This is a genomic window from Endozoicomonas sp. ALC020 (genome assembly GCF_049275935.1).
In the GTDB taxonomy this organism is placed as follows: Bacteria; Pseudomonadota; Gammaproteobacteria; order Pseudomonadales; family Endozoicomonadaceae; genus Endozoicomonas_A.
In genome coordinates this window covers 4,483,774-4,541,444 of the sequence record NZ_CP184830.1, presented here as the reverse complement: position 1 = coordinate 4,541,444, position 57,671 = coordinate 4,483,774, and the positions used below count along the sequence as shown (strand labels likewise).

At 45.6% G+C, this 57,671-nt stretch carries 53 protein-coding genes (2 of these 53 only partly in view); 28 read left to right on the top strand and 25 right to left on the bottom strand.

Annotated features, from left to right (window positions below; all coding sequences use genetic code 11):
• The 6 genes from ACOJUO_RS17400 to ACOJUO_RS17375 all read left to right on the top strand — a co-directional run.
• Positions 1-1,360, top strand: the 3' end of a protein-coding gene (locus ACOJUO_RS17400; RefSeq protein WP_422137633.1) for a hypothetical protein. It extends 7,529 nt beyond the left edge of the window; the window shows 1,360 of its 8,889 coding nt (coding positions 7,530-8,889); its start codon lies beyond the left edge, outside the window; the stop codon is at positions 1,358-1,360.
• Positions 1,361-1,727: 367 nt separating this feature from the next.
• A complete protein-coding gene (locus ACOJUO_RS17395) occupies positions 1,728-3,857 on the top strand; it encodes a type I secretion system permease/ATPase (RefSeq protein WP_422133264.1) in 2,130 nt (709 codons plus the stop codon).
• On the top strand, positions 3,850-5,259 hold the full coding sequence (locus ACOJUO_RS17390; protein ID WP_422133263.1) for an HlyD family type I secretion periplasmic adaptor subunit: 1,410 nt from the start codon (positions 3,850-3,852) through the stop codon (positions 5,257-5,259). Before ACOJUO_RS17395 ends, ACOJUO_RS17390 begins: the two co-directional genes overlap by 8 nt.
• 10 nt (positions 5,260-5,269) lie before the next feature.
• Entirely contained in the window at positions 5,270-7,081 is a 1,812-nt protein-coding gene (locus ACOJUO_RS17385) for a protein kinase domain-containing protein (RefSeq protein ID WP_422137632.1), read from the top strand.
• Between the two features lie 290 nt (positions 7,082-7,371).
• Positions 7,372-8,442, top strand: coding sequence for a hypothetical protein (locus tag ACOJUO_RS17380; protein WP_422137631.1), 1,071 nt, complete (start codon positions 7,372-7,374; stop codon positions 8,440-8,442).
• A gap of 450 nt (positions 8,443-8,892) precedes the next feature.
• Positions 8,893-9,822: a hypothetical protein gene (locus ACOJUO_RS17375; protein WP_422137630.1), complete on the top strand. Its 930-nt coding sequence runs from the start codon at positions 8,893-8,895 to the stop codon at positions 9,820-9,822.
• A 98-nt stretch (positions 9,823-9,920) separates the two neighbouring features.
• Here the strand turns inward: ACOJUO_RS17375 and ACOJUO_RS17370 are convergent, their stop codons facing one another.
• From ACOJUO_RS17370 to pdxB, 5 genes are all read right to left on the bottom strand, one after another.
• Positions 9,921-10,115: a DUF3955 domain-containing protein gene (locus ACOJUO_RS17370; protein ID WP_422133259.1), complete on the bottom strand. Its 195-nt coding sequence runs from the start codon at positions 10,113-10,115 to the stop codon at positions 9,921-9,923.
• 189 nt (positions 10,116-10,304) lie between these two features.
• Positions 10,305-10,946 carry a hypothetical protein gene (locus tag ACOJUO_RS17365; RefSeq protein ID WP_422137629.1) on the bottom strand — a complete coding sequence of 214 codons (642 nt, stop codon included), beginning with the start codon at positions 10,944-10,946 and terminating at the stop codon, positions 10,305-10,307.
• A gap of 161 nt (positions 10,947-11,107) precedes the next feature.
• On the bottom strand, positions 11,108-11,965 hold the full coding sequence (locus ACOJUO_RS17360) for a hypothetical protein (protein WP_422137628.1): 858 nt from the start codon (positions 11,963-11,965) through the stop codon (positions 11,108-11,110).
• Positions 11,966-12,176: 211 nt separating this feature from the next.
• Positions 12,177-12,554 (bottom strand): disulfide bond formation protein B, encoded by a 378-nt coding sequence (locus ACOJUO_RS17355; protein WP_422133256.1) that lies wholly within the window; start codon positions 12,552-12,554, stop codon positions 12,177-12,179.
• 109 nt (positions 12,555-12,663) lie between these two features.
• A complete protein-coding gene (gene pdxB / locus ACOJUO_RS17350) occupies positions 12,664-13,815 on the bottom strand; it encodes a 4-phosphoerythronate dehydrogenase PdxB (protein WP_422137627.1) in 1,152 nt (383 codons plus the stop codon).
• A gap of 142 nt (positions 13,816-13,957) precedes the next feature.
• Here pdxB and ACOJUO_RS17345 point away from each other — a divergent pair, with 142 nt between their 5' ends.
• Positions 13,958-15,022, top strand: coding sequence for a DUF3080 family protein (locus ACOJUO_RS17345; RefSeq protein ID WP_422137626.1), 1,065 nt, complete (start codon positions 13,958-13,960; stop codon positions 15,020-15,022).
• An 81-nt stretch (positions 15,023-15,103) separates the two neighbouring features.
• Complete coding sequence (locus tag ACOJUO_RS17340; protein WP_422133253.1) at positions 15,104-15,793, top strand: hypothetical protein; 690 nt, start codon at positions 15,104-15,106, stop codon at positions 15,791-15,793.
• A 106-nt stretch (positions 15,794-15,899) separates the two neighbouring features.
• On the opposite strand, the gene ACOJUO_RS17335 is transcribed toward ACOJUO_RS17340, so the two are convergent.
• The 4 genes from ACOJUO_RS17335 to ACOJUO_RS17320 form a co-directional block, all read right to left on the bottom strand.
• Positions 15,900-16,313, bottom strand: a complete 414-nt coding sequence (locus tag ACOJUO_RS17335; protein ID WP_422133252.1) for a hypothetical protein — start codon at positions 16,311-16,313, stop codon at positions 15,900-15,902.
• Between the two features lie 216 nt (positions 16,314-16,529).
• Positions 16,530-16,877, bottom strand: a complete 348-nt coding sequence (locus ACOJUO_RS17330; protein WP_422133251.1) for a hypothetical protein — start codon at positions 16,875-16,877, stop codon at positions 16,530-16,532.
• A 190-nt stretch (positions 16,878-17,067) separates the two neighbouring features.
• A complete protein-coding gene (locus ACOJUO_RS17325; protein WP_422133250.1) occupies positions 17,068-17,415 on the bottom strand; it encodes a hypothetical protein in 348 nt (115 codons plus the stop codon).
• Between the two features lie 238 nt (positions 17,416-17,653).
• Positions 17,654-18,058, bottom strand: a complete 405-nt coding sequence (locus tag ACOJUO_RS17320; protein ID WP_422133249.1) for a hypothetical protein — start codon at positions 18,056-18,058, stop codon at positions 17,654-17,656.
• A gap of 602 nt (positions 18,059-18,660) precedes the next feature.
• On the opposite strand from ACOJUO_RS17320, the gene ACOJUO_RS17315 reads away from it, so the two are divergent.
• The 3 genes from ACOJUO_RS17315 to ACOJUO_RS17305 all read left to right on the top strand — a co-directional run bounded on the left by ACOJUO_RS17315 (position 18,661) and on the right by ACOJUO_RS17305 (position 21,613).
• Complete coding sequence (locus ACOJUO_RS17315; protein WP_422137625.1) at positions 18,661-19,548, top strand: protein kinase domain-containing protein; 888 nt, start codon at positions 18,661-18,663, stop codon at positions 19,546-19,548.
• Positions 19,548-20,951, top strand: a complete 1,404-nt coding sequence (locus ACOJUO_RS17310; RefSeq protein WP_422137624.1) for a hypothetical protein — start codon at positions 19,548-19,550, stop codon at positions 20,949-20,951. Before ACOJUO_RS17315 ends, ACOJUO_RS17310 begins: the two co-directional genes overlap by 1 nt.
• Before the next feature lie 179 nt (positions 20,952-21,130).
• A complete protein-coding gene (locus ACOJUO_RS17305; RefSeq protein ID WP_422137623.1) occupies positions 21,131-21,613 on the top strand; it encodes a hypothetical protein in 483 nt (160 codons plus the stop codon).
• 274 nt (positions 21,614-21,887) lie between these two features.
• Here ACOJUO_RS17305 and ACOJUO_RS17300 read toward each other — a convergent pair whose 3' ends face one another.
• From ACOJUO_RS17300 to ACOJUO_RS17275, 6 genes are all read right to left on the bottom strand, one after another.
• Positions 21,888-22,673 (bottom strand): hypothetical protein, encoded by a 786-nt coding sequence (locus ACOJUO_RS17300; RefSeq protein WP_422133245.1) that lies wholly within the window; start codon positions 22,671-22,673, stop codon positions 21,888-21,890.
• Positions 22,674-22,935: 262 nt separating this feature from the next.
• Positions 22,936-25,986 carry a death domain-containing protein gene (locus ACOJUO_RS17295; RefSeq protein WP_422137622.1) on the bottom strand — a complete coding sequence of 1,017 codons (3,051 nt, stop codon included), beginning with the start codon at positions 25,984-25,986 and terminating at the stop codon, positions 22,936-22,938.
• A gap of 603 nt (positions 25,987-26,589) precedes the next feature.
• Positions 26,590-27,363, bottom strand: a complete 774-nt coding sequence (locus ACOJUO_RS17290; RefSeq protein ID WP_422137621.1) for a hypothetical protein — start codon at positions 27,361-27,363, stop codon at positions 26,590-26,592.
• A gap of 289 nt (positions 27,364-27,652) precedes the next feature.
• The gene (gene tusA / locus ACOJUO_RS17285) at positions 27,653-27,898 is read right to left on the bottom strand and encodes a sulfurtransferase TusA (RefSeq protein ID WP_422133242.1); all 246 of its coding nucleotides are present in this window, start codon (positions 27,896-27,898) and stop codon (positions 27,653-27,655) included.
• 11 nt (positions 27,899-27,909) lie between these two features.
• Positions 27,910-29,232 (bottom strand): MATE family efflux transporter, encoded by a 1,323-nt coding sequence (locus ACOJUO_RS17280; RefSeq protein ID WP_422137620.1) that lies wholly within the window; start codon positions 29,230-29,232, stop codon positions 27,910-27,912.
• 49 nt (positions 29,233-29,281) lie between these two features.
• Complete coding sequence (locus ACOJUO_RS17275) at positions 29,282-29,932, bottom strand: alpha/beta family hydrolase (RefSeq protein ID WP_422137619.1); 651 nt, start codon at positions 29,930-29,932, stop codon at positions 29,282-29,284.
• 198 nt (positions 29,933-30,130) lie between these two features.
• Here ACOJUO_RS17275 and ACOJUO_RS17270 point away from each other — a divergent pair, with 198 nt between their 5' ends.
• The 5 genes from ACOJUO_RS17270 to ACOJUO_RS17250 all read left to right on the top strand — a co-directional run bounded on the left by ACOJUO_RS17270 (position 30,131) and on the right by ACOJUO_RS17250 (position 34,061).
• Positions 30,131-31,612 (top strand): MATE family efflux transporter, encoded by a 1,482-nt coding sequence (locus ACOJUO_RS17270; RefSeq protein ID WP_422133239.1) that lies wholly within the window; start codon positions 30,131-30,133, stop codon positions 31,610-31,612.
• 101 nt (positions 31,613-31,713) lie between these two features.
• Positions 31,714-32,637, top strand: a complete 924-nt coding sequence (locus ACOJUO_RS17265; protein ID WP_422137618.1) for a Dyp-type peroxidase — start codon at positions 31,714-31,716, stop codon at positions 32,635-32,637.
• 236 nt (positions 32,638-32,873) lie between these two features.
• Positions 32,874-33,146: a biotin/lipoyl-binding protein gene (locus ACOJUO_RS17260; RefSeq protein ID WP_422137090.1), complete on the top strand. Its 273-nt coding sequence runs from the start codon at positions 32,874-32,876 to the stop codon at positions 33,144-33,146.
• Complete coding sequence (locus ACOJUO_RS17255) at positions 33,134-33,565, top strand: hypothetical protein (protein ID WP_422133237.1); 432 nt, start codon at positions 33,134-33,136, stop codon at positions 33,563-33,565. The genes ACOJUO_RS17260 and ACOJUO_RS17255 overlap by 13 nt, the downstream gene beginning before the upstream one ends.
• The gene (locus ACOJUO_RS17250; protein ID WP_422133236.1) at positions 33,528-34,061 is read left to right on the top strand and encodes an ABC transporter permease; all 534 of its coding nucleotides are present in this window, start codon (positions 33,528-33,530) and stop codon (positions 34,059-34,061) included. The genes ACOJUO_RS17255 and ACOJUO_RS17250 overlap by 38 nt, the downstream gene beginning before the upstream one ends.
• Positions 34,062-34,219: 158 nt before the next feature.
• Here the strand turns inward: ACOJUO_RS17250 and ACOJUO_RS17245 are convergent, their stop codons facing one another.
• Positions 34,220-34,819 carry a hypothetical protein gene (locus ACOJUO_RS17245; protein WP_422133235.1) on the bottom strand — a complete coding sequence of 200 codons (600 nt, stop codon included), beginning with the start codon at positions 34,817-34,819 and terminating at the stop codon, positions 34,220-34,222.
• A gap of 304 nt (positions 34,820-35,123) precedes the next feature.
• Entirely contained in the window at positions 35,124-36,821 is a 1,698-nt protein-coding gene (locus ACOJUO_RS17240) for a hypothetical protein (protein ID WP_422137617.1), read from the bottom strand.
• A gap of 478 nt (positions 36,822-37,299) precedes the next feature.
• Here ACOJUO_RS17240 and ACOJUO_RS17235 point away from each other — a divergent pair, with 478 nt between their 5' ends.
• Complete coding sequence (locus ACOJUO_RS17235) at positions 37,300-37,665, top strand: hypothetical protein (protein WP_422137616.1); 366 nt, start codon at positions 37,300-37,302, stop codon at positions 37,663-37,665.
• A gap of 330 nt (positions 37,666-37,995) precedes the next feature.
• Here the strand turns inward: ACOJUO_RS17235 and ACOJUO_RS17230 are convergent, their stop codons facing one another.
• Positions 37,996-38,979 (bottom strand): transposase, encoded by a 984-nt coding sequence (locus tag ACOJUO_RS17230; protein WP_422137615.1) that lies wholly within the window; start codon positions 38,977-38,979, stop codon positions 37,996-37,998.
• 96 nt (positions 38,980-39,075) lie between these two features.
• The gene (locus tag ACOJUO_RS17225; RefSeq protein WP_422133231.1) at positions 39,076-39,363 is read right to left on the bottom strand and encodes a helix-turn-helix domain-containing protein; all 288 of its coding nucleotides are present in this window, start codon (positions 39,361-39,363) and stop codon (positions 39,076-39,078) included.
• 880 nt (positions 39,364-40,243) lie between these two features.
• Here ACOJUO_RS17225 and ACOJUO_RS17220 point away from each other — a divergent pair.
• The 10 genes from ACOJUO_RS17220 to ACOJUO_RS17175 all read left to right on the top strand — a co-directional run bounded on the left by ACOJUO_RS17220 (position 40,244) and on the right by ACOJUO_RS17175 (position 50,351).
• The gene (locus tag ACOJUO_RS17220; RefSeq protein ID WP_422137614.1) at positions 40,244-40,582 is read left to right on the top strand and encodes a hypothetical protein; all 339 of its coding nucleotides are present in this window, start codon (positions 40,244-40,246) and stop codon (positions 40,580-40,582) included.
• 722 nt (positions 40,583-41,304) lie between these two features.
• Entirely contained in the window at positions 41,305-42,747 is a 1,443-nt protein-coding gene (gene ccoN, locus ACOJUO_RS17215; RefSeq protein WP_422133228.1) for a cytochrome-c oxidase, cbb3-type subunit I, read from the top strand.
• 15 nt (positions 42,748-42,762) lie between these two features.
• Positions 42,763-43,374, top strand: a complete 612-nt coding sequence (gene ccoO, locus ACOJUO_RS17210) for a cytochrome-c oxidase, cbb3-type subunit II (RefSeq protein ID WP_422133227.1) — start codon at positions 42,763-42,765, stop codon at positions 43,372-43,374.
• A 5-nt stretch (positions 43,375-43,379) separates the two neighbouring features.
• A complete protein-coding gene (locus tag ACOJUO_RS17205) occupies positions 43,380-43,592 on the top strand; it encodes a cbb3-type cytochrome oxidase subunit 3 (RefSeq protein WP_422133226.1) in 213 nt (70 codons plus the stop codon).
• Positions 43,592-44,512, top strand: a complete 921-nt coding sequence (gene ccoP / locus ACOJUO_RS17200; RefSeq protein ID WP_422133225.1) for a cytochrome-c oxidase, cbb3-type subunit III — start codon at positions 43,592-43,594, stop codon at positions 44,510-44,512. Before ACOJUO_RS17205 ends, ccoP begins: the two co-directional genes overlap by 1 nt.
• Positions 44,513-44,875: 363 nt before the next feature.
• Positions 44,876-46,276: a cytochrome c oxidase accessory protein CcoG gene (gene ccoG, locus ACOJUO_RS17195; protein ID WP_422133224.1), complete on the top strand. Its 1,401-nt coding sequence runs from the start codon at positions 44,876-44,878 to the stop codon at positions 46,274-46,276.
• An 18-nt stretch (positions 46,277-46,294) separates the two neighbouring features.
• The gene (locus ACOJUO_RS17190; RefSeq protein WP_422133223.1) at positions 46,295-46,873 is read left to right on the top strand and encodes a FixH family protein; all 579 of its coding nucleotides are present in this window, start codon (positions 46,295-46,297) and stop codon (positions 46,871-46,873) included.
• A gap of 19 nt (positions 46,874-46,892) precedes the next feature.
• Positions 46,893-49,391 (top strand): heavy metal translocating P-type ATPase, encoded by a 2,499-nt coding sequence (locus tag ACOJUO_RS17185; RefSeq protein WP_422137613.1) that lies wholly within the window; start codon positions 46,893-46,895, stop codon positions 49,389-49,391.
• 6 nt (positions 49,392-49,397) lie between these two features.
• Positions 49,398-49,571, top strand: coding sequence for a cbb3-type cytochrome oxidase assembly protein CcoS (ccoS, locus tag ACOJUO_RS17180; RefSeq protein WP_422133221.1), 174 nt, complete (start codon positions 49,398-49,400; stop codon positions 49,569-49,571).
• Between the two features lie 66 nt (positions 49,572-49,637).
• A complete protein-coding gene (locus tag ACOJUO_RS17175) occupies positions 49,638-50,351 on the top strand; it encodes a sulfite exporter TauE/SafE family protein (protein WP_422133220.1) in 714 nt (237 codons plus the stop codon).
• Positions 50,352-50,370: 19 nt separating this feature from the next.
• Here ACOJUO_RS17175 and ACOJUO_RS17170 read toward each other — a convergent pair whose 3' ends face one another.
• The 4 genes from ACOJUO_RS17170 to ACOJUO_RS17155 all read right to left on the bottom strand — a co-directional run bounded on the left by ACOJUO_RS17170 (position 50,371) and on the right by ACOJUO_RS17155 (position 53,197).
• Positions 50,371-50,931, bottom strand: a complete 561-nt coding sequence (locus ACOJUO_RS17170) for a DUF3605 domain-containing protein (RefSeq protein WP_422137612.1) — start codon at positions 50,929-50,931, stop codon at positions 50,371-50,373.
• 120 nt (positions 50,932-51,051) lie between these two features.
• The gene (locus ACOJUO_RS17165) at positions 51,052-51,264 is read right to left on the bottom strand and encodes a hypothetical protein (protein WP_422133218.1); all 213 of its coding nucleotides are present in this window, start codon (positions 51,262-51,264) and stop codon (positions 51,052-51,054) included.
• A gap of 108 nt (positions 51,265-51,372) precedes the next feature.
• Positions 51,373-51,966, bottom strand: a complete 594-nt coding sequence (locus ACOJUO_RS17160; protein ID WP_422137611.1) for a hypothetical protein — start codon at positions 51,964-51,966, stop codon at positions 51,373-51,375.
• Between the two features lie 208 nt (positions 51,967-52,174).
• Positions 52,175-53,197, bottom strand: coding sequence for a hypothetical protein (locus ACOJUO_RS17155; protein WP_422137610.1), 1,023 nt, complete (start codon positions 53,195-53,197; stop codon positions 52,175-52,177).
• 405 nt (positions 53,198-53,602) lie between these two features.
• Here ACOJUO_RS17155 and hemN point away from each other — a divergent pair, with 405 nt between their 5' ends.
• Complete coding sequence (hemN, locus tag ACOJUO_RS17150) at positions 53,603-54,994, top strand: oxygen-independent coproporphyrinogen III oxidase (RefSeq protein WP_422137609.1); 1,392 nt, start codon at positions 53,603-53,605, stop codon at positions 54,992-54,994.
• A 99-nt stretch (positions 54,995-55,093) separates the two neighbouring features.
• On the opposite strand, the gene ACOJUO_RS17145 is transcribed toward hemN, so the two are convergent.
• Positions 55,094-56,668, bottom strand: coding sequence for an autotransporter outer membrane beta-barrel domain-containing protein (locus ACOJUO_RS17145; protein ID WP_422137608.1), 1,575 nt, complete (start codon positions 56,666-56,668; stop codon positions 55,094-55,096).
• Positions 56,669-56,778: 110 nt separating this feature from the next.
• Positions 56,779-57,671 carry the final stretch of a hypothetical protein gene (locus ACOJUO_RS17140; RefSeq protein ID WP_422137607.1) on the bottom strand. It continues 3,343 nt past the right edge of the window, so 893 of the gene's 4,236 nt are visible here — the last part of the coding sequence; the start codon falls outside the window, past its right edge; the stop codon is at positions 56,779-56,781.

Genomic DNA, 57,671 nt, shown 5'->3' with positions numbered 1-57,671 from the left:
CCAGTTCCTGCAACCCACAACGCTGGTGTTCAATGACCTTGAGCTGTCATTATCCGACCTTGCAGCACGGGTGACGGACTCAGGTCAGGGGGTCGTCCTGCCACTCACGGTGAGCAGCCTCGTCAGGAAGGAACGCCTCCGATTCATCAACGCCACAGCCAGCAACCCCCTGTACATCCAGCAGGACCAACCGGTAAAAATCGTCACCTACCAGGCGATGGACGGGATTAAACTGACACTGGAACCCCTGAACGCCACATACGTCAGACGTCAGGTGTTTATTACTGGCACAGGACAGTGGGGCTGGGAGCCGGGCAGTGTTCAGGTGAGCGGGCCGAAACCCGACAGCGGTTACCAGTCATGGCCGTTTCTGCCCTCCGTGATCAGCTCGTCCGCCGTCGGTAACAGGACAGCGAGACTCTGGGGCAATAGCCGCAGTAATATTCTGTACCTTGGCGCCGACGCCCGACAGTGGTCACTCCGTGGATGGGGCGGTCATGACCTGCTGCTGCTGGGAACCTCAGGCAACATCGCAGCACGGCCAGAAGTGCTGGCAAACCGGGGCGACCAGTGTGACAACCGGAGGCTGGATACGCCCGGCAACAGCAGCCTGTGGCAGGCCATTCTCGACTGGACGCGCCCGCTGGTCGGCGGTGTTGGCAATGACGTCTATGACCTGCGGGCGTGCAGGCCAGCCCGCACAATCGACAGCCGTGGCAAGCATTATGTTCTACTGTCGTCCGGGTCTAAGGCGGATTTACGACGTTTGTCGGGTGATAACAGCACCGCACTGTTCTTTACCGACCTGACCCCGGAACAGGTGGCGTTCAGCCAGTGTAACCCGCAGGCGCAGAGCAACCTCACCCACAGCAACCACTCCCTGCCATTGGATAGCCAAACCTTCAGGATCATCAATACCCGCAACAACCAGACACTGGCACTGGTGAAACCGGACGTGCTGGCCAGCCTGCACTTTAAAGGTGGACAAGTCAGCCTGAACCCTATGGCTATGATCAACAGAAATGACAGTACGTCAGCCATGGACGACAGTGACGGGGGAGAGAATGAAGCCGTGACCTTTCTGAACAAAATCATTCGCAGAGGGCAACGGCTGGTGAATTACCTGTGCAGCCTGGCCGGAGGTGAGAAAGGCGACATTGAATCAGAGAGCGAGCGGCCATTAGGGACAAGCCTGAATGATACGGAACTGTACCAGCACTACCAGCGACTTGTTCAGGACCTCAGTGCCCTATCAGGCAATCACAGTAGCGAGAGCCCGTCGTTTATTACATCGGCAAGCCAGGGAATGACACAAAACCTGACGACTCCGCTAAATTTGACGTTGATAAATCGGGGTTGAGTAAACAGGCTGATCAAGTCATTACGATAGTCCGGAAGTTTGTGTGCAAATTCTGTGAGGAACATGGCGGAGTTCCATACTACACTGCGTGTTGCGTTTTTTACGCATTTGAAGCCCTCTGTTTCAGCATTCCCTGATGTTTATTGATATTGGGTGATGGCTGAAAAAAGCAGAAGGGCTTTATTTATTTTGCAAGATCAATTTCCAAGGTTTCAATAATCAAGGTTTTCAATAGATTGTGTTTTTTGATGGGAACTAACCTACAGAAATGACCTTAAAAATAATTTTTTTTCAGGCTTTGTTTGTTTACACAAAGCTGGTTTGCACATAGTTCGTTTGCACAAAAAAACATTGCAGGCAGTACACAATGGATCAACCCAACACGCACTCGGCAGCAAGTGCACTCGCTCTGCTGCTGAAATTCCATGAAAAAAACGTCGACATCAACTCGCTGATTCATGAGTTATCCGGCAAAGACGTCAGTATCGACATACGGGAACTTGTCAGGTTATCCCGGCGCCTTGGCATGAAGGCCCGGAAGGTCAGAATTAAAAACAACCTACATAAAGCCCCTCTTCCCTTTATCGCCCAGGGAAAAGATCACCAGTTTTTTATCATTGCCAATATCGATACAGATAAGCAGACCGCGATGGTGCAATTTTTTGGTCAGCAGCCATGTATTCTGAAACTGGCAGAACTCTGGAAAAGCTGGGATGGCAGCGCCCTTTGGATGACCCGACGGTTTGATTTGGCCCACACCATGAAACGCTTTGGCATCAGCTGGTTTATTCCGGTGGTGATCAAATACCGCCGGGTATTGGGCGAAGTGGTTCTTGCCTCATTTTTCCTGCAACTGTTCGCCCTGATTACCCCGATCTGTTTTCAGGTTGTTATGGATACAGTGCTGGTGCACCAGGCCATATCCACCCTGAATGTTATTGCCATTGCCCTGCTGGCCATGTCACTGTTTGAAGTGGCGCTGAGCACCTTGCGGATGTATCTGTTCTCCCACACCAGCTGCCGGGTGGATGTAGAGCTGGGCAGCCGACTGTTCGAGCACCTGTTGAAAATCCCCATTGCCTATTTCAGTGCCCGGCCTGTGGGTCAGGTGGTGGCCCGGGTTCGGGAGCTGGAGAACATTCGGGCATTTCTTACCAACAATGCCATGACTCTGATACTGGATCTGTTTTTCACCATTGTTTTGTTTATCGCCATGTACTTCTACTCATCCACACTCACCTGGGTCGTATTGGCTTCCATCCCTTTTTACGTTCTGCTTTCCGTACTGATCAGCCCTAGCCTGCACAATCGCGCCAAGGAACTGTTTGAGCGCAGTGCCATCAATCAGGCCTTCCTGACTGAAGCAGTTACCGGCATGGAAACCCTGAAGTCAACTGCTGTTGAACCAAGAATGCAGTCCCGCTGGGAGCGTTACCTGTCGAGTTATGCCAAAGCCAGCTTCAACAGCAGCGTACTGGGCACAGTTGGCAGCAACCTGGTGGAGCTGATTAACAAAATTGTCACCGTAGCCCTGTTGTGGATTGGCGCCAAAGAGGTCATTAGCGGTCAACTGACCATTGGTGAGCTGATTGCTTTCAATATGCTTTCAGGTCAAGTCGCCCAGCCGATCCTGAGGCTTTCCCAACTCTGGCAGGAGTTCCAGCAGTTCCGGATATCCATTGCCCGCTTGGGTGATGTTCTGAACACCCCCCAGGAGCCACAGCAGAGTCTGGATAAACCACCCATAGAGGCATTGCAGGGTCATATCCAGATGGAGCGGGTCAATTTCAGCTACAGCTGCGAACTGCAGAATACCCTGAGCGACATCTCCCTGATAATTCCTGCCGGACAAACTATCGGCATTGTTGGCGAGTCCGGCTCCGGTAAGTCGACCCTGGCAAAACTGCTGCTGCGTCTGTATGTGCCAAACACCGGGAAAGTATTAATAGACGACAACGACATTGCGCTTCTTGACCCCTCCTGGTTGCGGCGGCAAATCAGCGTTGTGCTTCAGGAGAACACACTGTTCAACGGTACCATCCGGGAGAACATTGCCCATTCAGACCCCCTGCTACCTATGGAAGCTGTGATTGGTGCTGCCAAACTGGCAGGTGCCCATGAATTCATCACCCGTATGGCCCGGGGCTACGACACCGAGCTGGGTGAGCGTGGTACAGGACTGTCCGGTGGACAGAGACAACGAATTGCCATTGCCAGGGCACTGACCAGCAATCCGAAAATTCTTATTTTCGATGAGGCAACCTCAGCACTGGACTACGAGTCCGAACATGTGCTGCAACAAAATATGGACGCCATTTCCGAAGACCGAACGGTGATCACCATTGCCCACCGACTTTCAACCATCCGACATTGTGACCGGATTATTGTCATGAAAGATGGCAGGATTACCGAAGACGGCACCCACCATAGCCTGATCGATATGAACGGTTACTACACAAGATTGTGGAACATCCAGTCAGGTAACCAAGATGATTAAACAGCTCAAGCGTCTCTTCTCTGCTTTTCGTCCCAAAGAAGAAAACGAGTTCCTGCCCGCTGCGGTAGAAATCCTGGAGACCCCCGCTTCCCCCCTTAAGCACGTCTTAACCCTCGGTATCTGCCTGTTACTGGTGATTGCTCTGGTCTGGGCATGGTTTGGTAATCTTGATGTCGTCGTAGAAGCGGAAGGGCGTGTTATCCCCGACGGGTACTCAAAAAAAATCAGTCCCATACAGGTGGCCAGAGTCAGCACCATTTTTGTCGATGAGGGTAGTCGGGTCAAAAAGGGTGACAAACTTATTGAACTGATCCCCAACCCCACTGACTCAGAAAATAATACCCTGCAAACCGCCCGTGAAATTACCAGTGCCCAGTTGTCTGCCCTTAGAGAAAAAACCCTGCTCAGGATGGTCAACACCCCGGACCTTAACCAGCCGGTTTCCGTTAATCTGGAACAGGAGGCTGCCCTTGCACAGCTGGTTTTTGAGGTCCCCCCTGACGAACAGCGATGGTCGACAGAAAACAGCAACCTGACCAGTGAGCTGGATGCTTTTCTTTCGGCGGATAAAGCTATAGCAAAAACCATTGATGAGTTGTCTACGACCCTGCTGGTTGATACCGAAGAAATTGAACGTCTTCGGCTTCTACACCCTATTCATGACAAGCTGGCCACCATTACCCAAGGCCTCTATCAGAAAAAAATGATGTCCGAAGTGGACTGGCTGACACGACGGGAAAAACAGATTGACACCACTCAGCAACTGAAAGTCATGGTGCTGCGCCATAAGGAACACGAAGCGCGATATCAGGCTTTATTGGCCGAACGACAACAAAAGCGTGAATCTTTTATCTCGAACCATGTTAAGGAGTATCTGGGAGCGATCGAACAACTGGATCGTGCAGACAAGACGGGGCAAAAGGCGAACCAGCGAGAAAAAAACCAGATATTAATCGCACCCATCGATGGCATTGTCCAGCAAATTCAGACCCACTCCTCCGGGGATGTGGTTCAGCCGGGCCAGCCTGTTATGGTGATTGTGCCCACCAATATGCTGCTGATCGTTGAAGCCATCATTCTTAATAAAGACATTCGCTGGGTCAGGCCCGAGCAAAAAGTACAGGTAAAAGTCGAAACCTTTCCCTACACCCGCTATGGCTATCTGGACGGTCATGTCCGAAGAGTATCCAGCGACGCAATTAACGATGAACAAAAGGGCTGGGTTTTCCAAATCTATATTGATCTGGAAAAAGACTGGTTTCAGGTGGAAAATCTCAGGATCAGATTACAGCCTGGGATGATAGTCACCGCTGACGTTATTGTTAGCCAGCGTCGTTTACTGGAATACTTCCTGTCACCCCTGCTGCGTTATCAGAAAGAAACCTTCCGAGAAACCATGTAGGTCAATGTTAATGCAAGACCACAGCACTTCTATTGTTATTGCATTTGACAGCACCTGCCAGCAATGGTTTTCTAGGCGCCGGGAAACAGAAAAGAAGAATATGAAGCCGTTAAAAATGACCACAGCCGGTGCCAGCAGTGCCGGCGTCAAGGAAGAAAATCAGGACGCCTGGGTGGCGGAGGTGCCAGCAAACACCCATGTAATGCATAACAAAGGAGCTGTTCTGGCTCTGGCCGACGGCGTCAGCGCCTGTAGTGAAGCCCGTCGGGCCAGCCATACCTCTATCTCCAGCTTTACCTCTGATTATTACAGTACCCCGGATTCCTGGACGGCCCGTTATTCGGCCGCCAGGATTCTCAGCGCATTGAACCGCTGGCTTTATCAGCAGGGTCATACGGACCCCATGGATAAGGGCAGCTGGTGTACCACTTTTACCGCCATGATTCTGAAGTCAGCGACATTGCATCTGGTGCATACCGGTGACTCCAGAGCCTGGCGGATAAGAAATAATGAGCTGGAATGTCTGACCCGGGATCATACTGCCACTCTGGGTGGACGACAGTATTTAGGTCGGGCACTGGGCATGGCGCCTGATGTCGAAGTGGATTACAGATCAGAAGCTTTGGATGTCGGAGACATACTGCTACTGACCACCGATGGCATTCATGATTTTCTCTCACAGGATGCCCTCAAAAAGTGCTTTTCCGATCAAAGATCACTGGATGAAGTGGCACAACATCTGGTGGACCTGGCATTAAAGAACGGCAGCCATGACAACCTGACCTGCGTCATCGGTCGCATTGATGAAGTCCCTGCCGGAGATGCTGGTGAAAACCTGGAAAGGCTTTCCCAACTGAGATTGCCACCAGATCTCTACCCTGGTCAGATACTCGACGGCTATCGTATTCTTGAAGAACTTCACGCCAGCAAACGCAGCCAGCTTTATCTCGCAGAAGATATTGGGCCTGAGGAAGTCGCTGCCCATCATGTGGTCATCAAAACCCCTTCTATCAACTATGAAGATGACCCCGATTACCTCGAAGGTTTTATGCGTGAAGAATGGATTGGTCGCAGAGTAAAACATCCTTCTATTATGGCAATCATGGCCCCCAGGCCAGGTCGGAAATTTCTTTACCATACCTGTGAATACATAAAAGGTCAGACCCTGCGCAGCTGGATGCAGGAGAACCCCAAACCGACTCTGACTCAGGTCAGGGATATTGTCGCCCAGATGATCACCGCTGTTCGGGGGCTGCACAGACTTCAGATTCTGCACCAGGATCTGAAGCCGGAAAATCTGATGTTTGACCAGAAAGGCCGTCTGAAACTGATTGATTTTGGATCAGCAAGAGTCGCGGGGGATTTGGAAAATCAGCAGGCTCATCACAGCGATTTACCCCAGGGCAGCAAAAACTATACGGCGCCGGAATACTTTCTGGACGGGGTTATCGACGAAAGAGCGGATCAGTTTGCCATTGGCGTGATGGCCTATGAATTGCTGACCGGTAAACTGCCCTACCCGGAACATTCAGGCAGCAGTATCAGGGTCAGACATTATCAGCATATGCAATACCGCCACGCCAACCTGTCTGACTCATCCATTCCTTCATGGATTGATTCGGCACTGGCAAAAGCCGTGGCTGCTGACCCGGCTAAACGATACCCTGCCCTGTCTGAGTTTTTGCAAGATCTCAAACAACCGAACCGTTCATTCAGGAACCGGGACTTTCAGCCCCTGATAGAACGAAATCCGGTGTTGACCTGGCAGTTGATTGCGCTGTTACTTTTTATTGTCAATCTGATCCAGTATTTAAGCAGTTAAACCAGAGCGGGTTTTACATATAACACAACGTCCGTGATTGTCTTCACAGCGTGAGAATGAGGTCTGATCCACTCGAGAGCTTTATACCTACGGTAAGTCAGGCCACTTTTCAGGCAATGTCTTTCAGATCCGTAGCATTGAGTGGCACCATTATGCATGTACTGAGAGGCAAAAACTTTGTTAGTTACACTTAACAACTTGTTATGAACTTCTTTTATAAATCTGATTCTAACTTACTACCTTTAATCCTGACTGGATAAAGGTAAATATTGGCTTTGGAGTAATAATTCATGGACGGTATCAATAAAAGAAATGAGTCATTCAATCCATTTCCACCAGAACCTAAGCGAGCTAAATCAGAGGAAGCATCCACCGGTGCTATTATGGGCAGGGACGTCACTGTACGTAACACTAGTGAACCTTCACTGCTTGAATCGCCTCTATTACCCGATACAGGGAAATCAACTGTAACTCATGTAACATCGGTTGAAGAAACGACTCGAGCAATAGAGCGCTACCTGAAGGACAGCTCCGGCAAAGAGCCACTGAACAAGCTTGGCATGACAGCGGAAGGGCGGATTGTCCGTTTGGCAGAGCAGGATGAATGCCATCAGCCGAAACTGCGCCGAGTGCTTGAACAACAGTTTGCGGCCCTGCTACCCACGGCTAAAGGCAAGTCGCTCTGGAAGCCGGAGGTTAAGAACACTTTAAGCACTGAATTTAAAACCCTTTTAAATTTCCGAAACCGAATCCGGCGGGACCGGCAGATCCGAAATCGGCTGATGGAGCTGGAGAAGCAGTATGCTTCTGAATTTGAAAAACTCGATAAGCTGACCACAACCAAAATAACCGTCCTCGATGAGGCGATCACTGAAGGCCGCAATCAACCGGACGAGCCTTTCGCAGAATACATGTTTAGAAACGAGTTCACCCAAAGCCGCTGGACATTTTCAGAAAACCGCAAATCCGGGGCTATCAAGCCCGAAGACTTCTATATGAGCAATGTGATTGCCCGTCAGTTTAAGTTGAGTTTCGACAGTTTCGGATGGCTTTTGGAACTGCCGGAGATCATTGACCGGGAAACGATTACGAATCAGAAAACCATAGAGATCCTGTTAGAGCACAAAAAAGATTACGGTTCGGACGCTTTCAAGACAGCCTTCCTGGAAACGACGGTAAACGGAAAGAGTACGGTTAATGTTGCACGGGATCTTGGACTGATTATTGAACGTATCATCGTTAGTTATCATCGCAGGCCGGTGGCGAGGATTGAAGAATCGATTACCGACAAAGAGGCATATAAGTGGTTTGATGTGCATGTCCATGTCAGACCCAACGAAGCGGTGTACGACCCATTATGAAAGTAAATTTCTGATACAGGTAGTGCCTTAATATCAGTAATTTTGTTGAGAGTTTTTTTTCTGAGTGGTGTTCATAAGCCCTTGTGAAAAAATAGACACTATAGAAGGACACCGCGCTGGCATTCCGGCGCCAGAGCTACAACACCCTAAACCGACAGAAACAGCTAAAGCAGTTCGTAAAGATAAAAGTGGCATACGTACATTTGTGCATAGCAAGAAGGTCTTTCCTTCGTAGGCAATGAGAATAATGATTTTCATGTGAAGCCCTTCCTGATTTAGAAGCATTTAATGGATATCCTATTTCCTTCCCCTTACTTCCCCCTTCCTATTTCCCCTTTTCGTCGCATGAGCGCCTGACTCCAATGCTGCCGTTTCACGATCTCTGGTAGTTTGAAACCATTTCATCTTTTTAATGTCTAATACTATATACACAGTATGGAGATGAAAGCTATGTTGCTCAGAATAATAGTTTTATTATACTTATTTTCTTTTTTACTTAGTGCAGATGCCTCTGCGCTACGACCAACTTACGTAATGGTTTTTCATGAAAATTATTGTAAAAACTATAATAGTGCGATTCAACATTATATGGATAGCCTGGAGTTAAACGGGTATTCCGCATTTCATTTTTGCACTGACACTGTTGATATAAATGAGCTAAAAAAACGAATCAAACATAATACCGAAAAGAGAAAAGTGAGTTTATCCGAGATAAAAGGAATTAATATCTTTGGCCCAATCACTTCCACTAAAGTAATCGATTATCTTAAACCCTATGGCCTCTCATTTTATCCTACCACAACTTTAGCGGCTGATAATATTGAGTTAGTTTTACGGAAAAATACAGTAATCGATATTAAAACTGAAAAGTATAAATCTCCCGTTATTAAACGATGGGTGTCACATATATTTGCATCACCCAGTGAAATCAATACAGATATATCTACAGCACTGTATGCTTTTTCAGATAAGCTGGCTCGGCATGGAGTTATTTCCGCTGGAGAAATTTTCAAAAACAATCTACAGAATAATTTTTCGAATTACAGAACAATCGAGTATTATAGCTTCCCTCGCGGTGAAGGAACTGCAATAATAGGAATGACATCTTTTCCTGTCCTCTGGACCATTTCCGGACTTGCTCGCATGCGAGAAGGTTACGGTTTCTGGAAGCGATATCAAACATTCGGTGATTATTTTGGCAGCTCTCTTCTTATAGGCTTAATGTTAGGGCTTGAAGCATACTCAATAAAGAGTTATTTATATACTCAATATTACCTACCTGATGACAATCGATGGAAAAAAGTCTTATTGACAAAATCGTTAGCTATTGATGGTTTTCTCGATACTTATGCCGAGCAACATAACCATTTCCATTATTGAAAAATATTACTTTGAGAAGAAATGACAAGTACCTAAAGTAATGAGAGGCATTTTTTTTTCGCAAGGTTAGGTACTTATGACAATTATTTATTTTTAGCTCATTCTGGCTTAAAAAAGCTGATAGCAAACGCCACCAAAGCCAACAGTTGAAAAATCCAGAACAATGGGAGAAAACCGAATGACTCGGTTAGTATTCCGTTGTGATTTACGTATGCACCGACAGAGTAGTAGACGACTAAGCAGCCTATGCCACATAAGCTCAAGATCAGACTTATCTTATATTTACGGAACATAAAAACCTCAACGCTCTAACCTTTCGATGTTTAAGCTTCTGCTCAAAAAAACGATTCTCGATTATCTTAAAGTAGCTATTAATTATGATTCTATCACCAACCATTGTGAACCGCCGGTGTAAAGAAGCTATTATCGGACGCTTTAGATAAATACCAGAAACCTCTGGCCATCCAATTTTTTTCGCTTTACTATCTACTTACTCCTCGCTTGATTGTCCAGGTTGAAATCAGTGCCTCTGCTAACAACAAAGGGGTGGGTAAAAAAGTTAATAAATGTGCCCCTGACTGATTCGAGAACAACTTCCCAGCATAATGACCCTGAGAAATTGAACTAAATACGGTTCGCGATTCTTCAACAAACATACTTTGTTTTTCGGGTTTCATAGTTCCGAAAAATTCTTGTATCATTTCAAAAATAAGTTCTTTTTTAACTGTTCCTTTCATTTCATAAAAAACTGCAGACTGGAGTATCATAACATATCTTAAAATCAACTCACGGCTCTCATTTGGAACATAATGCAAACACAATGTTGCCAATATGAGTAGTGAAAGAACATCCCCTTTAGCGGCGTATTCTTCACTTAGGGTTGAAACAAAGGGTATCAATTCACTTCGAATGCCATGTTCTGAAACAATCGCATCAGTAATATGCAGCATTGAAACCGCATCATGCTGCATCCCCCAGGAAAGTGAACCATGCAATCTATCTGTAAAAGCTATTTTGAATTCATTTATACTGGCTTCTAATTTCTCTTTACCATCTGCAAATCCTGAGTTAGGAAACATAGAAAAAGCTATAAAAATTGACAAGAAAATCTTTATACTTTTCATGATGTACCACCATGTGTTTTTAACATCAGAAACTAAAAATAGCTCATTTTTTTCACTTTGCCTTTTAACTTGACACCAGCAGTCATTACCGAAGCAGTTTTTGCATTGAGTGCACCAAAACTTTTTTGGAGTACCAGGCGTGCCGCAGATAACCAGAAGGCTCAGTCATTTCCTTCAAAGGTTATTTGTTTTGAATAATATTCAGGCGCTAATCTAACGATCCTCACTGAGTCTGAAGGGTATGACTCCTGAGCAGCTGACAATGACTGAAAAAATATATCACACACTCCATGTTTGCTTATATACCTTCCATCTCCTATGTAAAAAAGACTATGAACTAAACTTTCACCTGATAATAATTGAACGATGTCTCCCCAGCGTACTTTTTCCTGATCGAATTTTTGAATAGATACAAATGAAAGCTTTTCATACCAGCCATTGAAATTTTGACTTATTTGTTTATCCATTCCAAATGCCAGGTAATTAACAAATTGATGACAAACACCACTCACAACACTTTCCTGATCTTCAAAAAAATATAAAGTTTTGCAAACATTCTCAAAGCCGTGCGTAAAGATATCTGACAACCTTTTTTTTACTTGCTCCCGATAGCATAAATCAAGATTTACTTCCTCGCTCAAAGGCAAAGACACTGAAAAATCTTTTCCTGAAACAGGGTAATCCGGACTTAATCTATAATGCTTTACACCATTTAAACTAAACGGAAAAACATGATTTTTTTTAACTCCGGATTTTTTTTCAACGTCGAGCTTTTCAGCGTAATGTTCTTCAAGGTACCATTTTATTACGTAGAGTTCTTCATTAAGAAAACGAAAATCATTAGCAGAGTCAACCTTTCTTTCTGATAATAATTTTGTTCCAACCTGAGCTTGGTAACTTTGATAAGAGCTAACTTGATTAACTCCTAACTCTTTAGCTCCTAAACCTTTAGCTTCAGTAGTTTCTGATTGAATTGAAGCCAGGTTGAATTGTAATTGCATTTCTGTCACTGAGTTCATTGTTATACATCCATTAGTATTTCATTAAGCACCTGTCCAGATAGTTTATCAAATCTGGATGGCAGTTTTTTTATTCTTCCAGATTAAAAATCTTATTATTCATTTGACAGATAAAACGAATAATAATTTCCTTTTATGGATATTAATACTAACCATAAAGTAAGCCAGCATAACAAATAGCCGGAACTTATCTTCGGACTTTTGTTTCAGACTATTGCTTCAGACTTTTACGGCTTAGTAAAGCCCGTTCGATCAAGAGCAGCAACTCGCCACAGAGCAAACACAGAGCAATGATAACCAGCGGGGTATTCAACGAGAAGTGCCAGCTTTTTATCATCAGGAACAGGTGCTGGGAAGCCGTGACCAGACCGACCACGGAAAACAGACAGGTTAAGAAAATACTGATATAGCGGTAATGAGGCAAAACCATCAGAACACCGAGCAGACCAATGGCAGTTCTTTCCGTGCGGCAGAATGGACAGGTTTTCACGATCTCTGTCAGATCCATCCACCAGGTCACTGCGCAAATCGCAATAGCTATCCAGCCCAAAGGTCTAATGTAGCGGCTCATCACCAGTGTTTTGATCATGTAACCTGTCCCAGTGAACTCATCTGTACAGGTTTATCGTAAGATTCCTGAGACTCTTTATAACGAAGTGATCGTATCGATCTGCATATGAGAAACTAACAAAACTGTCTCAGACCTCCTGAAGATTAAAGCCCAGGGCCTTCAGATGTTCTTGAACCTTAGGCTCACACTTTTTGGCCTGAAGCACCAGGGTGCTGAATTCCCGCCGCTCCCGGTAGTGCTTTCTCATCCGGTCAAATTCGATAGCGCACGCCTCTTTCTTCATGGTGATGAGACGTCGCATAAGCGCATCGTCACGGCGCAGATCGTAGACGGATTTCATCGCAATACCTGCGGCCTGGGCAGCGGTAGCTGAGTCATTAAAACCCATTCTCTTCAGTGCAGGCATGGGAGTGATAGCGGCCAGTCTAACCCTGCACGGCAAGCCAAAGGTCTGGCAAAGGGCCTTATAGACCTTCTCGGTACCCGAGATCTTGCCGTCAAGACTATAGCCAGCAATATGGGGGGTGCCGATATCCACGCGAGCCAGCAAATCCAGATTGACATCGGGCTCATATTCCCAGACATCCAGCACCACACTGAGATCCAGACCTTCTTCGAGTAATTCCAACAGCGCCTGATTATCAATGACCGGGCCTCTCCCGGCATTGATCAGAATAGAGCCCGGTTTTATCTTGCTCAGCCTGTCATAATCCAACATATGATAGGTAGGATAATCCACGTCCTGGGTCAGGGGAGTATGCAGAGCAATGACATCACACTGACGTAACAAAGTTTCCAGGGATTCGAACCGAACACCCGCCGTTCGTTCACAAAGTGGATCACAGGCCATGACCTCAACACCAAGCCATTCAAGGGTTTTATACAGTTGGCTGCCCACCTGACCATGACCCACAATACCTACCTTTCTGTTCACCAGACTGAAGCCATCCCGATCGGCAAGAATATCCAAGGCGCAAAGCACATACTCAACAACAGAACGGGCATTACAGCCAGGCGCATTGGCAAAAGTAATGCCCCGGCCAGCCAGAGTTTGCTGATCGATATGGTCAACGCCCGCAGTACAAGAACCAACAAACCTGAGAGATGAAGCCTGCCGCAGTAGTGCTTCATTCACCACTGTTACTGAACGCACCAGCAGCGCGTCTGCGTCCGCAATATCGCTTGCAGTAATATCTCGCCCGTGTAAAGCCACTACTTCACCCAGTGCCCCGAAGCATTCATGAAGTAATGGAATGTTCTCGTCAGCAACAATTTTCATCGATGGCCGTATTCGTTAAATCCAGTGATGGCGTGATACTATAGTCCATTCTTAAAATTAACAACTCAGGGCTTATGTGGATCGGTCACTCCTGTTTGAGAAATAAAACCTATACTGCACTCAATCCTGTCAATCACTGCTCATGACTTTGAAAGTAACTGTTCGCTCCCTTGCCTTGCTTTTGCTGATCACACTGGCAGGCTGTGGTTATCGTTCCACAGCTGAATACCAGCTGGAAGAGTATGAAGAAAGAATCAGTAACGTTACCGGACAGCCAATGCCGTCTGCTACGGTCAGTTTTCCTGAAATGCCTCCGTTAAGACAGCGTCAATATCCATTACCGGATATTCGATTAAAAGCACTGGAAGCCCTGAATCTTCTCGAATGCCCAAGACTTACGCAGCTTATTGCACACCGCAACAACAGTTTAGGTAAGCAGATGCAGCCTTCCCAGTTGCTGCACTACGAAAAAAAACTGATCGTCCAGCTGGAAGACTGCACAAACTATTTACAGCAGCAGAATAAAAAGGCAGAACTAAGAGCCAGATTGAAAGCTATCTTTCAGCGGAAAGAAGCCGCATTGCCTGCCGCCAAATGGAACATGCTGCTGTCTGGAACTGAACTGCCAAGCCAGTTGAGCGGCTTTCAGACCCTGCTTCCTCTCCATGGAGATAATGGCCGTCAGGGAACACTGGAAGCCTTAAACTATCTGAGGCTTTATCTGAAAGATGACCGTTTTGCTCCTCCCTACGATCAACAGTCTCTGGAAATGCAACTGCAACAATTAACCGCTTCTCACTACAGTGGTCAACTACTGGCTGCCGCGTCAGCTATTACCAACACTCTCAACCGTGTTTCAGTGATGCTGGAAAAGAGCGACAATATCTGCCCTCAAGGTCGGCGCTCTGTAAAAATAGAACGACTCAACAATGTCTTCAGACTTTTCTACGTCGACAGTATCCAACCCTACATGGCCAAAGTCGTTTCAGAAGGGAGAGAGTGGCGATCTGTCATGTTGCCTTTACTGCTTGAACTGCCACCTGCTCCAGACAAGGCCATGAAAGACTACCTATTGGCCATTACCGGTTCTGATTACGCCTTTTCAGTTTGGCAGCAATTGGACAAGGCCATTCTGCGCCATACCCGAAGTTGGCAAAAAGTGCTGTCTGAATGCCAGATGCAACCCGGACAAATCCCTCCGAATTAACTTCCAGACTCCAGTGCCGATAGACAGCCTTAAGGGCGATTCCTGACTCACACTTATACGCCCTGCAGCACGGGAGATTCAATGGATAAAAAGCCGGATGACGAAGGGAATGTGATTGACCTTTTTACCCGCAAACCCGTCAACGAAACCGAAAGTGAAAAAATTATCAGGCTGGCGCCGGAGCAGGATGGCCTGGAAATGCTTTACAGCAACGACGCTAATCCCGGAAAACTGTTCAGTATGAAAATTCTCTGCTGGGCCCTGAAAAAAGATGGCACAGTGGATGCTCTGGTGCCATGGCTCAATAAGCTGGTGCCTGCACGAGAGCTCAATGACCCACTGAATGGACGCTGGGAAGGCTACTACGACAGCTTTCATGATCACGCCTTTTTTGAGCCTCCCGAATACAAAATAACAGAGCTGGAAACAGCCGCCCTATATTTTCAAACGAAAGAAGAAGACCCCGACTTCGTTTTGCAGGAAATTGGCGACAATATTGGCACTCATGCGATCCTGACAGAAGACAACTTTCACACCCTGATGTTGATTCATGTCACGAGCTGGCGCCTATACAATGACGGTCGTATTCATGCCATGCTGGCCGATGAGAAAAAAGTACAAACCACACCCATTCTGCCCAAAGATGAATGCCTTTTTCCAGCGCAGGAGCATGAAGATTTCAAGTATTTCTTTCACCACATCATTGCCAACAAAATTAAACATGGTGACCCTGATGCCATTGCAGCCTTCACCGAAATGATCGAAGATTAAGCACCTGATGTCAGGGAAGATTTTTTCTAATTATTAACCCCCCCCATTTGGAGAGGCTGCGCTACAGGGAAAGTCCCTTGCTAATCTTTGTTATGAACTCTATTTCTTAATATTTTGGTTTTAATACGCACTGATCCCTTCCTTGCCCAGGGTTAAAGCTTATGGAATCTACAATCACTTCTTTATAAAATGAGCCTTGGGGATGACCAACAAATATTTGGCTAATTGAATCCAGATCGTACAAAGGTAAAACATGTGCCACAGTCAAATAAAATTGCCCCATCATCACGCCAGTAATTGCTTGATAAATATCACCATCAGTTGTTATTACGATTACTTGCAAAGGAGGATTTAATAAATAAGTTAGTGATTTCACACTGCACTCTTCTTTTTTTACAGTTTTTTTTACAGTTGTGTCCTGGCTGATATTCTTATCAGAACCTGAGTTATCTTCTTCCATCATGCCCCAAGTGTTTATTGAAATAAATTTAACAACAAAGAGTAGAACAGAAACCTTCATTACAACACCAACTTAAATAGAACAAAATCAGATTGGGTATTATAGCATATACTGAGAGGCTTATAACGCCTGTCGCTTGAGGAGCGCACAGCAGGAATCTCGTGAAAAACCCTACCAAGTGCATTTTTATTAGTTTGATATTTTCATCACAAGAACCACTTAAAAGATTCTATAAAATACCTTCTCACAGTTTTAAATTGATTCTAATTTATTAATTTAATGATCATACACCCAAAGAGATAGCTCATAATTATAGGTAGCATTTCTTCTTGAAAAGGCTCTTTTCATTAAAACCCTGATGACATAGTTACCATCTTTAAGTATTTCAACAGGCTTATCATTTTCTAAAGTAAGGTTGACTGGAGAATAAATTATAACTTCAAGGTTTTTTGCTCGTAGATTGGATAAAAGTTTATCATTTTTATATAAATACAATTTATACTCGTCGTATGCATAACCTGAAATACTCCCTCTATAAACGTATTTATGAATATCGCCCTGACTGATATAAAAACAACCAGTTAGAACCACTAACAGAAAGACATGGGAATATTTTTTAATCATCTTTCCTCCACTACCTCTAACTCTGATGCTCTTTGTTCTACTCTTTCCCCCTTATACTTTATATTAAATCACTAACCTATACGCTCGAAATCGTATTCAGGTGCGCCGTAGAGCCTGTGTTTTTTATGGTCCGATTTTAAAGTATGCTTTTAATCGTCTTGATGAGTTTTATTAAAAGAGTTTCAAGATTTCACCGTCGTTGAACCTGAATGTGCTGAATTTTCCCATCATACACGACCACATCTTCCGAACCAGAATACTCTACAACTTCACCAGTGTGTGTTTCACCGACAAAGTTAAAAGTAAAATGAACAATTCCGGGTTTGGTTTCTGTGACACTGCTTACTTGCCATTCAAGTCTTGCAAACATACCATGATAAAGTCTCTGCATAGTCATGATGTCATTCACACCCAGAAAAAGCTCACCCTTTCCTGATCTGTAAGTAGTACTTTCACAAAATAGCTTTGTGATCTCATCAAAATTACTGTCATTTGAGAGTTGGAAGTAATACTTTGCTATCTTCAATGGATCGGTCATGCTTTGAGCTCCTCAACTGTAAAGAACTGAGTCATAGCATAGCCAGCCCGGGAACATAACACCAGCTTCAGCTGAACCACCGACTGCAGTGAGCAGTTGAACCAAGTCCCGGATAGAATTGGCAGATGCAGGAATTTTCACAAACTAAGCTAATGCATCTTGCAAAATATTTCTATTGACTCTGCCAAGACCAGAATAGTCAGACTTGAAAAAACGAAAGCTGATACGAATAATGCTTTTATTTACTTTGCTTTAACCCCATAATTTCACTTTTTAACTCTTGAAGCTCTTCGCTCAAGCCTAAGTCACTACATATGTTGATATACTCTCCACCTTCATTCAAAACATTCAAAACTCCTAGTAAGAGCTCCATTAACTGATCATTTAAGTCTTTGTTTTTTTGCAAACCCAGAAAAGTAAAATCAACAAAACCACCTGACGCGGATACAGAAGAAGACTTTATCAGCTGATTAAAACCAGTACGACCTAAACCATCTTCTGCCAACCTTTTTAATTGCCTCAAATATATTTCTTTTGGTTTTTTTGGATTATATTGAGTTCCTATTAAGACTACTGAAGATATAATTCGAATCATATCAATTATTTCTGCAAGCCCAGATATTTCACAAGCATTCAAAAACATTTGATGACACTCAGCACTTTTTTTATATGATATTATTAATCCCCTGTCGTTAATCGAAAGAAAACGAGAACTGATTGAAAGAACTGTTGCGTACGAATGAAATGAAAGCAAAAATATCAGCAACAATGAGATCGTCTTTTTGAACCTCATAATAAACTGTTCTCATGGTCTATTTACCTTGAAAAATAGCACTGGATATTTCGGAAAACAAAAAAAATAGAAACGACCAGGCTGCTGCGAGCTCGAGCCCTGGAATAACCAACTAAAACGACAAGAATAGATAAGTACCTAACCAGTTGGTTTCGCATATTCTGGACGGCGGCTTTTTCCATCCTTCTGCGTTCCAACTCTGGTTGCGTAGCTATGGCTACGCGCCCGTCGTTGCCCCTTGAAGGATGAAAAAATCCACTCGCCAGAATATGCGAAACCAACTGGCCAGGTACTTAACAGGATGAAAATTGTTCACCGGTAGATTGGTCAAATTTACGGTTTTGCTTATTATCCTCCTAACTTATTGGTAAGTAATGCTAACAAATAAAGAAACATTTTAAATGTAAAGCACACTAATGTATAAATTCACAATACATTACAGGTTTACCAAAATGCAGCCGACTTCTTCAGCGACCCATGTAAAGGGAGCACAAATACCACCCCCAAACTCAACTAATGAGACAACAGTTGTTTTAGCTAAAGGCCATTATGTAAAAATACAATTGATTGGTTGCGGATCTTATGGAAAAGTTTATTTAGCTAAAAATGAAACAGAATCTACGAACAAAGATAATTTTGTTGCTCTTAAAATAGCACAAAGATATGGAGAGATTGAAATCAACGTATTAAGTAAGCTAAACCCTCATAGAAACATTGTAAATCTGTTAGATTTTTCTATTTCTGATCACAAAGTATGCTTAGCCTTAGAACTTGGAGACTGTTCTCTGGATAAACTTGTTGGTTTATGGGGTAAAGAAAAAATAAAATTATCAATTGGACAACTTGATTTTTTACTTACTGAGTTATTAGAGGCCTATAAGTATATTGAGAGTAAGGGATTATTAAACAACACTGATTTATCTGAAGGCAATGTCCTCTATTTTAAAAGTGAAAACAGATTAAAACTAACAGATTTTGGAATTAACTGGGATGGTAGTATAACACAATCCAAAATCGGGAATCTTGTCTATTATGTTTTAACCCGATTAAGCCATAATTGTGATGCTCTGCCTTATGAGGAAAAAGCTGCTTTTTGTAATGTAAAATGTTTTAAAAGAATTTTCTTCGAGCCTGACTTTTCATATTTAGATTGGAAAAAGGATTTAGATAAAAAACACATAGAATTAATTATTAACTTATCAAAAGGTGTATTTAGTATTCCAGATATCACAACCTTATTGAACAATCTAAGTGAGAAATTAGAGCTTTTACCTGTGCCCGAGAATTTAATCTCAGGAGAAAATATTAAAGCACATATAGACCAAAGGGATATGGAATAATGGATCAAGCGATAAAACCAGACATATCATCATGGGGGTACATCCTGCCATACCCCGAAGTGGTGGCAGACACTCCATCCAGATATAGAGCTGATGCTGAAAAGTATCTTCCAAACCTTGATGAATACACAGAAAATCAATTGCTAAATAAAGACCTTTCATCAAGATGCATTTCTTTGGCTCAAACCGAAAAAAATGATGATAATCACCACCTCAAGCTTTCAAAAAATATAGTCTTTACCCAGGATCGAACTTATTTTGAGTTAATTGATGAAGAGTCCTGGAAAAACATGGCTGACAGTTTAAAATTTTCAGGCATTGATTCATTAGAAAAAGCTATTGCTATGGATTTGAGGGTATGTCCACCATGTCCGGTTTTCCATACATGGGTCGCACTGCATGGTACCAGCATATTTAATGGCTTGAATAATCCTGAAAAATTAGCGGGACTTAATTATGTTCAAAGAATTTTAGAAGAAGGAACCAACCTCAGTAAAAGTGATATACCACTACTAATAGTGTATTCAGATAAAAATCTAACAATATCTCAAATTAATGAGATGAAAGCTGAATTTAAAGATCATGACAATATTTTATGCATCTCTTTTGAAACAGATCTGCAACTAAAATTTCTCGCCCAATTAGAGCGATACGCCTCATCCATGAACTTTCATTTTATGGATTCTATTAGAATTATTGTATCGCAAAACATTACTAAGACTATAAGCTTTTGTATAGATAAGGCAAAGTCTGAAAACAAAACAGAACTGGCTAATCGTTTAGAAAAGCTCGGGGTTAATCATTTATTTTATTCAGACATTGATAATCAATGGTTAACCAGACCACCTTATATATTAGCGAGTCATGGAACTTTTACTCAGCCAATGATTTCAAAAATATTATCACTAACTCACATACGAGAAGGCGTTGTAGAAAAGTTATCTGAAATCAATAGAGAGCTCTTAGGGTGGCATAAATCATTTTTCTCAGAAATGCCTTACTTCAAAAAAAGAAAATCAACAAAATGGTCTGTAGAAAAAGCGAAAAAGTTATTTGATTATATTTTAAGTGGTGACGCAGAAAGTAATTATGAACATTTATCAAAACAGATTGCACATATTTCACCACATCACAATTATCTATTGATTCCTGATAGAGCTGCTTCCTGGGAGGGCGAAAATAGTTGTTGTTTTTTTTCAGAGCAGTCTAAAGATGTTTTTTTAAAAGGCGCTTTGAAAAGGCCTTTCATCATAGACCTTCATCAAATGCCAGATAGTCGACTTGATAATGACTCTTATAATCCAGATCAATATTACAGAGAGGCACACAGTCTCGTTGGGATGCAACTACTCAAATATTATTCTCATGGAAATGATAACACTTGGCACATTGCTACCTGGTAAACTCAAACAGAGTGGCCCTGACACCATGTAAATAATATCCATCATCAATGTTTTTAAATCTCGACTTCGGCTTTCAATCTCACTTTGTCAGAGATACTCACACTCTTGTTAGCAATTAATTAGAACTAAACAAAGTTAAAAGACTCTAAAAATTATTGGGTATCAAAAGGAGCAATGACGTGGATAAAGTTTTAGGAGAGAACATATTTCCAGGAGAATATTCGTCACCATACTCTAAAACCGAGTATGAGAGCCCATCTGAAGCTATGAAATATCTCTCTGAAGCAAAAAACGATGGAGATTCTCTTAGTTATAAGGACTTATCATCAAGATACGTTGCTCCGGTAACACCCGAAAAAGGTAACGACAACCACCACTTCCAACTGGCAAAGAATATAGTCGCCACTCTGGATCCAGTTTATTTTGATTCCATTGATGACGAGTCCTGGAAAAACATGGCTGATAGTTTAAAGTTTTCGGGCATAAATTCATTAGAGAAAGCCACAGCTATGGATTTGAAGGTATGTCCTCCATGCCCGGTATTTCACACATGGGTCGCACTGCACGGCACGACCATATTTAATGGCAAGAACAATCCTGAAGCTCAACCAGGAATAAATTATATTCAGAGAATATTAGAAGAAGCATTATCATGGGCATGATAAGACCTAGGTAGGGTAAAAATTCTAAGTACAATGGACTGATATTTCAGGCAGGAGTCGGTTGCTGGTAAATTCTGTATTTTTCTAACTCAGAAATATTTACGCTCATATTACTGATGGCGAGTCCAGCGGAGGCTTTCCGAACAAAAAAACTACACCACTTTGGGAAAAGGTTTTAGAGCAGCATTCGCTAATAACAGGAGCCGCAAGTTTTACGGCTTTGTTTTTGGTTTTTTTCTACAGGCTCGTTATATGCTGTAAGTGAATCATACTACTAACGGAATTCAAGTCTTTGCTTCAAGGAGTGAAGTAAAAATGGAATACAAACAGCTACTATTGGGGTTACTATAATGATTGCCACTGAAAATACTGAAGCACTTGCACTAAATAGTAGTTTCACTGCAATATCTGATGGATAAGTTATTTCTCTACTATTACCAATAAGAAACTCACATCGACTACCAGTATAAACTTCAGTGAAAGAAAGCTCCTCTCTTGCATTATTCAGCCCGTCAAAGTTTAAAAGAGATTTATATAAGTATATTTTCCTAAGTGTCCATTTGTTATCTAACTCAGTGGAGTGGATACTTTTTTCCGAAAATACAAGTGTTATATTCTCATTGCTTAGTGTTGTTACAATACCATGGGCAATTGTAATATCATTCTGAGATTGAATATCTGTGATATAGACAGGCTTATCAGTAACTTCGCTAACAAAAAATGTTAGTGGTAATAATTTTCGTATAACACTTACATCTTTAAACTTATCCATAAAAAGAAAAAATTCTTCATTGGGGATATCTCTATTATCATTACGTCCTTCCAAAAGCCCCTTAAAATAGACATAATCATGAGAATATTCTTCCAAGCTTTCATTACTTGCATAGCGAATCATTCTTACATTGTTAAATAACACACTATTTTCGTATCTGCTAATATCTCCGGTAATCGTAAATCCACTTCTGTGTTCTGCAATAAACGGAGAAGAATGACAAGCAGATGAAATTAAATTACAAATACATAATGCAATGGCTTGTATATTTGAACATAAAATTTTCATGGTTGATCCGGTCATCCAAAAGTTCACAAGACATAGTGGATAAAAGTAGCAAAGGAGTCAGGGGTTGCAAATAAATCCGTTAGCCGGAGGTCTCTAGCCCCCACACCATGGCAAGCCGGTCCGCAGTCGGCGATTCACTGGGGATAGTTAAACCGGATCCATAAGTCTTTCTGAGTAACAAGCCCAAAGTTTGCAAGAAGAGTGTCGTTCAATGCCTGCTCCGCCGTAAAGGCTTGCCCTGTGCAGGCCAAAGATACTCATTTCAAAAATGGTAACGCCTTACTAAATATTGTATAAGGTCGTATCGTCCGATCTTTGCAAAAACTTCCAGTAAGTCATCGAAGATAATCCGACCTTTCATTTTTTGCCATTTTTCTATCATTACCCTTGCCTTATCATGATCGTCACCCTTATTAATCTCTCTTAGATGTTCTTCATTAAAAACACCGGTCTGTTTGGCAAATCTTTGCCAATCGATTCCCAGTTTAGAAGCAATAATCAGGAGTTCCTCTTGTGCTACGGTAGAGCTCAACTTTACAGTGCTTTTTCTTTCGACAATTTGGTTAGGATCGATGCCTAGTTTAGAACAAACACCCATCATTTTTTCTAAATGAGGGCTCAAAGTTGCAGGCTGTCGCCTGCTTATTTCTGATTGCTGATACTGTGGATCTGCGGACACATGTGCAACGGCTTGTGTTGACGGAACGGGTTCAGGACCCGATAGTTCATCAAACGATTGATCCGATGGCTTACCAAATAGTGCCCCAGGGGCCATACCAAAGATCAAAAACATACTATGTATAAACTTGTCTTTTTCTTCTGCTCCCTTCTGTTCCAGAAGCGTAACAAGCTGTTCACCGGCTTTTAAGGTAAAGGTTCTTAGAAGCTCAAGTTGCTTACTTGATACATCTTCCGCAAAACGAACATTTTCATAGAATAGATCTTTTAAACGCTTTCCGTGCATTGATCTTATGAGAACAAAAGCAGTCAATAGAGTTTCAATTTCATAAAAATCTATAAACTGATTGGTACTAATATTTAATGCCAAATCATGAAATGATTGACTATTGGTTCCAGTTAAATAATTTCTGTTACTTGGAGTAATAAAAGAGTATTCACCACCAAACCCAAACTTAAGAATTCTTGTTAACTCCCCACGATTATTGTACGGATCCGGTATACCAAAACCGTACCTATCATAAACATCTCTACCAAATTTATTGAACATTATTACTATTAAAAAACTTGATGGAAATATTTCAGCTTTTAGCGACCGACTCATTTCTTCAAATATTTTATAAATATAATTGATTAACACTATTTTCTGTTGGCTATCTAATCCTGAATAAAAAACTTGACCCACATCATCAGAAGCTAAAAAATCATTACCGGTTAGCTGGTTCAGCAATTCGTTTCCGAATCGATTCAAACTGGTTTCGCTCTCAAACTCATCCCTGTGAATAGCAAGTGTTTTAACAATCCTTGTCACCTCAGCGTAATCTTCAATTCCCTGGGTTTTTGCCAACTCACCGACTTGTAAAATAAGGTGATAAAGAGACAGACTGCCTTTTAAAAATTCAAACCATTTCGGATAAAATTCACTTAACGCATTTTTATCTGACATCAAACTTTGCGTTAAAAGGTTATAAAGTGCCGGTAAATTATAGTAATGATTAATGCGAAAACAATCTTCTCTCTCCCTTTCATTTAAATCCAAAGCTTTGAACCATTGAAATACATCGGTTACTGAAGTATCAGCGTCTTGTGTACCTGACACAGGTTCTTCTTCCCTGTCTTGTGCCATTGCAGAAGGCTGCGCTTCAGTCGATTCCTGCTCAAGTACACCAGATTCACGATCCAGACATTCTTTGCATTTATTAAAGGCGAGTACAGGCTTATTATTATTACAATTCTGGCATAATCTACCGTTTGATGAACCACCTGCCCCATCATCTCCGCCACTCTCTCTTCCACCACCGCTGTCCTGATTTTGACGACCATAGCCACCTTGAAACTGAGTTGGCTGGGCCCTGTTGAGATCGCCCTTTTGACTACCAGCCTGACCGGTTCCGGTTCCTCCAGGATGGCTGATCCCGGTGGGGATCTGGCCAGGAAAAACGGACACGCTGCGTAATTGTTTGGGACTTAAAATGAACGCTTGCTGTCCATAACGACGGTAGTGTTCTGTTTGTAGCGGTTGTGGCGGGTTACTGCTCAGGTAATATTCAAACACAGCTTCCGGATTATCAGGATTTCTGGACAATGCCAGAAAAAGCCCTGAACTCCTTTCAAGATTTGCAGCTTTTATTTTATCCCAAAGTTCCTGCGAAATAATAATGGCCTGCTCATTCCAACCCTGCTTGATTTTGAGCACAATCCGGGCATCCCAAATCTGTTTTTTTACGGCCTGGCCGTCAGTGCCAGGCACCAGAATAACCCTGCTGACCTGCTCACTCATCCATTCAAAGGAGTAAAGGGGGCCGCCCATCCCACCACTCGGCCTCTTCTTGAATAAATCGCCTAAATCATCGCCACTGCCAAAACCGCCTCCGCCAGAGCTTGTGAATGGTTCGCTGTTATCCGCAGTACCCGAGGCTCCGGGTATCGCAAAAGGCCCACTGACACGACTGCTGTCGTCAGAATGTCCAGACCCATCCTTTTCAGTCGGTTTATCGCGGTAAAAAATATCGACAAATGATATTTTTTTGTTAGCAGACGCATTACTGCCAGGTAACAACGGTAAAGACCCGTTTTCTGAAACAATACCGCTGCATTCCGGTTCTATAATCCAGCCATCATCATTATCTTCAATGGCTAAAACCAACGATTGATGACCTGCCGGTAAACGCCATCTGGCCGAGTACTCGTGTTGCCATCGACCCCTGTCGGGTGTTGAAGCAACCCGTCTTATTCTCCCACTTTGCATATCCGGCATACCCTGACCCGTTACAGGCTTTTTAAATACCGGCAGAGAGGGAAAATCCCCTGTCGACGATGCAGGAGACGTCCGGAAACAAAAATTAAATTGATCGCCCGGTTGACTATCGAGAATGACATAAAACTGATTGTTCTCCAATTCAGAAACTGTTTTACCGTTCTCACCAACCGCTTTGCGATCATAAGTTAGAAGAAGAGGCGGATTGTTCCCTCTAAACGACAGTTTACTAATTTCTCCCGTTGTCTCACCCCATGTCTCAGTAACTTTGGAGGAACTCCCCCAACCTGCCCAGCTCAACAGGCTGGTATAAGCATTGCAGTGACCAGCGAGCGGCAAAGTAACAGACAAAATAAATAAAAAAAACAGGTGATCCATAGTCAGGAACCTCGTTGCTTTCATGTCTGAATTTATTTTTTAAGGTTTTATCGACAAAAAATAACAATAGACATTATATTTGAAAGTGCTTTATTTATTTCGGGTATTCGAAAACGGTTGCAGTGCCTTTCCCTCCTGACCCTATGATAAACAGAAATCAATCACTTGAATTTGCATCATCAAACAATAGTGTCCAGTGTTGCCTTCTGTGATTTGACAAGACTTGATGCTCTTCTGCTATGGCAGACTCCAAAGTCACAGGCTGTAATCTGCTTGCTTCTGATAGGGGATGTGCGGCCGCGTGTGTGATGGCTTGCGTTGACGGAGCAGGTTCGGGATCTGATAGCTCATCATTACAGAGAGGCACATAGTCTCGTTGGAATGTTACTCAAGTATCATTATCAAAATGATTTTACTTGGTAAGCGTTCAGGCGGGACAGACTGCTATGACCTGCCGAGCTTAGATTTAAAAGAATTAAAACCTGCTTTTAAGAATTGGGGGATCAAATTTATGGATGCCCTGAAATCCATATGATGAAAAACCAACGCAAAGCGCTGGCTTTTCCATCACAACACTGTTCCAACTGACAGATATGAAAGCTTTTAGAAATTTGCCTGCACTATGAACTGTGGCAGGTTTTGATCCTGCCCATCACGACCAAGCTTGTTTTTCCAGTAGTTGTATTCAATGCCGGCGTAATATTTGCCTTCTTTACCGAAGAAATCACCCACATCCAGTTTTAACTGAGGCTGTGCAATAATTTGCATTTCGACATCTTTACCCGAGTTATTTTCCGTAGCATTAGTAATATCCACAAAGCCGTCAAATAACCATTTAGTTGAACCTAGAGAAAAAGGCACGGCCCAGGCTGTAGTAAATTGAAAATTGTCATCCAACTCAACCTCAACGTCACCAGCGGTTTTTCCATTAGCTCGATAGTAAACGGCAGTATCCAGGAAGATAAAGCCAGGTACATTCCAACCGATTGCAACACCCAATAAAATATTATCCAGATTTACCGTCGCAGCATGTTCCCACTGTGTCGCAAAATAAACGTCCTTGATCACAGAGTCTTTAAAGCCTTCACCTCCAGTAAGCGAAAAATCAATATGTACCTCACCGTAGGTATCATCATTATCAACGTCATCTTCTACAAAAGAACGATCAACAAAAGAAAAGCTCTTACCCCAGGTGTATGCTGCAGCATGCTCGAGAGTTACCACCTGGGATTTACCCTCTTCACCGGAAAAAGCATTCAAATAGCCGTCACCGGTCAAATAAGTTGCCGAGACATTACTCCACAGGATATCCGCTTGAGCGCCTGCAGAGGCAGCAGCAATAGTTGCAGCAATAGCGGCTTGTTTCATTAACTTCATGATTATTCCCTTCAGGATTTATTGTAATAATTCTGTTCTGAATAAATGCACGCAATTATTTCAGCGTAACCCGTGCTTTTATAGCTATATCCAATAGCCGCTGTATCAGCGTCTGGTATAGACAATGCAAATACCTGACCAACTCGTCAACTTTATATAAAAACTAACTATTTAGTCAATTTTCTTCAATTTCTCTACCGCAATGCGTTTCGCAACGACCCAGCATGGTGCATAGTGCACCATGCTGGGACCCCGGAACAGTTATGTGAAATGATTGCCAGATTAAGTCCTAGGCACCGGCCTTGCGAATCAGGTAGATATACTGTTTTTCCAGCTGCTCACGAGACAGCAGCTCATGATTCAGAAAGTTACAGAACTTGGGAATATCACGCTCGGTCGAAGGATCAGTCGCTATAACCCTGACCGTTTCTCCCGTCTTCATGTCCCTCACTTTGTTATGCAACATCATGACCGGCTCCGGGCAGAGCAGACCTGAAGTATCCAGTTCATGATTGATTTCTATAGTCTCCGACACATTCACTCCTGTTATCTGACCCAGGACCCGGACCGACTCAGGGATCGATAAACAATAGCCAGTCCTGCACTGCGGGCCAGCATAAAGGCACTGTAGGCTAACCACAAGCCGTGATTTCCCATATCCCGGGTGACATACCAGACCGGCAGGAACACAATTAACGTTGCCACCAGCATGGTGTTTTGCATCGTATCCGTTCGCACGGCACCAATAAACACACCATCCAGCCAATAGCACCAGACAGCAAATAATGGCATGGCGGCCAGCCAGGGCAGATAGATGTTGGCAGTTTCTGCGACAGCAGGAATATCCGTCAACAAGCCAATGATGCCCTGCCCCACCAGCGAGAAGGTGAGGAAAAACAGAACAGCACACATGAGCGAGCAATAGCCCGTTACCCTGACAATCTGCTTAAAGCGATCTTCTTTTCGCTGCCCCAGAGCTTCGCCGCTCAGTGCCTCGGCAGCGTGGGCAAAGCCATCCAATCCATTGGAAATCAGCAGCAACATATTCAGTAACAGAGCGTTGGCAGCCAGTATATGACTGCCGCTCTGGGCCCCCTGTGCCGTAAAGAAAGCCTGAGTTGCAAGCAGACAAAGCGTGCGAACAAACAGATGTCGATTTAATAACAACAGGCGGCGCATAGAGCCCGGGTTCAGAATCCTTGTGCGAACAAAGCTTCCGGACATACCTCTCAAGGTTTGACTGACCATCCATACCCCCAGCACAAGGCTGGTATAATCAGCGATCACTGTTGCCAATGCTGCGCCTCGGGTAGCCATTCCGAGACCCAGAACAAACAGCAGATCCAGAATAATATTGACCACATTGGCCAGTACCAGAATAAACATGGGCCCCTTGGGACGATGCATTCCGATCAACCAGCCGACGATCGCGTAGTTAATCAAGACCGCAGGAGCTGAAAGTATTCGGGTGGTGAAATAGATTCTGGCCTGCTCGGCCACCTGAGGAGCCGCGTTAAATAAAGGCAGGGCAATATCCAGAAGCGGACGGTATAAAAGGATCAGGAAAACACCGATTACAACAGCCAGCAGGATCGACTGGGCCAGCCACTGCCGGGTTTCCTGATGATCATCCTGACCCAGGGCCTGAGCCACCAGTCCGGTAGTACCCATTCTAAGGAAGCCAAAAGCCCAGAACAGCAGTGTAAATAATGTACTGCCAATGGCGACACCTGCCAGGTAAATATCACTGGAGAGATGCCCCAGGACCCCAGAATCAACCAGACCCAGCAGGGGAACCGAAATATTGGAAAGAATAGCAGGCCAGGCAAACTTCCAGACCCGCCGATACAACGCTGCTGTTGAGGTCAACACCAATCCTCACTATTGCCCGACAGAATTGAGACTATTCTATGAGACTTTAGTTCAGACCAGTACACGTAAACTTTGTCTTTATGAAGTCAGAGATCTTTTGTGCGGCTTCAACCAAATGCTGCTGATGAGTAAAACCCGATTTTATCCGGGGTTTCAGATCATGATTACCGTCCGCCAGCCAGTGAAGCTCAATATTCTCTGACAGTTCATAACCCTGAACGGTTGCATAATCACCCATGGCATCCCGACTGCCCTGCACCACCAGCATGGGTAATGGGAAATCGGCAAGATGCTCTGTTCTGGGCCTGTCCTGTTTACCCGGTGCATGGAACGGGTAGCCCAGACATACGACGCCACTCAACGAAAGATCAGTCATCTCAGACACCAGCAGGCTGGCCATTCGTCCACCCATTGACTTACCGCCAACATACAGAGAGTCGCTGTATTCATTTTTGATTTGCCCGATCACATCCTGCCAGCATTGCAATAATTTTGGCTGCCTGTCTGGTGGTCTTTTTTTACCGGTTTCTCTTCGCTCTCGCATATAAGGGAATTCAAAGCGCACGACACTGATACCTTCTGTCACCAATAAGTCAGCCATTTGATTCATGAAATCACTGTCCATGGCCGCGCCGGCACCATGGGCCAGTATCAGTAATGGGGACCCGGTTTCAACCCGGTTCCAGATAAGATCCATAGAAAAACAGTCCGCAATTGCTAAAGCGTTTTATTGTAACGCCATTTAACCGACCCGTCGCCGGGATCTGAACTAAGCTGGTCGAAACACAATATCCTGTTCACTGAGCAAAATACGGCTCTTTACTATCCGGAATTCTAACGACTTTTGTCGTTTTATGCCCAACTCACCTAAACAGTGTCGAAAGGTTAGCCTACGATGACCCATGCCCGCTTTACCCAGGGCTCAACAATGAAGCACGTCATTGTTATGAGTCTCAGCAATGCAGCGGGCATCACTACGCTCTTTTTTGTCGACCTGCTCGACCTGTTCTTTCTCAGTTTGCTCGGTGAAAAATATCTGGCTGCAGCTATTGGTTATGCGGGCACTATCCTGTTTATCACTTCCGCTTTGGGTATTGGTTTATCCATTGCCGCAGGGGCTCTGGTCTCCAGATCCATTGGCAGCCACAACCGGAAAAAAGCCTGCCAATATCAGGTAAACATCTGTTTCCTGGTGCTATTAGTCAGTGTCACGCTGGCCATCCTCTTCTGGCTTCTTATTCCGCAAATGGTTGCTCTGTTGGGAGCCACCGGACGAGTTCATGAACTGGCCGACAGTTACCTGCATATTGTGATTCCCTCGATGCCTCTGGTCAGCTTGTCCATGACCCTTGGAGCCGGACTCAGAGCTGTTGGAGATGCCAGGCTCTCCATGACATCGTCACTCTCAGCCGGAGCTGTGAATGCCATCCTGGACCCCATTCTGATCTTTCTTCTGGAACTCAGTATAGAGGGGGCAGCCATTGCCTCAGTGATGGCCCGTGTCACGATGTTTGGTATTTCCTTTTACGGTATTTTTTATAAACATAAACTCTACTCCCCCTTTGATTGGTCGCTTTTTTGCAAGGATCTCAAAAACATTCTTGCCATCACCCTCCCTGCCATTGCCACCAATCTGGCCATGCCTTTCAGTGGTGCCTGGATGGTTCGCTATATGTCACATTACGGCAACAGTTACGTAGCAGGCTATTCCATCATTAACCGGCTGATACCTGTTGCATTTGGTGTCATTTTTGCCCTGTCTGGCGCGGTTGGACCCATAATAGGCCAGAATTTTGGGGCAAGACGCATGAGCCGGGTCAGGGAGTCGCTTCGAAATGCTATCCTCTTTACCGTGTATTATGTCCTTGTGATTTCAGTCATACTGTTTTTACTGCAGGACATTCTCATTCAGGTGTTCAGAGCCCGGGGTGAAGCTGCCAGTCTGGTGTCGTTTTTCTGCAACTGGATTGCCATCAGCTTTTTGTTTACAGGAACTATGTTCGTTGCCAATGCGGCCTTTAACAATCTGGGCAAGCCCGGATACTCAACCCTGTTAAACTGGGGCCGGGCGACACTGGGTACAGTCCCTTTCATCTGGGTCGCCTCTGAATATATGGGGGCTTATGGGGTACTGGTGGGTCAGGCAGCCGGAGGCGTCCTGTTTTCATTCATAGCAGTCTGGCTGAGCTTTCGAACCATTGACTCCATTGAGAGCAAGATTATCAGGCAAGACACTATTGCCAGCCTCATGACCCGTCAGGAAGAGACCACAGCCTGTCCTTTCCAGCCGATGTCATCGGAATGTTCGCAACTGGCACAAATGGCTGAAGAGGGTGAGTGCGAAGAGGCCCGCAATCTATCCGATAAAGCCAGATAAGCGTATTGATCCAAACTATAAACCCCTTCATGCTATGCAAGGTAACCTGACAGAAAACAGACAGGTTCCCATTGTTACGAAAACTGACGTTAGAGTTGGAAATGAGCACACCACAATCAGGAATTACTCCAGAAGCCAATACCGATGCCTGCTTTCTGGTTTTAACTATCAGACAAGATGCAGACAGCCTTGAACAGATTAGAAAGACCTGTGCACTGATTCCCCGACTGACTGAGGAGCTCAGCCAACAGTATCCCGATGCAAGGCTGTCCTCCACGATCAGTATTGGCAGCGAGGCCTGGGATGTTCTGTACAAAGACGGTAAGCCGGCCCTTCTTGCTCCTTTCAAAGCACTGACAGAAGGTGACCGGACTGCACCTGCCACTCAGGGTGACCTGCTGCTTCATATCCGTTCCAACCGCCGGGATATCAACTTTATCCTGTTGCACAGAGCCATGGATGATTTTGGACAGGCGGTTGAAATTCAGGAAGACGAGACAGGTTTTCGTTACCTGGACAGCCGTGACCTGAGTGGATTTGTTGACGGCACCGAAAATCCCCAGGGCGATGACAGGGCCAGCGTCTCTCTGGTGGGTGATGAAGATCAGTCGTTTGCCGGTGGCTGCTATATCCACACCCAGAAGTGGGTTCATTCGTTGAAAAAGTGGAACAAACTGGCAGTACCCGAGCAGGAAAAAGTGATCGGGCGCACCAAGGAAGACAACATTGAATTCAGTGGCGAAGAAAAAGCACCAACCGCTCACGTAAAACGTTCCAACGTCAAGAACAGCGAAGGCAAAAGTATGGAAATACTCCGTCACAGTATGCCCTATGGTAATGCCAGTGAGGGAGGACTCTACTTTGTCTCCTACTGTCGCACTCCAGTCCATTTTGACAAGATGATGGAGTCCATGATCAAGGCCGATAACCATGGTCACTACGATCACTTGATGGATTATTCACAGGCCGTCACCGGATGTGCATTCTTTGCACCCTCAGTTGAGTTCCTGACATCAGCTGAGTGATCGACCTTAAACGTCTATTTGAGTACCGATCTTCCCCGCTTCCTGAGTGATTCGGTACTCACTGCTTTCCTTCTCACAGACTTCGGGTTCATCACGTATCAGACATTGGCGAGACAGTTATAAGACGTCTCTTCGTTTTGTGTCTACATTTGTTGGATGTTAATCGTCATGAAAAACGCCTTCACTCTATGAACCGATGGATAAAGAATCATCTTGCGTTAACTTAAGCTGCCGCTCTGACACTCCTGCTTTCCGGCTGCTTCTCTTCCGATCACCATCAGGCGCTGGGGACACTTGAACGAGACAGAGTCACTCTGACAGCCACCGCTTCGGAGCTGATTACAGACATTCTTATCCCTGAGGGAAACCCTGTTAAAACCGGTCAATTGATCCTGAAGCTGGATGATCGCAAACAACAGGCCGCTGTTGCTGCCACCCTGGCCGAAACGGAGCGGGCACGAGCCTATCTCAATGAAATGGTGTCAACGGCGCGAGAATGGAAGACATAGCAGCAGCGAGGGCCAGTGTCGGGCAAATTGAGGCCCGGCTGGTAGATGCCGACAAAAGGTTTCAGAGAAACGAAGTAGAAAAATCTTCCACCCTGTCAGGCATGACCAACAGCCTGCAAAGAATCTTCTCAATCCTGATGAAGGAATTTCGACAATTGTCACGTGATCATGCCACCTTTGCCATGATCGTCATTATTCCTCTGGCTGAATTACTGCTGTTTGGCTACGCCATCAATATCGATGTCAGAGAGATACCGGTCAGTATTGTGGATCAGAGCCAAACTTACTTCAGCCGGGCTCTTGTCGACGCGGTGAAGACAACGATCCGTCGTCAACACGGTTCCTGGTTTGGTGGGCGTTATTCTGACCATGACGATGATTATGTTCACTTCTGCCGCATTGGTACGGGAAAGGGGTAACCTGGAACTGTTGATAGCGACACCCGTTCACCCGATAGAGCTGATGATTGGCAAAATCATCCCCTATATTTTTTCAGGTTTTATTCAGACCGGCATTATTATGTTGCTGGGTAACCTGATTTTTAAGGTACCCTTTGTCGGCAGTATTTTCCAAATGTTACTGGCCACCCTGCTGTTTATTTCTGCCAGTCTGACAATGGGGCTGATTATCTCCACCTGCGCGGAAACGCAATTGCAGGCTTCACAAATGACCATTTTCATTCTGCTGCCTTCCATTCTGTTGTCAGGGTTTATGTTTCCTTTTAAAGGCATGCCAATCGCTGCTCAATGGTTTTCCGAACTCTTGCCTGCAACCCACTATATGCGGTTGATGAAGGGTATTATTTTAAGAGGTGCAGAATTACAGGGCATGGCAAAAGATGTTGCTTACCTGGGCGTTTTTACGATCGTTGGATTAGTGGTTGCGGCAAAACGATTTAAGAAGAGTCTGGATTAGATGCACTTATCAACACGCGCTGATCAACCTTGAAGATGCCAAGGTAGCCAGAAACAAAAAAAGTCTGCAAGGAAGAGCCAGTCAAAGTAGCCTGATATGTTGTAAATATAACACTTTTCGAATTAATCAGACCTCACTATGGTTCCCTTGTCGTCTGGTTATTGTCTGCTTACAAAATCAAATAACCATTTCAGATCTTCTGGCAACACAGGTAATATCTCTTCCAAATCAAGATTATTTTCCATAAAAACAACAAAAGAGTTAATTATCAGGAAAGGTAAAGACCCTATAATGACATTGAGTTCAGAAAGGCTATTGGGGGCTGTAAAATTACCGTACTTTAACGTTTTCCACCAATAATAATAAATAATTAAATGCAACCACCTTTTATCAACCAATGCATGGTTCCACTCCCATAGAGAGTCACCAAAAGGGTCTGCACCAAAACTGAGCAATGCAACAATTTCAGATATCGTTGAGGCATCATTTAAAATATGTGCGACCCTCAAACTATTATAGGTATGTGTATAGGTAAATGAATTCGGGTCAGCACCATGCTTAAGCACAAAAAGCAGCATTTCCAATGATCCGGAATTAAGTGCGTCGGACACGGCGTCATTCTCTCTTTCGAGCATATAACCTTTCTTGATGAACTCTTCTATTGCTGTAAAATTGTTACCTAAAATAGCATCAGAAAATCTCCCTGCCACAGAAAATTGCGTAAAAAAAAAGATAAGAATGAAAAAAAATGCTTTCACTGCGTCACTTCCTCTTGGATTACTGTTTGTGAACTCTAGTAGTACTATGACTCTTGACAAATGAAACTAATCAAAACCCTTCATCGGTTATGCTCACACACAATTCCAATAGCTGCACTCTGTGGTAGATGGCCTCTGATCCGGAGAATCCCCTCAGACAGCCATCGACCTTATTGTTTATCAAATTTTTTTGAACATTCAGGAAAAATATGGACCAATAGTGAAGTTGTATGACAATACCCGATATTTCAGTGACAATGACTGCCTCAAGAGCAAGAACAGGCCTTACAATGCGCTGAACTACTTATTCAGAAAGAGACTGTGGAACAACGACTTTACTCCAGTCAATTTCAAGCCACCCTCCGGGTAAATCCTGTGAAGTTGTATTTCCTTGATTAGCTTGAGTTCTGGCCACTTGATCAGCAGGCATTACCAACAACCAATGATTAGAAGCATGAAGCAACATCATACAATGACGATTTTCATGTAACGCTTCGACAATTTCGTTTTGATTCTGAAAGTTAATATCAACACCATCTGGTGTTATCAAGCTAACCTGAAAAGGACATCCTGAAGTGGGAGCATTAGAAGCTATATCAAACATTAAAATATTTTGGTTGATAAACGGGGCAATCAGGTAACGAATATGATTATCTTCAAGCCACATTCTATCCGAATGAGACCCATTCATTTCATTGGCCATTGATACGACAAAGTCAGGTTCATCACCTTCATCAACCCGTTCTTGCGCTCTGGCAGAAAAATATTCAAATACACCACTTGCCGTTAATTCATCTGGATTTTCAGTCATTTCAGATAAAAGCTCATATCTGTTGTTTCTGATCCAACTGAGGATAGCATGCCAGCCACAGTAGCCATCAGTTGGCATATTATGAACCTCAAAGCCGAGCTCATTTAAATATTTACTCGTATTTTCCAGACTGTTAGAACCGTCTGACTTTACTCTTTTGAAACTATTGACAATTCCCGTCAGAGCAACGAATAAGGCTTTAGTAATGCTAAAGACATCTGCCGAGGTTTTAGTGTACTCTCTGCAGGCTTCATAGATATTTTTAGCTTTAGCAGTAACATTAGTACCAGTGCCGGGGCTTTCTTCAACAAAGGTTTCCAGTTGGTTGTAGCTTCTGGGAAATGTCCATACACAAGCATTGTTTGAACCAATCATTCCGAAAGCGCAATAGTCTTCCTGATTCTGTACGCTGCTGAGGGCCAGCGTTTCGCAGGATTTCTTCTGACATACTAATGATGGAAAAAAAATCATAGAACCTTTATTTCTCTCTCCTTTCCTTCTTACACCGGACTTTTCAATATCCAAACGAACATTGGAATCTAGCTGAAAAGTCTGGGAATTATTATGGTGTTCATTTCCAAGAGGAATAATAATTCTAATGTATATAAAACCATCTTTTCTTCTGTCTTTAGTTTCAATATTCCACCCAAACCACTCAAGGCTCTCTAATAAATAGTCTTTACAGTCATTTCTCGACTCTTCATCACCAAAACACTTAAATAAAAGCACTACTTCCAAATCAGAGATTTTACTAACAAATGATTCAGCAAACTTTGACTCTCTATTTTTTTGCTCGATAAATGACGTATAAAAAAGATGATACCAAAAAGACTTGGTAATAAAATATTGAGTAAAACCTGGCTCATCATCTCCAAAATCAAAATAATGCAAATAAAATTTATAATCATCAGAACCCTCAGCAAAAACCCCAAACTCACGAGAAGGAACCAAAAAACAAGAGAATGGGTTTTTTAAATGTTTCATAAAGACGACTACTGCTTTACGACTCCCTTTATTTTCATCTTTAACATCTTCTATAGAGTAACTGAACTCTGTATTAAACTGATAACACCCATCCATCAAGAATTTCAAATTAGATGGTTCGACAACGAAAAAAACTCTTAAATCTTCAACTGCTCTTGCATCTTGTAGATAAATTACTAATAGCCAAAAAAAGAAGTGTCTATACATTCCAAGACTCCTGTATTGTTATAGCCGTCAGAAATTAGGGCGAAGCCTACATGGTAGACTACAGGATGCCATTTCAATCAAGTTTTCCATACTTGCGCCCCTACTGCCTGTAAATCTGTAGCAGATGACCCTGGAATGAAAGATCATACACAAAGCGCGTTTTCGTCAGACTGGCAAAAGCGTCGTGGCATTGCCGACTTGCACCCACTCACTTACTGGGCTGATCTCTCGTCGTTTATAGTACTTTCGTACATTTTTTACTCAGATTAATTTGCTACCAAAGGCTGTGATCTTTCAGTACCAGCAGGCGTGCTTCTGCAATGGTGTCTGAACTGCTGCAATCACCGGCCACTCCCGAAGACTCATAAGTACTCAATCGGCTTTGGCAAGCTTTTCAATTTTTTTAAAACCTTTTGAACTTTTTCGGCAAAATATCATCAGATAGAGTAATGAGTTGGAATTATAAAGGACTATATCCATGCATTTACCACCAATCTCCTCACAGCCAAAGCACATCTCGGCAGATACGACTTGCCAGGCGGGCCCGTGCCCGAAAATTACCAAGCGGTTGCCTGTAGATGACACTCTTTCAGATGAGCAACAGAGCCTTCATCCCATAAAAACAAGAAAAATAACAACCCTGGAAAAACCAGCAGGCTATTTCACCGTTGGCGAAAAATACAAAATATCATTAATGGAAGATTACCTGCACGGAAACACTCAGCACTTCAGTGACGATGACTGGCTCTATCTGATAATAAAAATGGGTAAGAGGATTATCAACAGAAAAAACAGGAAGCATTTCAAAAAGAATCCAGTAGAACAAAAAAAGAGTGTTTTTTAATAAAAATGACCAAATTACAAATATTGAGATACAAAATTGAAGATGTAGTTCATCATTCGCACTTAAAGAGAATAAGACACCCATAAAAAAAGAGAAAAAAGAGAAAAAAGAGAAAAAAGAGAATAAGACACCCATAAAAAATAAGACATTCAAAAACTGTAACCCCAAAAAGGATCAGAAAATCTATCTTCAAGTAGCGTATCAATGAGACACACAGCGCCATCCAACGAACAGAGGCTGTCCAAGCCATAATTCAGACAATGTAAATCCATTCTGACATACGTCGAAGAGATAAAGAGAGCGTCTTTGACTTCTTAACTGACTTCTACGCTAACCTGTCAGGTACAAACGACTGCAGGCGTTTAAACCTCGAAGCCACTTCTGTCCGGCTTCAAGTGCAAAGGCCTTCATCGCTTCCAGACGGCCAACTGCCCGATAAAAACGATTATTCCATTGCATGGTTTTCAGCCACTCATCCGGATCAATGTCCAACCTTTGAAGAATCGGAGGGGTGCACGACGGGATGAAACCTTTCTTATCTGTTCTAACAATGCGACCGCTCCAGTCAACCAGTTCCAGATAGTCGTGAAGAAGGTAGGGAAGGGCAACGTCCGTATTCTGGCCCTGCGAACAAAAAGGTTTCAGGGTCAGCGGCTGTTTTTTAGTCTCAGAATGTGTAACCTGCTCCACGCGTTCCTGAATCGACGTGTAGTCGGACTCTTCGGGTGTTTCTACCTTTCCAGCCCGAATCGGATTCAAGTCAACATAGGTCATGCAGGTCAGTAACGCTGCTTCGTCCAGCAATGCCTGGCTTTTAAAGCGACCTTCCCAGAAGCGTCCTTTACACTCGTCTTCTTTGTTGGCCTTACGAGCAAGACATTCATTCAGGCAGCGCATAAACCAGCTGATATCCGTTAAACGACGCCGGTATTCCTCAGCATATTCATCAATACGGGCCAATTCAGCGCTGCCCAGTTTGTCAGCAGCCAAATACCTTTGCACCAGAAGTGGACCCGTAAACAAGGTCGTCCAACGATGAAGCACTTCGTCCCGTGACCAGCCTCTGGCAGATGACTGATTGATGTGCAAAACCACATGATAATGATTCGACATGACAGCGTAAGCGCAGACTTCGATAGCAAAGACTGAAACCAGTTCCCGGAGTTTATCCACCACCCACTGGCGGCGATGCTCGTAGTTCTTGCCAGTCAGGTGGTTCTCTCCACAGAGGTAAGCCTGACGAACACATCTTGCCATGCAGTGGTAATAAGGCGTTGTGCCGGGATCAATCAGGGTATTGCGAGCTTGGGCCATGAACTTACCTGTCTGGGTAAAAAATCAGTGATGGGTGAAAAAGTAGACCAGGTGGATGGTAAAGCAAATTTATGGGTGTCTATTTTACTTTATGGGTTAGCGTAACTCTTGAAATACTTCAGGACACTGCTCTGCTATTCTGAGCAAGGCTTTTGCCGGACCTTGTGGCGTTCTACGTCCTTGCTCCCAGTCTTGAATGGTTCTGATACTCACTCCCATGAAACCAGCAAATGCTGATTGTGAAAGTTGTAATTTTTGTCGAATTTCTTTGGCTGGAGATGGCTCTGAAAGAGTAGAAGTTTTCAACTTTCCCTTACCTGATTTAAAAGCCTTAATTTCTTCTATACCATCAAGAATTTCTTGGCCGATATCACGATCATTCATTTACGATAGCCTCCGCAATCTTTCTAAGTATGTGGCCGGGTATAGAGGCTTGTTCAGACTTACTGTACATTGTGAGCATTCATATTTCATGGTCACTCTTTTTCCAGTAATAATTACTCTAACGCCAACACTTTTACCTTTGCCTTCTGGTGCCCAACGTACTTTACGGACACCTCCGCTACCACGAACAATGTCACCAGAATCAGGTTTCTCCTGAAGGTGCCATTGCAACATTCTGTATTCATCATCTGACAAATAATAAGAGAGTATCTTGGTAAATTTACTTGTTTCGATGAAAATCATAGATTAGAAGTATACGGCATTGCCGTATTTTGTCAAATTCACCTATTTTAATGGCTCTATTCCTGAAGAAAACAAATTTATGGGTGTCATTTTTTTTAGGAAGCCAATGGCCTGGACAAATGCCCGGATAAAGGCATTGTAGGCTTTAAGCGGTACGTTGCGCTGCTGTTGTTGCCAGCAATCTAAAGCGATTAGGTAAAATTCTTCTGAGTAGAGATCGTCAATAGCTTTCCAGCCTGTTACCGGTCAGTTTTTGTTTTATCGTGCTATGCATGAGGGTTTTGCACGATTTGGAAAGGGTGTTTTTGTTTATATTCCACACAAATGAGTATAAGAAATAGCCTTTGCTTGCCGTAGCAGTAAAGTTCAGTCGCTATGAATGGATGTCAGTCAGAATTCGCTGTGAATTTTCTGGGTTTTCTGACAGGCACCACATAGAACCTCATTAGAAATAGTCTATTGGTCCGCTATGCAGCCGTATGAAATGACGGAGGATTTTTTTATTTCAAGACATGATCATAAGTACCATAACTATTTCTCACATATCAAGCAGAATAAAAGACCTGATCCAGAGATAATGAAAACTTCAAAGGAAATCCATAATGATTCACTTTCTCATAAAGCGGACGATGATAGAAATCATAATTTTGGACTTGCACATATGTTTGGCTTTCCCTTACAGGCCTTTATAAAAGGGCTGTGCAAATTATCTATAAACATTCTGGAACAGCAATCACCTACTCACTCTGATGAATACGAACAGTTCAGTTCAATAGCCATCTGGGTTGTTATGCGGCTACTGGCGTTTCTTCCAGCAATAGACAGATCTCATGCAGAGCAGACTTTTGTGCTTCTGGCTTCTGGCTTCTGGCTTCTGGCTTCTGCTAACACTGACACAAAACTGAACATCCTCTGACAATGGCAGAAATTGACAGCAATGACCCATCTTACTCGTCTGATACAGCCCTGACCCCATGGCGATCCTGACAGACTCTATACAAAACAGGCCATCACAAAAGATTTCAATACATAGCAGCCAGTCATACCCAAAAAGCATTAGCAGGCCAAGTAATATTTCTGTATGATTGCGACGGGTTTGGCGGTATCACAAAACTCTGCCAACCGATAAGGACCGGATAATAACCAGAAGTGTGCAAGATCAGGACTATCGGATCAGGATCAAAACACTCGGAGTCTGAAGGTAATAGGTCAGTCCCAAGTCATTCAGCCAGAGCCTGAGGATCTCTGTCAGGTAATGAATTTGACAACTGTCTTATATCAAACACTCGCGAGCGCAGCTTTTTGGCCGCCCTCATGAGCGCAACGTTCCGACTCAACTCGTTAACTGCATTTTTACTAACAAAAAATTTGCAGGAAGCACGGCCTTACGTAAACCCGGGGGAGCTGGCCAGTAGCAAAGAATATCTGGCCTGAAATCCAGTAAAACAGTTTCACCTTTACTTTTCAGAAGACTTTGGCGACCAGATAGCCTTGGCCTGACTCTGAAAACACTGCGCCCAGTGTCAAAGTGAATACCAAAATTGGAATGTGTTACTGGATTTTCGGTCAAAGTTGCAAAGCCTCAGGTTATCTCCAAGTCGTAATAATTGTTAGCAGAACCCGAAGGTAACACGGAGCATGAGCACTGCAACGATACAGCCAACCTATAACTATAAGGTTGTCAGGCAGTTTGCCATCATGGCGGTGGTTTGGGCCGTCGTCGGGATGGGGATGGGACTGTTCATCGCTACCCAGATGGTATTCCCTGAACTGAATCTTGATCTACCCTGGACCAGTTTTGGCAGACTGAGACCCTTACACACAAACGCCGTTATTTTTGCATTTGGAGGCTGCGTCCTTTTCGCCACCTCTTACTATGTCGTTCAGAGAACCTGTCAGGCTCCACTGGCCATGCCCGGACTGGCATCTTTTACTTTCTGGGGTTGGCAGCTGGTGATTGTCCTGGCCGCTATTACCTTGCCTATGGGCATGACTTCTTCAAAGGAATATGCCGAACTGGAATGGCCCATCGATATCCTGATTGCCATTGTCTGGGTAAGCTACGCGATTGTCTTCTTTGCCACAATCATGAAACGTAAAGCCAGGCACATCTATGTTGCCAACTGGTTCTTCGGTGCCTTTATCATTACTGTTGCGATCCTGCATATTGTCAACAGCGCCTCTGTACCCGTCACCCTGACCAAGTCTTACTCTGCTTACGCTGGCGCTATGGATGCCATGATTCAGTGGTGGTACGGACACAATGCAGTAGGCTTCTTCCTGACCGCTGGCTTCCTGGGAATGATGTACTACTTCGTACCCAAACAAGCTGAGCGTCCGGTATACTCTTACCGCCTGTCTATCGTGCACTTCTGGGCTCTGATCGCCATCTACATCTGGGCGGGCCCACACCACCTGCATTACACCGCACTGCCCGACTGGGCCCAGAGCCTGGGTATGGTAATGTCCCTGATTCTGCTGGCTCCATCCTGGGGAGGCATGATCAACGGCATCATGACCCTGTCCGGCGCCTGGCACAAACTGCGCACCGATCCAATTCTGCGTTTCCTGGTGGTATCCCTGTCCTTCTACGGTATGTCGACCTTTGAAGGCCCTATGATGGCCATCAAGACAGTCAACGCTCTGTCTCACTACACCGACTGGACGATCGGTCATGTCCACTCCGGCGCACTGGGCTGGGTAGCCATGGTCTCCTTCGGCTCCCTGTACCACCTGATTCCCAAGGTGTGTGGTCGTGAACAGATGTACAGTGTTGGCCTGATCAACGCTCACTTCTGGCTGGCTACTATCGGAACCGTTCTATACGTTGTGGCTATGTGGGTCAACGGCATTACCCAGGGCCTGATGTGGAGAGCTGTAAACAACGACGGCACCCTGACCTACAGCTTCCTCGAGTCTGTAACCGCCAGCCACTTTGGCTACGTTGTCCGTGCAATCGGTGGCGCCTTCTTCGTAGCAGGTGTTCTGATCATGGCTTACAACTTATACCGCACTGTCAGACAGGGCAGTGAAAACCAGCAGGAAGGTGAAGTTCAGGCGTCACCTGTACAGACGGCCTGACCGGGGGAGTTCACCATGAAAAAACATGATTTAGTTGAAAAAAATCTTGGTTTAATGGTGGCACTGATCGTAGTAGCCATCAGCTTTGGCGGCCTCGTTGAGATTGTGCCACTGTTCTTCCAGAAAACCACCACTGAGCCGGTGGCAGGCCTGAAGCCTTACAACGCCCTTCAACTGGAAGGTCGTGACATCTACATTCGCGAAGGCTGTGTAGGCTGTCACTCACAAATGGTTCGCCCCTTGCGCGCTGAAGTAGAGCGTTACGGTCACTACTCTGTAGCCGGCGAATCTGTCTACGACCATCCCTTCCTGTGGGGCTCTAAACGAACAGGCCCGGACCTGGCCCGAGTTGGTGGTCGTTACTCTGACGAGTGGCACCGTGCCCACCTGAACAACCCCAGAGATGTTGTGCCCGAGTCCATCATGCCATCTTATCCATGGCTGAATGAAAACGTTCTGGACGGCAAACTGACCGGCAAGAAAATGGAAGTTCTGAGAAGCCTGGGCGTACCCTACACCGATGATGACATTGAAGGTGCAGCTGCCGCTGTCAAGGGTCACTCTGAAATGGACGCCGTAGTGGCTTATCTGCAGTCACTGGGCACCGCTCTCCAGAACAAACGGTGACACTCATGGATATTAATGATCTGAGAGGACTGTCCACTGTGTTAGCCATGCTCGCCTTTGTGGGGGTTTGTTTCTGGGCGTACAGTGGCCATAAAAAGCGCGACTTTAATGAAGCGGCATCATTGCCGTTTGCAGATGACGAAGCTCATATAAATACGCAACACGCCAGTGGCATAGCAAATACTGAGCACGCAGACAAGGACAAAGGGGCCATATAATGATGAGTAGTTTCTGGAGTGGATGGGTCGTCATCCTTACTCTGGCCTGCCTGGCATTTGTAATCTATGTGCTGTTTACTACCTGGAAGCAGCAGCGCGAAGAGACAACGACTGAAACCACCGGGCACGCCTACGACGGTATCGAAGAGCTGGATAACCCCATGCCTAAATGGTGGCTGGCTTTGTTTGTCGCCACCTTCATCTTTTCTGCTGTTTACCTGGCTCTCTACCCGGGCCTGGGAAACTGGAAGGGCTTTCTGGGCTGGACTTCTACGGGTGAACTGGAACGTCACCAGCTAAAACATGATCGCCGTTATCAGCCACTGTTTGCCCAGTACGCTGATACTCCGATCGAAGAGCTGGTTAAGAACCCTAAAGCCGTCAAGATGGGTGAGCGTATCTTCCTGAACAACTGTGCCTTGTGTCACGGAAGTGATGCCGCCGGTGCTTTTGGCTTCCCGAACCTGACCGACAATGCCTGGCTCTATGGTGGCACGGCTGACGCCATCACCACCACGATCATGGAAGGCCGCAACGGGCAGATGCCTGCCTGGGGTGCGGTGATTGGAGAGAAAGGTGTTCGTGACGTTGCCACTTTCATCCGTGCTAATGCAGGTCTGATCGACAAGGTAGACACGGCCACAATGACTGCAGGCAAGAAGATTTATGACACGACTTGTGCAGTGTGTCATGGTGCCGACGGCAAAGGTAACCAGACGCTGGGGGCACCCGACCTGACCGATGAGATCTGGCTGTATGGCTCAAGCCAGGCTCAGGTGGAATACACCATTCGCAAAGGTCGTAACGGTGTAATGCCAGCCTGGAAAGACATTCTGGGCAGTGAAAAAGTCCATCTGGTCGCTACCTACGTATTCAGTCTGGACGCAGACAACAAAGACAACGAAGAAGCGCAGGACTAATACCAATCGTGCTTTCTAACTCCCGTGATGAGCATGGAGATTTGAGCCTTAAGACAAGGCGGCGTGAGGAGTCATAGCCTTAGCTATGGCGACGATCGGCAACGCAGGATTAAGGCTCAAATCTTCAGCGCAATAGGGAGTTAGAAAGTTCGATTGGTATAATTACCTTCTGGCACCTTGTCATGAAAACCGCAGTCATCTGGCTGCGGTTTTTTTTATCATGTAAAATAATGCCGAGTTTCCGATAGCATCTTTTATAAGCAATGAAAAACAAATGCCGTTCGAAGGACCGCTTCTCAAATTCATAGGGGAGAATTCGGTTCGCTGGACAGCCTGTATCGACCATCAGGGCAGTGAAGTGAAATGCCAGAGTCAGACCAAAAAATCCAATCCAATGGACCGGAATTGATTGACCTGTATCAAAAACCGGACAAAATCTACACTCGCAGTTTCCAGGGGTACTTTCGCAATCTCAGGCTAGTCGGGGGAGCGCTGTTATTCCTTCTGTATTTCGGCACGGCCTGGCTAAATCTGGATGGCCGACAGGCTGTGCTGTTCGACTTGCCAGAGCGTAAATTTCATATTTTTTCCGCTACTTTCTGGCCGCAGGACTTTATTCTGCTGTCATGGCTCTTGATTATCTGCGCCTTTGGCCTGTTTGCCATAACGGTGTTTGCCGGTCGGATCTGGTGTGGCTACACCTGCCCCCAAAGTGTGTTCACCTGGGTATTTATGTGGGCGGAGAAGATCACAGAAGGTGAACGCAACCAGCGAATACGCAGGGATAAAGGTCCAGTATCGGCAGAAAAAGTTCTGCGCAAACTGGCAAAGCATGGTATCTGGCTGAGTGTTTCTGTTGCCACGGCTATCACATTTGTCGGGTACTTTACTCCGATTCGGGAACTGGTTCCGAATATTTTGTCCCTGAAGGTAAGCCCCTGGGCGCTTTTCTGGCTGGGCTTCTTCACTCTGGCAACTTACGGCAATGCTGGTTATCTGAGGGAGATGGTCTGCCTGCACATGTGCCCCTATGCACGGTTCCAGAGTGTTATGTTTGACCGGGACACTCTGGTGGTCGCCTACGATCATAACCGTGGTGAAAACCGGGGCTCTCGCAAAAAAGGTGTGGACCCCAAAAGCCAGGGACTGGGTGACTGTATTGACTGCAGCGTCTGTGTACAGGTCTGTCCGACCGGTATTGATATCAGGAACGGGCTGCAGATCGGCTGCATAGGCTGTGCGGCCTGCATCGATGCCTGCGACAGCATTATGGACAAGATGGGCTACGAAAAAGGCCTGATCCGCTACACCACAGATAATGAGCTTTCAGGTAAGAAAACCCGTTTCGTACGTCCCAGGCTGATCGCTTACACCACTGCCCTGCTAGCAATGATCGGATTGTTCATAGGAAGCCTGAACAATCGCTCGGCACTGGAACTGGACATTCTCAGAGACCGCAATCAGCTTTATCGCACCACTTCTGATGGCAGCATTGAAAATACCTATATCCTCAAACTGGCTAACAAGGATCAGCGCCCGCTGACCATGACCGTCAGTGTCAGGGACATAGGGGATCTGAGTACCAAAGGCGATATGAGCTTTACGGTCAATGCTGGCGAAGTTGCGCAACACGTAGTTCGACTGGTGTTGCCTGCGGGTTCTATCGATTCCGGCAGCCGCGATATTGAATTTATAATCAGCAGCGATCAGCCGGATATTGAGCCTGTGAGTGCCGAAAGCCGATTCCTTGCTCCGCAAATCTGAAGACAGGTAATAACGATTATGAGCCTTGTGAAGAATGAACCCGTCACCCGCTGGTACCAGGAACCCTGGGTATGGGGAATTCTGGGAGTACTGGCCGTCACCTTTGTCTGGGGCAGCTACCGGACCTACTATGCGTTCAAGATTCAGGACAGTGTGGTGGTCGATGACTACTACAAAACAGGTAAACAGATCAATGAAGACCTCACCCGTGATCACAACGCCAGGGACTATGGCATTCGTGCCAACCTGCTGATTGATGACCTGACAGGAGAGGTCCGAATCACCCTGAAGGGCGACATCAGTGAGTGGCCCAAACAATTAAAACTGAGCCTGCTTTCTCCGGTATTCGCCGATCAGGACAAGGTCATCATGGTCAACCGTTCCATCTCTGGTGATCAGTCCACCCAGATCTATGTGGGCCAGGTTGATGAAGCGGTTGAGGGGAAAACCTATGTCCAGCTGGAAACACTGGATGAACTGATTCCTGAAGTCGGTTACGAAACAGGCTGGCGCCTGAATCAGCCTCTGATGCTGAAAGCCGGTGTTGTCAGCGCGCTGCTGCCACGTGGTAGCTCAAAAGCCAGCTCTGAACCCTGAAGCATTTTGGATTGAGTGGATGAGTAAACATTCTGAAAGTTGCCACTGTTTCCATTGTCACCTGCCTATCGAAGGGACTCCGCCTTACACGGCGATGGTTGAAGATGTAGAACAGCCTATGTGCTGCCCTGGCTGCAAGATGGTGACTGAAGCCATCATTGCCGGCGGTCTGGACAGCTATTACCAGCACCGCACCGATCCCGGTCTGCAAGCCAATGCACTCAGTCAGCGACTGGAAGAAGAACTCCGGCTCTACGACCGGGATGACATTCAGCAGGACTTTGTGATCCGCAATGGCGATTCTGAAAGACAGGCCAGCCTATTGATAGAAGGCATCACCTGTGCTGCCTGTATCTGGCTGCTGGAGAGTCATATTGGCCTGATCGAGGGTGTGGAAAACGTCACTGTTAACCTGAGTACTCATGAAGCCCAGATCAGCTGGAATAATGAACAGGTTCCACTCAGCGATATTCTGATCGCCATTCACCAGATTGGTTACAAGGCCTACCCCTGGCGAGCGGATCGTCAGGAAGCCATGCTCAAGAAAGAGAACCGCGTATTTATACGACGCCTCGCCATTGCCGGTATTGGCACCATGCAGGTCATGATGTATGCCATCGCGCTATACTCCGGAGCGATCAGTAATGACATGACGGCCCCCTATCGGGATCTGATCCGATACATCAGTGCCCTGGTGGCCACTCCGGTGATACTCTACTCTGCTGCACCTTTCTTTAAAGCAGCTCTGCGAGATGTCCGTACCCGTCATCTCAGCATGGATGTACCGGTCTCCATTGCCATCGGTGGCGCCTATGTTGCCAGCCTCTGGGCAACGGTAAACGGCAGTGGCGAAGTGTATTTCGACTCGGTTTCAATGTTTACTTTCTTCCTGCTGACCGGTCGCTATCTGGAACTCCGTGCAAGACACTCAACCTCACGGGCAGCCCGGGCCCTCAGCAACCTGCTGCCCTCCAGCTGCCTGAAAAAAGACGGTGATAAGTATGTTCGAGTCCCTCTTCAAGATCTGAAACCCAAAGACTATGTTCGGGTATTGCCCGGTGATTCCATCCCGGCTGATGCCGTTATAGTGCAGGGAAGCAGCAGTGTCGATGAGTCCATGCTGACCGGCGAATATCTGCCAATAGCCCGCAGCAAAGGTGAATCAGTAATGGGAGGCAGCCTTAATATCGACAACGCCCTTGAAATTGAAATCACTCATGTGGGCGAAGAAACCCGGATGTCTGCGATTCTCCGACTGCTAAAACATGCCCAGCAGGACAAACCTGCCATTGCCCGACTGGCAGATCGTGTTGCCGGTTACTTTGTAGCTTCGGTACTGGTGACCGCAACGGTCGTTTACTTTTACTGGTCCGGTGTTGCAGCGGAAGAAGCGTTCTGGATCACCCTGTCGGTACTGGTCGTCACTTGCCCCTGTGCACTCTCTCTGGCAACGCCAACGGCTCTGACGGCAGCAACAGGCTATTTGCATAAATTAGGATTCCTGGTTACCCGGGGTCATGTACTCGAAGGTCTGGGCAAAATCACCCACATTGTTTTTGATAAAACCGGCACCTTGACCCAGGGCCGTTTAAGAATGGAAGGCATTTATCCCGTTGCCGACTGCCAGTATTCTGAAGATAATTTGCTCGCCATTGCTTCAGCCATTGAAGCGCATTCGGAACACCCGATTGCCAGAGCTTTTGCCGTCGCCACTGACCTCAGGGCTGAAGAGGTCGTCAGTCATACCGGACGGGGCATTGAAGCGAGAGTGGCTGCAAATTACTACAAAATTGGTCGTCCCGATTTTTGTTGTCAAACAAATAGACCGGCACCTCCGGAGCAGCAAGGACAATGGTTACTGATGTCCGAGAATGACTTGCCACTGTGCTGGTTTAAAGTGGCAGACAGTCTCAGACCCGAAGCGGCCCGTGTCATTGCTCAGTTAAAAGAATCCGGTTTCAGGGTTACACTGCTCAGTGGTGATCAGGAGCCGGTGGTAGCAGCTGTCTCCCGACAATTAGCCATAGAACAATGGCACTCTCAGGCCAGTCCGGATGACAAACTGCAATTTATTCGTCAGCGACAAGCTGATGGCGAACATGTTCTGATGGTGGGCGATGGTATTAATGACGTACCGGTTCTGGCCGGCGCAGACATCTCTCTGGCCATGGGCAATGCTTCAGATCTGGCCAAGACCAGTGCCGATGCCGTTCTTCTATCCGATGACCTGAGTCGTCTGATTGACGCCTTTGACCTGGTCAGGCGAACCCGCAAGATCATTCGCCAGAATCTGGCCTGGGCATTTGGCTACAACATGACGGCCCTGCCCCTGGCAGCGGCCGCTATGGTGGCTCCCTGGATGGCTGCGATTGGCATGGCACTGAGTTCTCTGTTGGTAGTAGGCAACGCACTGCGTTTGAGCAAAGACAAAAAGCCTGCTCCCCGGGGAGAACAACTTGCCAGCCGGGATAGTGATCGTGAAAATGCGAATAATCTGCAAGTTGCTGTGAAGGTATAGAGCCCTATGGAAAGCCTGATCATTCTTATCCCTATAGCCGTAGTGTTGATTGCCGTTGCTGTCAGGATATTCCTGTGGGCAGTCGATAATGACCAGTTTGATGATCTGGAAGGGCCCGCCCATAGTATTCTTTTTGACGATGGCCCGCCAAAAGCCAGTCGTCCGTCCAAAAAAGAGTGATCAGAAACAGCCCTGAGCCTATAAAAAGCCCTGAGCATATAAACAACCCTGAGCAGATAGATAGCCATGACCGAAGTACCCACTCTACTAGCCGCAAGCACCCTTGGCTTGCTGGGAAGTACTCACTGCATTGGCATGTGTGGGGGTATCACCTCGGCCCTTAGCCTTTCCCTCAGAGGGCGCTCAAAAGCTGAAACCAGCTGGTTAATGCTGACATATCATGCAGGCCGAATCAGCAGTTATGCTCTGGCGGGCCTGCTACTTGGATTAGTGGGCTGGTTCCTGGGGGATGCCAGCGAAACCCTGCAATCTTCACTTCGAATCATTGCCAGCGCTATGCTGATCGCCATGGGTCTTTATATCACCGGTTGGTGGAAAGGTCTGATGAAAATGGAAAAGCTGGGGCAGCACCTCTGGAAACACATTCAACCGCTCGCCAGCAAACTACTGCCTATTCGCAGCACACCTAATGCTCTGGCCCTGGGTGCCCTTTGGGGTTGGCTTCCCTGTGGATTGGTTTACAGCACACTGATCTGGTCTGCCAGTCAGAATAACCCGACTCAGTCTGCCTTATTGATGGCCGCTTTTGGGCTGGGCACCCTGCCCTCTGTATTTCTGACCGGACTATTTGCAAGACAACTGGCGTCTGTCATACAAGCCAGCCTGACCCGCAATATTGCCGGCATTATGATGATTCTCTTTGGTCTCTACAGTATTCCGGGCCCGCAACAGGGTTGGGTCATGTCCGTACTCTCTGTTGGACACGGCGGGCATTACTGAACGACCAGGGATCCCGCCCTTATTGACCAGACTGCAAGATCTGCTCGACCTGATCAGCAATCTCCTTTGAGTTCACACTCCTGAGGAAGATATGAGCATGAGCCAGACCCGCCACCGTTCGTTTATGGGGCGGATTCACATGGACATACCATTCCAGAGAGTACTTTGACAGTAACTCGCCAAGATTTTTCTTTAACAGCCGGTTTGACTCTTCCTGCAAAAACTCTTCCTGCCAGTCCTTGCCGGATATAAACAGCAACAGATGTACTACGTCGTCTTCCAGCCAATAAGGAAAACTATTCAACGCCAGTCGGCTTTCCAACATACAATGACCATCACTGCATTCCAGCGCCCTTTGCTTTGATAGCTTGAAAATATTCTCCAGAACAGCAGTTTCAGGCGATTTCCCAGTCAGCTTCAATTGCGTCAGATAGCCAAGGTAAGCCGCCAGCTGGCCAGGACTTCTTCGGGTATCAATATGGCCTGACTGAATCTCTTGCCAGGTAATCACTCCGGAGAAGGTGACAATACCGAAAAGAACCTTGAACAATGCAAGACTGCAAAGGCCAATAACTCCCAAAATATTCTCTCCCGGTTGAGTCCAATGTTATTTGTTGTCCAGCATAGACTGATTGGGTGCTGTCGGCGCAGAAGTGGATGCTTTGCCGTTGTGATCCTTGGTGAGATTAACCCCATGCTTTCAGGCGCTCTGTGTCCCAGTGTGGGTAGCTAAGTCGTCATTCCCGCGAAGGCGGGAATCCAGCGCCAACAGTGGATCTCTGCCTTCTCGGTGATGACAAGGCCAGGAGGGCACCGGGCAGTATGGTTCTGGTGGTGAGTCAGTGTGGATTCCCGCCTTCGCGGGAATGACGGGAGTAAACTCGTTCCCATGCTGGAAAGAGTTTTGCGACACCCTCTGGAGCGTGGGAACGAGTAAAGAGTAATGAATCGCTCGAGGAAGCAGTGCGATCAATAAACCCCTGTCGCTTTTTGTGCACTTACCTTTCTACAGCAACGTTTTTTACTGATGTGGCTGGGCCGGTCCCGGTTCTCTATAATCGGTCAGATTTTTACTATCATCGTTCAGCCGACGTTTATAAAAGTCCTGCTCCGTTTCAATAAACATTCCATCATAAAAGCCCCGGTTCGTTTCAATAAACATTCCATTAATTGTAGGAAAGATTGTGGGCTCTCCTCCAATTCCAAGAGTTAGGCCCATCATGTTTCCTCCTGAAAAACTATTAGGTGAACTCGAAGATTCACTTAGATAACTATAAGTTGGTGCAGAATAGCCATTGGCCCCCGATTCACAATTCTGCGGTGGTTGAGATTTCGCTCTGGTTGCGGCGCTGCCTGAACCCTGACTTACATCGGCTGCATTTCGGCCTGTAAAATTTGGGATTACTTCCAGACGCTCACAGGTACGTTGAGCACATGAAACAGATTGGAGCGGATCTTGTCTTGTTGGGCTTACATGAGATGAAGGCTCAACCCCAACGAGACTTCGACCATTTGACGTTGTTGTCGAACAGTTATTGGACCCCGCTGCAGTGTATTGCGGCGGTTGAAATTCAGCTCTGGTTGCAGCGCTGCTAGTTGTTGTTCCGTAAGCCATAATCTATCCTCCGTGATAATGAATGGTTTTGGGCAGGCAACGGACATTAAAAGTTCCCGATTACCTGAAGCCCCTTAGACTATTCAACGCAGCAAATCCTTGCTTCGTCGTAAATGGACTATACCCTTCTCGCAAAAGCTTTTTGATGACATAACGGTTAGCCGTTCTAATCAATAGGGCACGCAACAGCCCGTTTTGAGCAGGTGGCTCAATGATTGATCATCTTGAACACCTTCTGACAGAACATATCCAATAAGTCGGGACTTAAAACAATTTTCAACTTATCACGTATATCATCGAGGTTGCCTGATGGGGTGATTTCTAGCCAATCGTCGAGCAATTGACAATTGCTTTCATCCATATTTTTTACAAATTTTTCCAGATAATCATTATCTATATTATCAATCAGACTGCTCCAGTCAGGTGCAATAGTAATACATGGAGTGTAATGATCCTGGGTACTGGAATTCGAATCTTCTTCGTATATGAATGGATGACCACTTTCCAGAATTCCAAATCCAAGGAGTTTATCTATACTGTCCTGCACCCCCATCATAAATGAGTAAAATGCTTTTACCTTTAACTCAGTGTCTGGCTCCAGTGTGTACTCCCTAAGACCTACCCGGAGGCCCCTGACCTCAAAATCCTCTGAATCCTCTGAATCCTCTGAATCCTCTGAATCCTCTGAACCCTCTGAACCCTTTGACATTATGTATTCACTGTAACGATTGCCGTTCTCGTCTACTACATCATAGGGTGTCAATAAAAATGGCAGTGCATCTTTATCTTCTTTTAATTGGGATAAATCTTCAGGCTTAAATCTTTCTTCCTCTAACACTAAGTTGGTCATTTCTTGAATAAACTCAGCAGGGATTTTTCCGATTTTTTCAAAAACTTTGCCAGTGCCCTCCGATTCACAATACTGCGATGGTTCTGATTCCGCTGTGGTTGCGACGCTGCTTGCAGCCCGATTTACATCGGTTACATTCTGGCCTGTAAAACTTTGGAGTTCTTCCAACCACTGACAGGTACGTTGATCCAATGAACCACGTTGGCGCAGATCGTATCCTGTTGCGCTTGTACTACTTGTACTAGATGCAGGCTCAACCAGACGTCGACCGTTCGATGTTGTCGCCGGACAAGTATCAGACCCCGCTGAACTGTTCTGCGGCGGTTGAAATTTAGCCCCGGTTGCGGAGCTGTCTGTTGTTGGTGTTAATCCATAAGCCATGATCTATCCTCCGTGATAATTTATAGTGTTAGACAGGCAACGGACATTAAAAGTTCCCGATTGCCTGTATGAACTCTCAGGTTTGCAATGAAGCAAATTCCTTACTTTGCTATCAATTGATTTTAGCCTTCACGCAAAGAACTCTTAATGACATTCCGGTTAGCATTTCTAACGGCCTTTCTCCTGAACCCACAGCCCTAAAGAAAACTTTTTCCATGTCTGCCCCACAGGCGCGAAAGCATGGGAACCGGTATGAATTGCGTCACCTACTTATTGACACACGTCAAATACATTTGGCTTTTTAGTCTTTAAACTGTTAATAAAAGAACCGGTCAATCGGCTGTTTACCTGTATAGTCATCAACAGAGCCCAGCCAGATGAGCTGTAACCAATTCGAGAGTTAATATGAGTACAGCCCCCGTATGGGATACAGGTCTGATCAAGAAGTATGACCTCAGTGGCCCAAGATACACATCCTACCCCACTGCCGTTCAGTTTCAGGAGGGGTTTAAACCCGAGCACTATGAATCCAGCGCCCGGGAAAGCAGTGCGACTAATAAACCCCTGTCGCTTTATGTACACATACCTTTCTGCAGCCACGTCTGCTACTACTGTGGCTGCAACAAGATAGTCACCAAACACCGTTCCAAGGCAAAAGACTACCTTGACTACCTGTTTCGCGAGATTGACATGCAAGCCAGTCTGTTTGGCCGGGAGCAGAGAGTCGAACAGCTTCATTTTGGTGGCGGCACTCCGACGTTTCTGAGCCCGGACCAGATTTCTGCGGTGATGGACAAGCTGAGATCCGTCTTCAACTTCAACTGTCAAAGTCATTCGGACTTTTCCATCGAGCTGGACCCTCGCGAGGTGGATTGGGTCATGATGTCTCGCCTGCGTGACGAGGGCTTTAACCGTATCAGTATCGGTGTACAGGATCTGGACGAGAAGGTTCAGAAAGCCATCAACCGGGTGCAACCCGAAGAACAGGTTCAGTCTGTTCTGGATGCCGCCAGAACCATGGCTTTCAAGTCAGTGCATATGGACCTGATTTATGGCCTGCCTCATCAGACCGTCGAAGGTTTTATGAATACCGTGAACCGGGTGATCGAGATGGCACCAGACCGACTGTCATTATTTAACTACGCTCACCTGCCACACCGTTTCAAACCGCAGAGAAGGATCAACGAGGCAGATCTGCCTTCTCCTGAGGAAAAGCTCGACATTCTGCATAAGGCTACCGAGAGGCTGGTGGAGCGCGGCTATGTCTTCATCGGCATGGATCACTTTGCCCTGCCGGATGACGAGCTGGCCATTGCCCAGGAAACAGGCACCCTGCACAGAAACTTCCAGGGTTACACTACACACAGTCACTGCGATCTGATTGCCATGGGCGTCTCTTCTATCAGCAAGGTGGGCGGTGTTTATGCGCAAAACCATGTCAGCATGGAAGCGTATGAAAACTCGATCAATGAAGCCCACCTGCCAATCTACCGTGGTTTGACCATGAATCGTGACGATGAGATTCGCCAGAGTGTCATCAACGAACTGATCTGCCATTTCAAACTGAACTTTGCTGAGGTGGAAGAGCATTATGGCCTCAAGTTCAGTGACTATTTTTCTGATGCACTGGCAGCACTGAAACCTATGGCTGACGATGGTTTGCTTTCTTTGACTGAGCAGGGAATTAAGGTGGAACCCAGGGGCAAAATGCTGATCAGAAACATCTGCATGCAGTTTGATGGTTATTTTAAGCCGCAGATACAACAGCAGCAGAACCTCTATTCAAAGGTTATTTGACACTTTTCGTGTAGAAATGCGGGCAATGCACGATTTCTACTGTTTGGTTATCCTTTTAAAGGCCAGAATAGCCAGACAGCCCGGTTTTTGTGGTAACAATCAGAAAGATCGTGTGTAGCTCAGCTGAAGGCCATCACTAGTACTGCGACTGGATCGAATCGCCGTATAATTCATGCTCAGACTGGATTGCCCGGACATTGTGGTGTTGTAGCCCATACTCAGATACAACCCATTGTCGTTAATCTCCTGAGCCCGATATTCTGACGATGCATGCTGGCCGGTATTATTAACTGTGTATCTGGACTTTCCACTCAACACCGTCTGCTGCTGGTAGCCCGCAGAAAACTTCAGGGCCGAGGGGGTATCCCCGGTTTCATTCAGTAAGACAAAGTCACTGCCCAATCGTAAAATCGATTGCTCAAAAGACTGCCCGCGCACAGCCAGCGCTCCGTCAGACAAGCCTTTCTCTCTAAAGCTGTCCGACTCTGAATGATGATAAAGGAACTCAACCATAGGTGTGACGGTAAGACCATCGAGCCAGTTATCCATATCGATGTCATAACCCAGGGCACCGAAGGCATTCCAGTCGGTGCCTGAGCGATAGGCTCGAAGTCGATGACCATCGCTACCCGTGCGTTTGCTGCTGTATTGTTTGGTACCAAGAGTCAGGGCACCATCAAACTGCCATTGATCCCTCTGCCAGGACAGGAACGGACCAAAGTGAACAGACTCTATGGAGCCCGAACCCAATTTCTGCTGAAAACTGGCTGATGTTTTCCGGCTACCCAGCATCAGGCCGACAAGGGTATTTTCAGTGGCCTGAGTGAATACTCCGACATTCAGCCCGTGACTGTCGGCATTCATTCCTTCTAAACCAGGCAGTGATGAGTAATGGGATTTCGAACCATAAGTTTGTACAAAGCTGTGCCACTGACTGCTCTCACCGCTCTGCAACTTCCCGGTAGATGTTTGGTTACCGCCTTTCACAGTACGTTGATCCAGACTGGCATTATCAAGAAGAAAAGCCTGACCATTGCGGTAGAAATCCAGAATCTGACGCAGATCACTCAACTGACTGAACAGCGCCCGGGTAGTAGCCATTTCCAAGTGGCGTGAGCCATTTAACGTCGCCTGAGCACTGGGAGACGGATGAAAGAGCACTTCTCCGGCTTCAGGCAGAGACTGATCAATCAGTGACTGCAACTCACGACTGGCAGCCCCTTTCTCAACTCTGACAACCACCCATTTTTCCTGAGCACCTTTTACCCCATCGACAGGTTTTCCAGGCTTTTTCGGACTTGCAGGATCTGTCGGGATGAGACTCGAATCCGAGTCAGGTTTATGATTAACGTGCGCTTCTCCGCCTTCACCACCGCCTCCGTCACCGCCATTTTCAAGGAGCCTGAGAGTAATTTCATAAGGCTTGTCTTCACCGGGATTAAAAAAAGAGACCGGTTCAACCAATACCGGAGCAGGTTTATCATCACTGCCGTTGTCCGGGCCGTATAGCCATTGACCAAATTTGTAGGAGAGTCCGCCAAGCCCAGTCCCCAGCAGGGCCGTTCCCCCGGTCACAATTATGGCCGGATCAATGGCCAGCACTGGCAATGGCAACACAGCGGTTGCCAACAGCATGACCAAGACCATAGATAATTTGAGCGATTTTCTGGCCATAATTCCCTCCCCCGGAGTACTGATTTAATTCCTTCGGGGGACTATGACCGATTATTTTCAGGATTTGACTAACAAGGTTGTTATATTAACGGTTGTGTATTGCCCGCTTGCTAACGAAACTTTTGCATTATATTGACAGCATCTTCCTGCCGGAGCCAGTCGATAAGCTTTTGCTTCCTCTGTTCCAGCCTGACTCGCGGACTCTCTGGCCCGGTTTCTTCATCGGAAGATTCAGACCAATCCAGCTCTTCAAGCTCCCGGTCAATTTTCTCCAGCTCATCCACTGCAGAGCTCACTTGCTGGTAAAGGTAAAACTCTTCCTGATAGTCCAAATCTTCAGGCAGCTGCTGCCAGAGCGTCTCATTCTCAACAGAATCCTCAAGGCTGTCGACTTCAGACTGGGTCGAATCGTATTCTGATGGCGGATTGTCTTCATCGTCAGAGGCACAAGAAGTTAAATCGTTAAAGCCCCCTGAATAGTGATCTAAAAAATCACTATAATCCCATATCAATCCCACAGGGTCATCGAGCTGCAGACTGCCCGGGTCATTTGCCGTCGACTGCAATGACGAAAGCATGGTTATCGCTGTGGGTGAAATCGTCTGGGAGGAGTCTTTCAGCCTTCCATCCCTTCGCAGTTGATCAACAATAATGTCTTGTAGCTCGCCCATGCCCCATTCCAGCGCTTTTGTTGTTAATCCACGATATTCCAGTTCAGCGATCAGGTATGTCCGAAGGGCCATCAATTCTTTGAAGTATGCCCTTGAGCGAAGCTGTTCCTCATTCAGGGCCTGCTGCCAGCTCTCAAGAGCTTCTTCGCCAGCCAGCTCAATCTCCCAGTCTCTGGCGTCATCGTCATAATCGTCAATGCGGTGAATATAATCCAGAGGTTCGGTCAGCATGGCTTCCAGACCTGCCCCGAGACGGGTTTCATGTTCATCAACGGCAATGTACTTTTTAACCACTTCCAGAATTACCCTGGGGTAGTCTTCATCAGGAATCT

Excerpts from the sequence above, each read along its gene's own strand:
- ACOJUO_RS17395 (WP_422133264.1), top strand. The coding sequence starts at position 1,728 with ATGGATCAACCCAACACGCACTCGGCAGCAAGTGCACTCGCTCTGCTG.
- ACOJUO_RS17390 (WP_422133263.1), top strand. The coding sequence starts at position 3,850 with ATGATTAAACAGCTCAAGCGTCTCTTCTCTGCTTTTCGTCCCAAAGAA.
- ACOJUO_RS17385 (WP_422137632.1), top strand. The coding sequence starts at position 5,270 with ATGCAAGACCACAGCACTTCTATTGTTATTGCATTTGACAGCACCTGC.
- ACOJUO_RS17380 (WP_422137631.1), top strand. The coding sequence starts at position 7,372 with ATGGACGGTATCAATAAAAGAAATGAGTCATTCAATCCATTTCCACCA.
- ACOJUO_RS17375 (WP_422137630.1), top strand. The coding sequence starts at position 8,893 with ATGTTGCTCAGAATAATAGTTTTATTATACTTATTTTCTTTTTTACTT.
- ACOJUO_RS17370 (WP_422133259.1), bottom strand. The coding sequence starts at position 10,115 with ATGTTCCGTAAATATAAGATAAGTCTGATCTTGAGCTTATGTGGCATA.
- ACOJUO_RS17365 (WP_422137629.1), bottom strand. The coding sequence starts at position 10,946 with ATGAAAAGTATAAAGATTTTCTTGTCAATTTTTATAGCTTTTTCTATG.
- ACOJUO_RS17360 (WP_422137628.1), bottom strand. The coding sequence starts at position 11,965 with ATGAACTCAGTGACAGAAATGCAATTACAATTCAACCTGGCTTCAATT.
- ACOJUO_RS17355 (WP_422133256.1), bottom strand. The coding sequence starts at position 12,554 with ATGATCAAAACACTGGTGATGAGCCGCTACATTAGACCTTTGGGCTGG.
- pdxB (WP_422137627.1), bottom strand. The coding sequence starts at position 13,815 with ATGAAAATTGTTGCTGACGAGAACATTCCATTACTTCATGAATGCTTC.
- ACOJUO_RS17345 (WP_422137626.1), top strand. The coding sequence starts at position 13,958 with ATGACTTTGAAAGTAACTGTTCGCTCCCTTGCCTTGCTTTTGCTGATC.
- ACOJUO_RS17340 (WP_422133253.1), top strand. The coding sequence starts at position 15,104 with ATGGATAAAAAGCCGGATGACGAAGGGAATGTGATTGACCTTTTTACC.
- ACOJUO_RS17335 (WP_422133252.1), bottom strand. The coding sequence starts at position 16,313 with ATGAAGGTTTCTGTTCTACTCTTTGTTGTTAAATTTATTTCAATAAAC.
- ACOJUO_RS17330 (WP_422133251.1), bottom strand. The coding sequence starts at position 16,877 with ATGATTAAAAAATATTCCCATGTCTTTCTGTTAGTGGTTCTAACTGGT.
- ACOJUO_RS17325 (WP_422133250.1), bottom strand. The coding sequence starts at position 17,415 with ATGACCGATCCATTGAAGATAGCAAAGTATTACTTCCAACTCTCAAAT.
- ACOJUO_RS17320 (WP_422133249.1), bottom strand. The coding sequence starts at position 18,058 with ATGTTTTTGAATGCTTGTGAAATATCTGGGCTTGCAGAAATAATTGAT.
- ACOJUO_RS17315 (WP_422137625.1), top strand. The coding sequence starts at position 18,661 with ATGCAGCCGACTTCTTCAGCGACCCATGTAAAGGGAGCACAAATACCA.
- ACOJUO_RS17310 (WP_422137624.1), top strand. The coding sequence starts at position 19,548 with ATGGATCAAGCGATAAAACCAGACATATCATCATGGGGGTACATCCTG.
- ACOJUO_RS17300 (WP_422133245.1), bottom strand. The coding sequence starts at position 22,673 with ATGAAAATTTTATGTTCAAATATACAAGCCATTGCATTATGTATTTGT.
- ACOJUO_RS17295 (WP_422137622.1), bottom strand. The coding sequence starts at position 25,986 with ATGGATCACCTGTTTTTTTTATTTATTTTGTCTGTTACTTTGCCGCTC.
- ACOJUO_RS17290 (WP_422137621.1), bottom strand. The coding sequence starts at position 27,363 with ATGAAGTTAATGAAACAAGCCGCTATTGCTGCAACTATTGCTGCTGCC.
- ACOJUO_RS17275 (WP_422137619.1), bottom strand. The coding sequence starts at position 29,932 with ATGGATCTTATCTGGAACCGGGTTGAAACCGGGTCCCCATTACTGATA.
- ACOJUO_RS17270 (WP_422133239.1), top strand. The coding sequence starts at position 30,131 with ATGACCCATGCCCGCTTTACCCAGGGCTCAACAATGAAGCACGTCATT.
- ACOJUO_RS17265 (WP_422137618.1), top strand. The coding sequence starts at position 31,714 with ATGAGCACACCACAATCAGGAATTACTCCAGAAGCCAATACCGATGCC.
- ACOJUO_RS17255 (WP_422133237.1), top strand. The coding sequence starts at position 33,134 with ATGGAAGACATAGCAGCAGCGAGGGCCAGTGTCGGGCAAATTGAGGCC.
- ACOJUO_RS17250 (WP_422133236.1), top strand. The coding sequence starts at position 33,528 with ATGTTCACTTCTGCCGCATTGGTACGGGAAAGGGGTAACCTGGAACTG.
- ACOJUO_RS17240 (WP_422137617.1), bottom strand. The coding sequence starts at position 36,821 with ATGTATAGACACTTCTTTTTTTGGCTATTAGTAATTTATCTACAAGAT.
- ACOJUO_RS17235 (WP_422137616.1), top strand. The coding sequence starts at position 37,300 with ATGCATTTACCACCAATCTCCTCACAGCCAAAGCACATCTCGGCAGAT.
- ACOJUO_RS17230 (WP_422137615.1), bottom strand. The coding sequence starts at position 38,979 with ATGGCCCAAGCTCGCAATACCCTGATTGATCCCGGCACAACGCCTTAT.
- ACOJUO_RS17225 (WP_422133231.1), bottom strand. The coding sequence starts at position 39,363 with ATGAATGATCGTGATATCGGCCAAGAAATTCTTGATGGTATAGAAGAA.
- ACOJUO_RS17220 (WP_422137614.1), top strand. The coding sequence starts at position 40,244 with ATGAAAACTTCAAAGGAAATCCATAATGATTCACTTTCTCATAAAGCG.
- ccoN (WP_422133228.1), top strand. The coding sequence starts at position 41,305 with ATGAGCACTGCAACGATACAGCCAACCTATAACTATAAGGTTGTCAGG.
- ccoO (WP_422133227.1), top strand. The coding sequence starts at position 42,763 with ATGAAAAAACATGATTTAGTTGAAAAAAATCTTGGTTTAATGGTGGCA.
- ACOJUO_RS17205 (WP_422133226.1), top strand. The coding sequence starts at position 43,380 with ATGGATATTAATGATCTGAGAGGACTGTCCACTGTGTTAGCCATGCTC.
- ccoP (WP_422133225.1), top strand. The coding sequence starts at position 43,592 with ATGATGAGTAGTTTCTGGAGTGGATGGGTCGTCATCCTTACTCTGGCC.
- ccoG (WP_422133224.1), top strand. The coding sequence starts at position 44,876 with ATGCCAGAGTCAGACCAAAAAATCCAATCCAATGGACCGGAATTGATT.
- ACOJUO_RS17190 (WP_422133223.1), top strand. The coding sequence starts at position 46,295 with ATGAGCCTTGTGAAGAATGAACCCGTCACCCGCTGGTACCAGGAACCC.
- ACOJUO_RS17185 (WP_422137613.1), top strand. The coding sequence starts at position 46,893 with ATGAGTAAACATTCTGAAAGTTGCCACTGTTTCCATTGTCACCTGCCT.
- ccoS (WP_422133221.1), top strand. The coding sequence starts at position 49,398 with ATGGAAAGCCTGATCATTCTTATCCCTATAGCCGTAGTGTTGATTGCC.
- ACOJUO_RS17175 (WP_422133220.1), top strand. The coding sequence starts at position 49,638 with ATGACCGAAGTACCCACTCTACTAGCCGCAAGCACCCTTGGCTTGCTG.
- ACOJUO_RS17160 (WP_422137611.1), bottom strand. The coding sequence starts at position 51,966 with ATGGCTTACGGAACAACAACTAGCAGCGCTGCAACCAGAGCTGAATTT.
- ACOJUO_RS17155 (WP_422137610.1), bottom strand. The coding sequence starts at position 53,197 with ATGGCTTATGGATTAACACCAACAACAGACAGCTCCGCAACCGGGGCT.
- hemN (WP_422137609.1), top strand. The coding sequence starts at position 53,603 with ATGAGTACAGCCCCCGTATGGGATACAGGTCTGATCAAGAAGTATGAC.
- ACOJUO_RS17145 (WP_422137608.1), bottom strand. The coding sequence starts at position 56,668 with ATGGCCAGAAAATCGCTCAAATTATCTATGGTCTTGGTCATGCTGTTG.